33 protein-coding genes (1 of these 33 only partly in view) are annotated in these 45,403 nt (G+C 50.0%); 19 read left to right on the plus strand and 14 right to left on the minus strand.

Annotated elements, in window-relative coordinates; translation table 11 throughout:
* The 3 genes in view from OYT88_RS10705 to OYT88_RS10715 are tightly spaced (each overlapping or abutting the next) and all read right to left on the minus strand, a layout consistent with a single transcriptional unit that may run on beyond the window.
* Window positions 1-1,134, minus strand: partial view of a hypothetical protein gene (locus OYT88_RS10705; RefSeq protein ID WP_274399942.1) — the 5' portion only. Its footprint begins 246 nt before the window's first position; 1,134 of the gene's 1,380 nt are visible here — the first part of the coding sequence; it begins with the start codon at window positions 1,132-1,134; its stop codon lies off the left edge, out of view.
* Window positions 1,127-1,840 (minus strand): response regulator transcription factor, encoded by a 714-nt coding sequence (locus tag OYT88_RS10710; RefSeq protein ID WP_274399943.1) that lies wholly within the window; start codon window positions 1,838-1,840, stop codon window positions 1,127-1,129. Before OYT88_RS10710 ends, OYT88_RS10705 begins: the two co-directional genes overlap by 8 nt.
* The gene (locus OYT88_RS10715) at window positions 1,837-2,583 is read right to left on the minus strand and encodes a sensor histidine kinase (protein ID WP_274399944.1); all 747 of its coding nucleotides are present in this window, start codon (window positions 2,581-2,583) and stop codon (window positions 1,837-1,839) included. Before OYT88_RS10715 ends, OYT88_RS10710 begins: the two co-directional genes overlap by 4 nt.
* Window positions 2,584-2,992: 409 nt before the next feature.
* Between OYT88_RS10715 and OYT88_RS10720 the strand changes: the two genes are divergently transcribed.
* The 4 genes from OYT88_RS10720 (at window position 2,993) to OYT88_RS10735 (ending at window position 10,173) form a co-directional block, all read left to right on the plus strand.
* Window positions 2,993-5,077, plus strand: coding sequence for a sigma 54-interacting transcriptional regulator (locus tag OYT88_RS10720; RefSeq protein ID WP_274399945.1), 2,085 nt, complete (start codon window positions 2,993-2,995; stop codon window positions 5,075-5,077).
* A 431-nt stretch (window positions 5,078-5,508) separates the two neighbouring features.
* A complete protein-coding gene (locus OYT88_RS10725) occupies window positions 5,509-6,873 on the plus strand; it encodes a putrescine aminotransferase (RefSeq protein WP_274399947.1) in 1,365 nt (454 codons plus the stop codon).
* A 152-nt stretch (window positions 6,874-7,025) separates the two neighbouring features.
* Window positions 7,026-8,498: an aldehyde dehydrogenase family protein gene (locus OYT88_RS10730; RefSeq protein WP_274399996.1), complete on the plus strand. Its 1,473-nt coding sequence runs from the start codon at window positions 7,026-7,028 to the stop codon at window positions 8,496-8,498.
* A gap of 247 nt (window positions 8,499-8,745) precedes the next feature.
* On the plus strand, window positions 8,746-10,173 hold the full coding sequence (locus OYT88_RS10735; protein WP_274399948.1) for an APC family permease: 1,428 nt from the start codon (window positions 8,746-8,748) through the stop codon (window positions 10,171-10,173).
* Window positions 10,174-10,916: 743 nt separating this feature from the next.
* Here the strand turns inward: OYT88_RS10735 and OYT88_RS10740 are convergent.
* The 9 genes from OYT88_RS10740 to OYT88_RS10780 all read right to left on the minus strand — a co-directional run bounded on the left by OYT88_RS10740 (window position 10,917) and on the right by OYT88_RS10780 (window position 24,106).
* Window positions 10,917-11,924, minus strand: coding sequence for an LCP family protein (locus OYT88_RS10740; RefSeq protein WP_274399949.1), 1,008 nt, complete (start codon window positions 11,922-11,924; stop codon window positions 10,917-10,919).
* Between the two features lie 387 nt (window positions 11,925-12,311).
* Entirely contained in the window at window positions 12,312-13,298 is a 987-nt protein-coding gene (locus OYT88_RS10745; RefSeq protein WP_274399950.1) for a glycoside hydrolase domain-containing protein, read from the minus strand.
* 333 nt (window positions 13,299-13,631) lie between these two features.
* Entirely contained in the window at window positions 13,632-18,425 is a 4,794-nt protein-coding gene (locus OYT88_RS10750; protein WP_274399951.1) for a bifunctional glycosyltransferase/CDP-glycerol:glycerophosphate glycerophosphotransferase, read from the minus strand.
* Between the two features lie 180 nt (window positions 18,426-18,605).
* Complete coding sequence (gene dltD, locus OYT88_RS10755) at window positions 18,606-19,796, minus strand: D-alanyl-lipoteichoic acid biosynthesis protein DltD (RefSeq protein WP_274399952.1); 1,191 nt, start codon at window positions 19,794-19,796, stop codon at window positions 18,606-18,608.
* Window positions 19,793-20,044: a D-alanine--poly(phosphoribitol) ligase subunit DltC gene (dltC, locus tag OYT88_RS10760; RefSeq protein WP_274399954.1), complete on the minus strand. Its 252-nt coding sequence runs from the start codon at window positions 20,042-20,044 to the stop codon at window positions 19,793-19,795. The genes dltD and dltC overlap by 4 nt, the downstream gene beginning before the upstream one ends.
* A gap of 30 nt (window positions 20,045-20,074) precedes the next feature.
* Window positions 20,075-21,241, minus strand: coding sequence for a D-alanyl-lipoteichoic acid biosynthesis protein DltB (gene dltB / locus OYT88_RS10765; protein ID WP_274399955.1), 1,167 nt, complete (start codon window positions 21,239-21,241; stop codon window positions 20,075-20,077).
* Window positions 21,238-22,752, minus strand: a complete 1,515-nt coding sequence (gene dltA, locus OYT88_RS10770) for a D-alanine--poly(phosphoribitol) ligase subunit DltA (RefSeq protein ID WP_274399957.1) — start codon at window positions 22,750-22,752, stop codon at window positions 21,238-21,240. Before dltA ends, dltB begins: the two co-directional genes overlap by 4 nt.
* Before the next feature lie 13 nt (window positions 22,753-22,765).
* On the minus strand, window positions 22,766-22,912 hold the full coding sequence (dltX, locus tag OYT88_RS10775; RefSeq protein WP_443029679.1) for a teichoic acid D-Ala incorporation-associated protein DltX: 147 nt from the start codon (window positions 22,910-22,912) through the stop codon (window positions 22,766-22,768).
* Window positions 22,913-22,960: 48 nt separating this feature from the next.
* Window positions 22,961-24,106: a serine hydrolase domain-containing protein gene (locus tag OYT88_RS10780; protein WP_274399959.1), complete on the minus strand. Its 1,146-nt coding sequence runs from the start codon at window positions 24,104-24,106 to the stop codon at window positions 22,961-22,963.
* Window positions 24,107-24,944: 838 nt separating this feature from the next.
* Between OYT88_RS10780 and OYT88_RS10785 the strand changes: the two genes are divergently transcribed.
* From OYT88_RS10785 to OYT88_RS10800, 4 genes are all read left to right on the plus strand, one after another.
* On the plus strand, window positions 24,945-25,646 hold the full coding sequence (locus tag OYT88_RS10785) for a response regulator transcription factor (protein ID WP_274399961.1): 702 nt from the start codon (window positions 24,945-24,947) through the stop codon (window positions 25,644-25,646).
* Window positions 25,643-27,064, plus strand: coding sequence for a sensor histidine kinase (locus OYT88_RS10790; RefSeq protein ID WP_274399962.1), 1,422 nt, complete (start codon window positions 25,643-25,645; stop codon window positions 27,062-27,064). The genes OYT88_RS10785 and OYT88_RS10790 overlap by 4 nt, the downstream gene beginning before the upstream one ends.
* A 92-nt stretch (window positions 27,065-27,156) precedes the next feature.
* A complete protein-coding gene (locus OYT88_RS10795; RefSeq protein ID WP_274399963.1) occupies window positions 27,157-27,438 on the plus strand; it encodes a hypothetical protein in 282 nt (93 codons plus the stop codon).
* A gap of 87 nt (window positions 27,439-27,525) precedes the next feature.
* Window positions 27,526-28,758 carry a glycosyltransferase gene (locus tag OYT88_RS10800; RefSeq protein WP_274399964.1) on the plus strand — a complete coding sequence of 411 codons (1,233 nt, stop codon included), beginning with the start codon at window positions 27,526-27,528 and terminating at the stop codon, window positions 28,756-28,758.
* 483 nt (window positions 28,759-29,241) lie between these two features.
* Here OYT88_RS10800 and OYT88_RS10805 read toward each other — a convergent pair whose 3' ends face one another.
* Entirely contained in the window at window positions 29,242-30,378 is a 1,137-nt protein-coding gene (locus OYT88_RS10805; RefSeq protein WP_274399965.1) for a glycosyltransferase family 4 protein, read from the minus strand.
* A 37-nt stretch (window positions 30,379-30,415) separates the two neighbouring features.
* Complete coding sequence (locus tag OYT88_RS10810; protein ID WP_274399967.1) at window positions 30,416-31,837, minus strand: lipopolysaccharide biosynthesis protein; 1,422 nt, start codon at window positions 31,835-31,837, stop codon at window positions 30,416-30,418.
* A gap of 320 nt (window positions 31,838-32,157) precedes the next feature.
* Between OYT88_RS10810 and OYT88_RS10815 the strand changes: the two genes are divergently transcribed.
* The 11 genes from OYT88_RS10815 to nspC all read left to right on the plus strand — a co-directional run bounded on the left by OYT88_RS10815 (window position 32,158) and on the right by nspC (window position 44,402).
* Entirely contained in the window at window positions 32,158-32,775 is a 618-nt protein-coding gene (locus tag OYT88_RS10815) for a sugar transferase (RefSeq protein ID WP_443217509.1), read from the plus strand.
* A gap of 190 nt (window positions 32,776-32,965) precedes the next feature.
* A complete protein-coding gene (locus OYT88_RS10820) occupies window positions 32,966-33,901 on the plus strand; it encodes an NAD-dependent epimerase/dehydratase family protein (RefSeq protein WP_274399971.1) in 936 nt (311 codons plus the stop codon).
* Between the two features lie 133 nt (window positions 33,902-34,034).
* The gene (tuaE, locus tag OYT88_RS10825; RefSeq protein WP_274399972.1) at window positions 34,035-35,522 is read left to right on the plus strand and encodes a teichuronic acid biosynthesis protein TuaE; all 1,488 of its coding nucleotides are present in this window, start codon (window positions 34,035-34,037) and stop codon (window positions 35,520-35,522) included.
* Window positions 35,519-36,199, plus strand: a complete 681-nt coding sequence (locus OYT88_RS10830; protein ID WP_274399973.1) for a hydrolase — start codon at window positions 35,519-35,521, stop codon at window positions 36,197-36,199. The genes tuaE and OYT88_RS10830 overlap by 4 nt, the downstream gene beginning before the upstream one ends.
* 12 nt (window positions 36,200-36,211) lie before the next feature.
* Window positions 36,212-36,970, plus strand: a complete 759-nt coding sequence (tuaG, locus tag OYT88_RS10835; RefSeq protein WP_274399974.1) for a teichuronic acid biosynthesis protein TuaG — start codon at window positions 36,212-36,214, stop codon at window positions 36,968-36,970.
* A gap of 64 nt (window positions 36,971-37,034) precedes the next feature.
* Window positions 37,035-38,219, plus strand: coding sequence for a teichuronic acid biosynthesis protein TuaH (gene tuaH, locus OYT88_RS10840; protein WP_274399975.1), 1,185 nt, complete (start codon window positions 37,035-37,037; stop codon window positions 38,217-38,219).
* Window positions 38,220-38,805: 586 nt separating this feature from the next.
* Window positions 38,806-39,624, plus strand: coding sequence for an adenosylmethionine decarboxylase (gene speD / locus OYT88_RS10845; protein WP_274399976.1), 819 nt, complete (start codon window positions 38,806-38,808; stop codon window positions 39,622-39,624).
* 16 nt (window positions 39,625-39,640) lie between these two features.
* On the plus strand, window positions 39,641-41,095 hold the full coding sequence (locus tag OYT88_RS10850) for an aminotransferase class I/II-fold pyridoxal phosphate-dependent enzyme (protein ID WP_274399977.1): 1,455 nt from the start codon (window positions 39,641-39,643) through the stop codon (window positions 41,093-41,095).
* Between the two features lie 2 nt (window positions 41,096-41,097).
* Entirely contained in the window at window positions 41,098-41,955 is an 858-nt protein-coding gene (speE, locus tag OYT88_RS10855) for a polyamine aminopropyltransferase (RefSeq protein WP_274399979.1), read from the plus strand.
* Window positions 41,956-42,054: 99 nt separating this feature from the next.
* A complete protein-coding gene (locus OYT88_RS10860) occupies window positions 42,055-43,254 on the plus strand; it encodes a saccharopine dehydrogenase family protein (RefSeq protein ID WP_274399980.1) in 1,200 nt (399 codons plus the stop codon).
* Window positions 43,255-43,265: 11 nt separating this feature from the next.
* Window positions 43,266-44,402 carry a carboxynorspermidine decarboxylase gene (gene nspC / locus OYT88_RS10865; RefSeq protein ID WP_274399981.1) on the plus strand — a complete coding sequence of 379 codons (1,137 nt, stop codon included), beginning with the start codon at window positions 43,266-43,268 and terminating at the stop codon, window positions 44,400-44,402.
* Window positions 44,403-45,403: the final 1,001 nt, after the last annotated feature.

Consider the following 45,403-nt stretch of genomic DNA (forward strand, 5'->3'; position numbering starts at 1 on the left):
AAGGAGAGTCATGGAAGGATGGAGCGCAGCAAAAAGAACAATAAGAAATAAGAGCGCGCCGGCATAAACCTTTTTAAAAAAACGCCGATCCTTGTTTTGAGTATCCTGATGGATTAGCAGGAAAGCATCCATGATCGATTTCAGACAGACAATCGCACCGATCAGACCGATGGAAAACAATGAAACGGCCAAAAAATAGGCAAAAAAAGGAGCGGAGTGAGATAAAGCATCCAGGACACTGATCAGAGTCGAAGCTTGTCGATGGTCGGTCGTCCGGACAAATACGGCAATCATCATTAGTGTGACAATCAGGCTGGCAAAGCAGAACACGGCGCATCTGTAAATGGTCCGCATTCTGTTTTCCTTCATGGAAAAACTGATATGCCATAACGATAAATCAGTCAGGAGGTAACCGAAATAAATACTGATCATGACAAATAACCATAAGCACTGGGTCCCGAAACCGGAAAGAAAATCCGGACCCAGCCGGCCCTGCTCGATTGTCCAGTTCCGGTAGATTGAAAAAATACCATTTGTGAGATAGGCGTAAAGAAGCAGGCAGACCATGGTGAAAAAAATGAGGACATTAAGCAGCCTGCTTATTTTTTTGATCGCTGCAAAACCGCCGGCAACTGCATAAACATAGACAAGGAATAAAAGAGAAAGAAATACCCATCTTTCAGAGACCTGGAACAGATTGACCGCGAGCAGCGTCATCCATGTAATTTCTGAGAGAAAGGCAAAAAAAGAAATAAGCGTCATGATCAGTAAGATCAAATGAAAAGTATACTGATCGGCTGCGCGTTCCCTGAAAAAAGTGAGCGGTGTGTGATTGGGATTATTCAGATGTCTCCTGCCGGCCGCGCGGATCCATTTTTCATAAAGAACCATCATCGGGAGCATAAAAAGAGTGAAGAGGATCCCTCTTATCAGACTGTTGTTTGAGATGAACTGAAAAAACATAAAGATCATGAATCCTTTTAGCAGATGCGAAAGCAGCAACGGCGTGCCTTCGTGAAGTCCGAGTCTTTTACTGCCCTGTATGTATGCGGGAATCGACGTTTCGCGGCTTAGATAGGGAAGGGCGGAAATGAGCAGCAGCAAATAAGGAATGATCAGGGCATCCTCATTCATCCTGCGGCCCGATCTTTCCATGCCTGAATTGAGTCGGTGTTCTGTTCTCATGCTTTTTAAAAGAATTAGTGAAATAATTCTGGCTTGAGAAACCGACGGCATCTGCAATATATTGTATCGTATACTCAGGGTACTGCGTCATCAGCAGTTTTGCCTGATTGATTCTGACCTGAACAAGGTAATCTTTGTAGGAAAGCCGCACTTCGTCGTTGAACTTTTTGCTCAGATAATTCGGTGAAACGTGGACGAAATCGGCGACATCCTGAAGATGGATATTGTCCTTGTAATGTTCACGAACAAATCGGAGCGCCCTTTGCATCATAGGTGTCAGAGGGAAGGTGCCGTCCCGGATTTCAAATTTGTCGAGTACATCATAAAGCTCTGTTCGAATGACCGGCTTAACGATGTAATCAATAGCTTTTAATTTAATGGCTCTTTTAGCATAGTCAAAATTCTGATAGGCAGTAATGATCACAATACCCGGCTTTTTTGAGTGGGCCTGTAATTTTTCTGCCAGGTCCAGCCCGGATTCGCCTGAAAGGTGGATGTCGAGCATGGCCAGCCGAATATCATGATTGTTTGCAATCTCCAGGGCTTCAAGGCTGTCTTCGGCTGTGAACAGATTCCAATGAGGATAGCGAGTGTAGATCAGCTGAAGCAGCTGTTCAAGTTCCAGATATTCATCGTCAACAATTAATACGTTCATGACTCATCCTCCACAATGGTGTAAGGCCAGACGACTTTTGCCACAGTTTCGCGGTCTGCGTTCTTCTCTATACGGACTTCCGTGTACAAATCGAAAAGCAGTCGCAGCCTTTTCCGTATATTTTCCAGACCGATACCATGCTCGCTTTGCAGATTGAGGGGTTCCGATCCGTTGTCTGTGACACGCAGCTCCACCCAGTTTCCCTTCCGCTCGAGAGAGATTGACAGTCTCTTATTGCCCGTGTTCTTGCCGAAGGCGTGCTTAAAAGCATTTTCCACTAGAATTTGCAGCGTATACGGCGGAATTCCCGCTGAAAGCTCTTGATCATTCACCTGAATGTCTATGCTCAGCTTTCTTCCGAATCGGAGTTTTTGAATATATATGTAATTTTTAATCTGATTCAGTTCGACAGAAAAAGGAATCATGTCTTTTTTATCCGTATATTTATAACGAAGATACATTGAAAAACGCTCGAGGCCTTCAATCAATTTTTCTTGCCGTTTCAGCCGGGCCAGAGATAATATGACATTTAAGGTATTAAACATAAAATGCGGCTGAATTTGTCTGCTGAGCTGGAGCAGCTCACTTTCCTGAACCCGGTTCTGCAAACGGACCTTTGTGTTTTCCAGCTCCAAAACATTAATCTCCTTTTCAACAATCGGCAGCGAAATGAGCAGAAAGAAGGAGAGAATACTGAACACGACGCTGCAGAACACAAGGCCTTCAAATAAATAGAACAGCATATCTGCCCGCCTCCCCCTTTCTTTCAGAATTTAAACTCTATTATATTATAAACGGCTGCTTTGAGGAAATAGAATCGGTCGCAGTCGGAAATGTAGCCAGTCCGGAACGGCAAGTGATCCGGGCAAGCAGGACAGACCGCGCGAGGATGTTTTGCTGCAATTTTTTGAAAAAAAATTCAGACAGCTCCGTTTAGCGGTTCTTATCGGAAAATATTCGTACATTTTTTCTATGCATAAATGAATAATGGAAACGATCGGATTATGAGCCTGATGATTGAAAATAGATACAATTTCCTTTTCATAACAAAAATGATGCTGAGAATGAACGGAGCGCGACAAGAAACTCGGGCTTATATGTCATAATTCATAACTTTGTATGTTAAAATTGTTCCTAAAAGGAGGGTGACCGATGCTTCCGATTCCGAACGATAAAATCCGGCCTGTCGTGACGGTACCTTTAGAGCAAATCGATAAACATCTGGAACAGCATACGGATGATTCGATAAACGACTATCTGTTCATCGAGGATAGAAATCGGCTGATCGGCTATATTTCCGTCAGAGAGATGAAATCGAAAAACAGGCACCGCATGACTGCTGACGAGATTAAAAAGCAGACCCATCCGCTGGAAACAGCCTGTTTTCTCGGGCAGGAGTTTTCGATTCCGGATCTTTACCGGGTGATCGGCGAAGCGGTGACTCTTGTTAAAGACAGGGATGGCTGCCTGATCGGCTACATAAAAAGAGAAGATCTGCTTGTGGCTCTGTTTCAGGATGAAAGCCAGAACACGGATTTGTTGAAGACTATTCTGACATCAATCCCGATGGGTATTTTTATCGCCGATCGTCAAAGAAGGATGGTTAATTTTAATGAAGCGGGTCTGAGAATGACCAAGCGCCGTGCCTCCGAAGTCGCCCATGAACCGGCGGAGAATATTTTCGGCCGCAAAGAGATCGATCGTGTTTTCACGACCGGAGAGACGATCCTGAATCAGATTGTCGTCGGCGGCCAGGTGGGGCTTCTCGCCGATTACAGCCCCATTTTCGGTCCCGGCCGCACGATAAACGGCGTCGTCATTGTTGTTCAGGATTTGCCAATGGTTGAAAAAATGGCGATGGAACTGGAATATGTAAAAAACCTGAATGCGGACCTGAATGCCGTTTTATCAAGCATGTACGACGAAATTCTGGTCCTGGACGAGGAAGGCGGTCTGATTCGCTGCAGTGAAACTCTCTCTGCCGATTATTGGCATATTAATTTTAAAAAATTGATCGGAAAAAATCTGCTTCATCTTGAAGCGAAGGGGATGTTTCACCTGCCGGTCATTCGGTACGTGATTGAGAACAGAAAAAAATATTCGGTTGTACAGGAAACATCGGACGGAAAGAAAGTGCTGGCGCTCGGCACCCCGGTTTTCGGCGATAACGGGGAGATTCAGAGAATCATTATTGCCCTGCGCGATATCACGGAAACCGCAGAGCTTAAAACACGGCTTAATGAATATAAAAAGGAGCTGGACGGCTTTAGAAAGAAAGACCTTTTCATGCAGCAGATGGTTTTCAGAAGCGTAAAAATGGAGGAACTGATGATCCGGGTAAAAAAGGTCGCCGAGTTTTCCTCAACGGTACTGATCGACGGCGAGTCGGGTGTCGGAAAAGAAGTCGTTGCTCAGGCGATTCATCAAATGGGCACTCGAAGCAGCCGGCCTTTTTTAAAACTGAATTGCGGGGCCATTCCCGGAAATCTCCTGGAAAGCGAATTGTTCGGGTACGTGAAAGGGGCATTTACCGGCGCGAGCACAGCCGGTAAAAAAGGTTATTTCGAGCAGGCCGACGGCGGGGTGCTGTTCATGGATGAAATCGGCGAGCTTCCGCTTCAGCTGCAGGTAAAGCTGCTGAGAGTCCTTCAGGAAGGCGAAGTCATTCCGCTCGGCAGCACGCGGCCGATTCCGGTTAATGTTCAGATCGTAGCGGCGACCAACCGAAATTTGAAAGAAATGGTTAAGGCCGGCGCCTTCCGAGAAGATCTATATTATCGCCTGAATGTCATTCCGATCCATGTGCCGCCCCTGCGCGAGCGTCCTGAGGATATCGCCGTTCTTGCGGTTCATTTTCTTAAGCAGCTTAACCAAAAGTATAAGAAGCATTATGTCTTCATGCCGGATGCTCTAAATCTGCTTGAACTTTATCACTGGCCGGGGAACATCCGCGAGCTGCAGAATGTCGTGGAACGGCTGATTGTCGTTTCCGATAGTGAGACGATTCATGCCGATCTCGTCGGCAATTTGATCAGATTCGATCAGCGGGTTCCGGATTCGCATTCTTTTACCAACCGGATCATTCCGATGAAGCAGGCCAAAGAAAAACTGGAGAGAGAACTGGTCGTGATGGCGATGAAAAAATTCAAAACCACAACGCGTGCAGCAGAGGCGCTTGGTATCAGTCAATCTTCGGTCAGCAGGAAGTATAATAAGATTCTCGGCGAAGGGCATTAATCTGTTCGAAAAAGGCGGGATATCACAGCGGATAGGCGCGGATTCCCGTCTTTTGCTCTTTTATTCCTGGGCCCGCAGACTTGCTCTATGAAAAAAATCATAGGCTATCCATTTTTGCATAAATAAACAGTCGATTTTACACAATAGTGATCAAGCAGGATCCGGTCAAAAGATGAACCGGATTTTTATTTATCTCTTGCCTCTGTTCAATTTATTATCAAATTTTTGTAACAATTTCTTACATGCGAATCACATGCCGATGAAAATGGCACATAAATTGCTTGCTGAACAGTGAATAAATGAAGCCCTCGCATTTCTCAACTGCGCCTGACGATTTGAACCGTAAAGAGGTGATCATTTTTAAGATGAAAACGGATTGAAGCCGCTGTTCGCCGGAAGAAAAGAAAAAAATTTATTGGGAGTGTTTAATGTTGAGTATCGATATAAAAGAGCAGTCCAATGAAAAATATACGGAAGCAAACAATTATGCTAAAAAAGTGCTGAACCTGATCAATAAAGAAAATGACGCGATCACGGAAGAAGATGCTTCATGGATTACTGAGGAAACGGTAGATAATTTCCGCGATTATGTGAATCCGGGATTTTTGGACTATCGGAAAACGGTCACGAAAGATAAACAATTTGCCGCCGTTGAATGGTCCGATGAAGGAGAAAGTTTCAAAGATGTGAACGGGAAAAAATATATTGACTGTCTGGGCGGATTCGGCATCTACAATGTCGGCCACCGAAATCCCAGGGTCGTTCGCGCCGTGGAAAGTCAGATGAACCGCCAGGCGCTCCACAGTCAGGATCTGCTTGATCCGCTGCGTGCTTTTCTGGCCAAGCTGGTCGCCCAAATCACGCCCGGCGACCTGCAATATTCCTTCTTTACAAACAGCGGAACGGAAAGCGTTGAAGGGGCCCTGAAACTGGCAAAGCTTTACAGCGATCGGTCAACAATTATGGCCGCTACGCGCGCTTTTCACGGCAAGAGCCTCGGCTCGCTGACTGCGACGGCCAAAGGCGCTTTTCGCCGGCCGTTTTTCCCGCTCGTTTCCGGATTCCGTCATGTTCAATACGGAGATATCGAAATGATGGAGAAAACAATGGAAGCCTGCGCGCTGGTCGGTGAAGACGTCGCCGCCGTTCTGCTTGAACCGATCCAGGGCGAAGGCGGCGTCATTGTGCCGCCGGACGATTATTTGCCGAAGGTCAGAGCGCTTTGCGATAAATACGGAGCCCTGCTCATCCTCGACGAAGTGCAGACCGGGATGGGCCGTACCGGCAGGATGTTCTGCTGCGAACATTACGGCGTGGTTCCGGATATTCTCTGCCTGGCTAAGGCTTTCGGCGGCGGGATTGTCCCTGCGGGCGCCGTCGTTGCCAATGAGAAGGTTTTTAAAAACTTTTTCCCGAATCCGTTCATTCACACAACGACTTTCGGTGGAAATCCGCTTGCCTGTGCGGCGGCGATTGCAACGATAAACGTGCTGATTGAGGAAAATCTTCCGGAACGGGCGGCGAAGATGGGCGCTTATATGCTTCGGGGCCTGAAGGAAGCGGCGAGGGGCCATGAAGATAAAGTCATGGAAATCCGCGGCAAAGGTCTGATGATCGGTATCGAATTTCAGAAAGATAAGATCGGGTACGAGTTTTCCCAAAAATTGTTTGATAAGGGCGTACTTGTGGCCGGGACCTTGGTAAATGCCAAAACGATCCGCATTGAACCGCCGCTGACGATCAAAAAGGAAGACATCGACCGGGTTGTGCAGACGGTGGCCGACGCATTGAAATAAAGGCGGGAGTCCGGAATGAACATGAGTATCGGCTGAAACGGGCGGCCGCAGGCAACCCGTCTGCCAAGTCGGCGCCGATCGAGAGGCGGCGTCCGTCCGACAATTTTTTTATAGGGGGGAAATCAGGGATGGCAACGAAAACCAGCCGGAAAATCCTGGAACTGAGCATGTATATTGACGGCGAATGGCGGCAGGGTTCGGGAAACGGAAAGCGGGAAATTATCAATCCCGCCAATGGTGAAGTGATTGCGCAGGCGGCGGAAGGCAATGTGTCCGATGTGCGGGCTGCCGTGCAGGCGGCAAGGGAGGCTTTTGATCGCGGGCCATGGCCGGGACTGAGCGCTGAAGAGCGCGCCGGTTATCTGCTTAAGGCTGCCGCTAAGATCGATGAACGGCACGACGAGCTGGCAGCGCTGGAAACCCTCGATAATGGCAAACCGCTCAGAGAAGCCGGCTATGATGTGAGCGATGCTGCGGCCTGTTTCCGCTATTACGCCGGATTAATTCCGGCGCCTCACGGCGAGACCTATACGGTTCCGGATAATATGCAGGCCATGGTGATCCGCGAACCGATCGGCGTCTGCGGACTGATTGTTCCCTGGAATTATCCGCTGCTGATGAGTGTCTGGAAGATTGCCCCGGCACTTGCCGCCGGCAATGCCATCGTTTATAAACCGTCGGAACTGACGCCGGTCACTGCGACGAAGCTGTTCGAAATATTAGAAGAAACCGGTCTGCCGAAAGGGGTGGCCAATATGGTGATGGGTGCCGGAGAAACGGTCGGAAACGAGATTGCCGTCAGCCATGGCGTCGATATGATTTCCTTCACCGGCGGAACGGATACCGGCCGTCGGATCATGAAGGCTGCGAGCGGCAATATGAAAAAAATATCGCTGGAACTGGGCGGCAAATCGCCCAACATCATCTTTGCCGACGCCGATTTTGAAAGCGCCGTGGATTATGCCTTATTCGGGATTTATGCCGGTGCGGGTCAGATTTGTTCGGCGGGATCGCGAATTCTGGTTGAGGAAAGCATCAAAGATGCGTTCGTTGCCCGCTTTACGGAACGGGCTAATAAAATCAGAGTGGGGGCGGGCGGCGATCCGGAAACGGAAATGGGGCCGCTTGTCAGTCAGGAACAACTGGACAAAGTACTCCGATATATCGAGATCGGCAAAGCGGAGGGAGCTGAAATTGCCTGCGGCGGCTTTCGCCTGACGGGCCGTGATTTTGACAATGGATTCTTTGTCGCTCCCACCGCTTTTATTGATACAGAGCCCGGTATGCGTATTGTTCAGGAAGAAATCTTCGGACCGGTTGCCGTCTTTCAGACGTTCAGAGATGAAACGGAAGCTGTCAGACTGGCTAATGAGACAAAATACGGATTGGCCGGCGCCGTCTTTACCAAGGATGCAGCCAGGGCGATGCGCGTCATTAAAAAAGTGCGCGCCGGTATCACATGGGTCAATACGTATCATGGCACGTACAACGAAGCGCCATGGCACGGTTATAAACAGAGCGGGATCGGTTCAAGTCTGGGTACATACGGCCTGGACGAATTTTTAGAGACGAAGCAGATTAATTTTAACCTTGATGGGGGACCGAGCGGCTGGTTTTCCGGTTAAGATTATTTCCGACCTGTATTTTCAGAATTGCATAAATAGTGGATTTTATAAGGCGCCGTTCCGGACCTGAGAGGGAAGGCGGTTCACTTCAGAAAAGAATTCTGATGTTTTTAACGCGGTGAAATAAAGAAATTGTGGGTCATTCCGTTTTGGATCGGGATTAGTGCCGGTCGGCAGGTTTACCGGCCCATCTTTATCAATTTTTATCAAAATAATCAAAATAATAAATGGCGAGGGGATATGTGACATGTCCGATGAACTCAAGAAAAACGAATTGACAAAGTTTGATTCCATCATCATGGGCATTGCCGGCACCGCCCCGGCATACACGATTTCGGCCAGTTCGGCGACTCTGGTTGCCACGGTCGGAATCATGGGGCCCGGTTCGATTCTGTATGCGGCAATTGTTATGTTCGGCATCGCCTTTGCCTTCATGTACCTGAATCGCTGGCGTTCAGATGCCGGGGCCAGTTATGCCTGGGTGGGCCGGGCGATTCATCCGGCACTCGGGTTCATGAGCGGCTGGGCGTTGATCGTTGCCACGTGTCTGTTCATGGTTGCCGGATCGCTTCCGGTCGGGACGGCAACGCTCGATCTGATCGCTCCTTCGCTGAGCGGCAATGTGGTTGCCGTTACCGTTGCCGGAGCGTTATGGTTCCTCTCAATGAACATCCTGATTATGATAGGCATTCAGATAACGGCCAAATTCCAGAAGTTTATGACGATTATCGAAGTGCTGATCTTGATTGTGATTGCCATCGGAGCTTTTGCCAAATTCGGCGTACATCCCGTTCATCCTTTTTCATGGTCCTGGTTTTCACCGGGCGGATTCAATCTCAATATGTTCATGTCCGGTTCTCTTGTCGCGATATTCTATTATTGGGGCTGGGACGTCACGGCGAATCTTACCGAGGAAACGAAAGACAGGAATAAAGCACCCGGATACGGCGGCGTTTTCGGCATGATCGGCATCTTCGTCCTGTTTGAATTACTGCAGATCGTGTTTCAGATGGGACTGACTTCGAAACAGATTGCCAATGCCGGAACTAATCTGCTGCCGGCCGTCGGCAATATGATCTTTCCGCGGCCGTGGGGGAATATTGCCATACTGGCCGTGATGATCAGTACCGTCGCGACACTGGAAACCTCGCTGCTGCAGGCAAGCCGTACTTTATTTTCAATGGGACGCGACAACGTGCTCGGCGCCGGATTCGGACGGCTTCATCCCCGTTTTCAGACGCCGTGGCTTGCCGGAATGGTCATGGGCATTGTTTCTCTGCTGCTCTTTGTCGTTTCCAGTTTCAGCTCGGGGATCAATGCGATCATGACCGACGCGATTACGGCGATCGGCCTGCAGATCGCCTTCTACTACGGGCTGACCGGATTTGCCTGTGCGTGGTATTACCGGCACGGACTCACCCATGATTTCAGGACATTTTTCATGCGCGGCCTCTGGCCCGTCTGTTCATCGCTGTTCCTTTGGGCCATCGCCATCTATGATATCCCGCAGCTGGGCTGGCGGACGGATCTGATCGGCCTGGGGACGCTGTTCATCGGTGTCATCCCGCTCGTTTACTACCGGTTTAAACTCAAAAGCCTTTTCTACCTCTCGGGACGTGAGAAGGCCGCTGACCTGGAGACGGCCGTCGAAGCAGCGGCGCCTACAAAATTCTGATAAGGAAGCCCGACCTGCAGGACTTTGAGATTATCAGATTTCTGAACGGTGCCAGGATAAGCGATCTCTCAGCAAAACGGCCGATCCATTGAGGCCCGAGACCGTCCGGGACAGTCAATAAGCCGCATTCCATTCATCGTGATGGAAAAGGCGGCCTGCTGATTGGCGGGTCGGTCCGTGTCCGACTTCTCATTCGTAACCGGAGAAAATGGGGCGGCTGTCGGACCCGGTTCGCACGGTATCCCGGCGGCACAAGCTCTTTTTTCAGCGGATGGTGAAAAAAGGATTGAGAAAGCTCACTTCCGGGTGCCCGCAGGCATACAGCAAGCCGGACAATCGGCAGTATAATGCAGAGCACTATCGGTAACCGGTTACCAATCATCGGTAAATGGCTGAGAATCAACAATAACTAAATCAATAAGTGGGAATAATCAGAACCATATTCGCAATGTTTTGCCGGCATGACCGCCCGATTTCGGCGGAACGGAACGATGTTCTTCAGACGTTGATTTGTTTCAAAAATTAAGGATGCCTTTGACCGGTCTGAGAAGGGGGGGCCGGGATCATATGTAAAAGGCGGACATCCGGCAGATCGGGTTTGCGGTTGAAGCGATTATGGAAACCGGCCTCTGATTTTGTTGCAAGTAAGTATACTGTCCGGGAAATAGACGGATTAAAAAAGGCGCAGCCGCTAAAATAACGGGTGCGCCTTTTACTTCTTTGTTTGTTCAGTTATTCACGTTTTAATTGGCGAAATAAGTTTTAATGACATCTTTCAGTTCGGTCGGATCAAGGATCACCTGGTCGTTGTTGGCCTGAAGGACGTCGTCATACATCACTGCGTTTGTGCCTTTGACCTGGCGATAATGAATCTGCTGCTGCGGATGGAAATCGCTTTTAGCGCTGAGGCCGACACTGATCATATCCTCCTGGCTCAAATTGGTTGCGACGAAAAATTTAGAAAGCGAACCGGCCAAAGCAGGCAGCTTGGTGATATTTGCCGGCTGCATCACTTTCTGGGCGATGCCGATCAGCGCGGCTTCCTGAAGCTGCTGGCGGCCGTAATCGGTCCCCGGGAGAGAATAACGTTCATGAACGATTTCCGTCACCATTTTTCCGCTCAGCGCGTGCGTCCCCGCCGTGAAACTTAATCCCTGATCTTCCGAATACCAAGGGTGAGTCAGGGTGACGTTAAACGGAAGAGTCATATTGATTCCGCCGATTGCATCGACCATGTACTGAAGGCCCCAATAGTTTGTTTCCGCGTAATAGTTAATCGGGACGCCCGTCAGGTTGGATACGGTTTTTACAGCGTCGGTAATGCCTTGCTGCGCCCCGTTTTTGACCTGGGAAACATATTGAACGCTTGTCAGTTTGGTATAACCGTAGCCCTGCATGTAAACACGCGTGTCACGCGGAATGCTCAGCATGTCGTAAGTATGATTGTTCAGATCGGCGTGAATAAGCACCATCGAATCCGTATGGCCGGCCGGGTCTCCTTTCCGGGCATCGGTGCCGATCAGCAGCATATTGAATACTCCGGCTTTCAGATTGCTGTCCGATCCGCCGATTGATTTCAGATTGCTGAAATGATTCTGCGGATTCAGTTTGTTATATTCATAAGCACCGAAAGCGGCCGCTGCGACAAGCAGGAGGATCAGCACCAGTAACGCAATGCGCAGGCCGCGGTGGCGTTTCCTTGTCTTTCTATATGTCGTTCGGGATTCTTGATCCGGGATTCTGTGTGCCATGTTCTGCTCCTTTGTCTCATTTTCCGAGGGAAGTATTTCTATGAGTTTATAAAATTCTAATTGATTCGAAGAAAGCACATATGCTAGATCAATTTTCCGTCATGGAAAATTCAGGCCGATCCCTCAATTAAGGATGCCGCGGCGAACTTCCATTTTCAGAAACGGTTTTTGATAAACCGAGAATATAGACCTATCCGACAGTAAATATTCGCCGTGTCTGCCGCTGGATGAGAGGTAGCCTCACAAAAATGTTTTATAACTCATGGTAATTATATCCGTCTAAAGTTGTACGGGCAATACCTTTTGCCTTAAAGATAGGGCGAATCACGAAAAAAAGCCGGATAATTATCCCGGCTTCACAATCCGCATGATTCATCTCACCTTCAGTTAGAACAGGAGGTTCCAAGTCCTGGGTCCGACAATGCCATCGGGCACCAGAGCGCGGCCGAGTTGAAACGCCTTCACTGCTGCTTCCGTCCGCGGGCCGAAGATTCCGTCGCTCCGGGCTCCGACGGCTTTCTGAACGAGCACGACATCTTGGCCCGTACTGCCCCGGCGGAGCGGCCGGCCCGGATAGGGAAACGTATTCATCGAGGATCCGGCCGGCCGATACAGCTTCAGTTTCTGTCCCGGGTAAATGGTGTCCGACGTCAGTCCGTTCCACTTTTTGATCAGCCGGTAATCAAGGCCGGAGCGGACGCCGATTGCGCTCAATGTGTCCCCGGATTTGACGGTATAGCCGGCAGATTTTGGAAGGAGCGGCGAAACAGCTTTGGCGCCTGCCGGCTGTGCCGCTCTTTTCCATGTTCCGCCGGATTTGATTATCTTGTCGAAATCGACACGGATGCCGGCGACCGGCCGGTCATTCTGAAATTGATAAAGATGGGCGTAGGCCGATAGGTTGCCGTCGGACCATGCATATGTCTGAAAGAAAAAGTCAGCCAGACCTGTCCGCCCGAGCGCTTCGACGACCCGGAAGGATCCGTAGACGCCGGCGGAATAGCCTTTCTCTGCATCTTTTACGGCGCGGAAGTAGGCCATAATTGCTTCCAGGTCACCTGTGCCGGCATTGTAGTCGACGGTAAAATAAATGGGCGTTCCCTGCGGCTGTCCGATTGAACGTGCATAACGGCACGCCGCTTCGGCATCGCGCATTCCCTGCCGGGCGGAAAAATAGGCGCGTTCTGTCGGGGCGGTTTCCCAAATGCTGAAAATGGACAGTCCGGCTTTAAGGATGCTCTCCGCTTCGGACGGACCCATGGATTTCCACGACCCGGCGTCGCCGAGATAGCGGCCCACCGCCCCGATTCCGGCCTGTTTCAAATTTTCAATCATGCGTTCATTAAGCTTTGCGGCACAATCAATCACTTTCATTCGACAGACACTCCCTTGAAATGTTGTTGCTGTGAAAACGGAGAAAAATTTTTTATGAGAATCAGGCTCTTTTAGAGAAGAAAATTGAAAAAGAGCTGAAAGAAAAGAAAACGGCTGCAGCGTTCACTGTATAAATAGAAAGAACCGCGATCAACCGGTGAGCGCGGCGAGTCCTTTAGAATCCGAGAGCCGGACTTTTACCAGAGAAATGCCGGTTTCAGAAAACCAATCGGCTCATACTAAAAGAATTCTCAAAGTCTGAGAAACTTCGGGAATTCTTTTTAATATAGCAAAATGAAAGCGGCTGAGTTGTCCGGGCAAAGATTGTACGTGTTAGAACGGTCCCGCGTGTTTCTTTCTCAGCGCTTTTGCAGCGCCGGCCCGAATCGTCCGTCTGCTCCTGCTTTTTTTATCTTTCAGGAATGCCCGGACGGCTCTTTCCGATGCGTATCCGTCCTCCCATCCGCAGAACTTATGATAGAATTCCGGATAAGGATTAAGCGGCGGATGGCTCAGCGCGTGGCTAACGGCGGGGAGCAGATGGTCCATATCCCGAACGATCGGTCCGGGCGCCTCTTTCGCAAGATCGAAATAGAAACCGCGGATTTTATTGGCATAGTCATCCAGGTCATAGGCGAAAAAGACAATCGGCCGTTTCAAGTTTGCGTAATCAAAGAAGACCGATGAATAGTCGGTGATCAGGCAGTCGGCGATCAGCAATAATTCTCTGATATCTTCATAGAAGGAAACATCTTTCGCAAAGTCTTCATAGCCGCTCAGGTTCATTTTCTCGGCAATCAGATAATGCATGCGCATGAGCAGAACGGCGCTTCCGCCGAATTTCTCCTTCATCCGCTGCAGGTCCAGCTTCAGATCGAATGTATAATGATCGATTTTGCTGTATTCGTTGTCGCGCCAGGTCGGAGCGTACAGAATGACTTTTTGATTCCGCGGGATGCCCAGCTTTTCCTTGATTCTCATCATTTCCGATGCATCGTTCTTCCGATAGAGCCAATCGTTTCGCGGATAACCTGACTGGATCATCTCGCCCTGCAGCTCAAAGGCTCTTTTGAAAATCTTCGATGAATAGGCGTTCGGGGCAATGCAGTAGTCCCATTTCCTTGTTTCTTCGGAAAATTCCTTGCCGTACCTCTCAGCAGTCATTCCCGGCATTGTCATCCGCTTTATGTCTGCCCCAATAGTTTTCAGGGGCGTGCCGTGCCAGGTCTGTACATAAACGGTATCCTTCGGTTTCGGCAGCCAGAGCGGCCAGCGGCTGTTTGTCACCCAGTATTCGGCCCGCGCCCACTGCCAGAGCCCTCTGTAAGAATATTTAATGACGTACGGCACGTTTTCTTTCTTGAATATCTCTTCATAGCCCTTCTTCACGTTCCAGACGAGTCGGTATTCCGGATGATTTTCTTTCATATATTCGTAAATCGCCCTCGGGTTGTCCGAAAACTGTTGCCCGAAAAAGCTTTCGAAAATCACCGCTTTTGTCCGCGGCAGTCTGCCGACGCGCCGGAAGACGGCCGGATAGATTGTGTGCATCCGCCGTTTCCACAGATTTCGATAGTAATGTTCGCCGGGCTGCAGCTTAACGGCCGGATTCAGCAGGCATTCAACGGCCCGTTTTGCGGAATCGCCCCGTCCGAACGTACAGAATCTGGCAAGAAACGCCTCATATGTTTGCCGGTATCGCCGCGCCGATCCGGGCAGCTCCAGGATCTCTCTGATGATGTCTTCCGTTGTCGATACAATCGGACCGGGGACCGTTTCTTCATAATCCAGATAGATTCCGCGCAGGTTATTCCGGTAATCTTCCAGATCATAAGCAAAGAACAGCATCGGTCTTTTTAAATGTGCGTAATCGAACATAACGGAAGAATAATCGGTGATCAGCAGATCCGAGATTAAGTACAGGTCCTGTATTTCCGGATAGAAGGATACGTCGAAAACAAATCCGCGATAGCGTTCGGTGTCAATTCGGCCGGCGACAAAGTAGTGCAGGCGCAGCAAGAAAATATATTGCGGAGCGAGGCACTTCTGAAGCTTTGCCAGATCAAGACGCAGATCGAACGTTTTTGTGTTCCGGAAAGTAGGGGCGTACATAACGATTTTCTTATCCGCCGGCAAATGCAGCTTCTTTTTAATGGCATTTACGTCTTTAATTGTGTTTTTCCGGTACAGCGCGTCGTTTCTGGGGAATCCGCACTCGACGACCCGATGGTTGAATAAATAGGCCTTTTTTGACAGCGACGTCATATAGGGGCTGGGCGAGATCAGAAAATCCCAGCGCCCGGCCCGTCTCAGCAGGCGATTCTGCTTATTCTTTGTATTGAATGTGACGGTTTCGTTCAGACCCATCGTTTTCATGAAGGTTCCGTGCAGCGTCTGCATCTCGATCTGACCATGCCGTTTGATATAAAAGTCGGGGAAGGTCGCGTTGGCGACAAAATATTTTCCCCTGGCCAGACAGTAAAAATAATACAGGCTGTATTTGCGGACGGTTTTCGCGCAGCCGCTCACCGGCAGATATTCGTTATCCATGAACCAGACGTAACGGTATTTGTCACCGTATGCCCGTTTCATGTAGTCGTAGATCGCCTTTGGATTATCGTTAAAGGCCTTCCCCCAGAAACTTTCGAAAATGATCATGTTTTTCTTGATCGGCAGCAGCCGCATCAGGGGGTACAGGTACCACTGGATGCATTTTCTCCTTCTTGGCGAACGGTCCGCAAAACCGCGATGAATCTCGGTCTGAAAGGCGAGCGATCGGTGCCGGCCGCTTATGAGGCGAAAGCGGATTTTTTGATAGGTAAAGCAGATGCCGGGAGCTTTGGACAGCGATTCGGACAGGATCACCGGAATCTTCCGCGATCGGATCCGGCCTGAAGGTTCTGTTTCGGTCTCGACAATAAACACATGCCATTTTCCGGATGCATACCATCTGAAGTTTCCATTTCTGTCAAAACAGCTCAGCTTAACGGTGTTTTCTTCACCGGCACGGGAAAGCCGGCCGGAATCGAGATCAAAAGCAACGGGTGGGGCGGCGTTATTCGCTGTTTCAAATAAAAGCCGGCGTTTTCCAGCAGTATCCTGTTCCCGGCCGCATCGGCACGGCAAAGTCAGCCGCAGAATCATCGAGCCGTCTGCAAACTTCAGATCGCCGAGAAACGGATGGCGGTACTCTGAAGCAAAGATCGACATCCGGCCGTTTGTATGCTCAATCCATATGTCACGCTGCCGGGTATGAAGAATGACGCTTTTACCGTCCGGTTGTCCGTCCGCCGGCTTCGGGATGCTTTCTCCCGCGAGCCGGTAGCCGATCACCCAGCCCGTCTCTTTAAAATCCGTACTCCTCAGCCTGTCGCCGGGAATCGCCAGAGTGAACCGGTTTGCCTCAAGTTCTCTGATCTTTAATGGGATCGTTGCCTGCTCCCCGGTGTTCCGATCGTAAAAGCAGAGGCACAGATCCGAAACGTTCCTGTTTAGCCGGCCGCCGATGATCAGACGGTCTTTATCCGCGGCCGCGCGTTCGATCACAACGTCCGGCCGGCAGACGTCAACGGCGAGCTGCCAGCTGCCGTTGTATTTTACATGAAAGGCCGTCTCGTTAATCATGCGGTATCCGGCCCGGTTGCTTCCTCTAAGGGGAGCGCCGAGACGCACCGTTTTCTCCAGATTCCGGACCGCCACATCCAGAAGAACGGCCCAGCGGCCTTCTTTTATTATTTTCAGTGCCCGTCCGGCGTCGATCCGGATTTTGAAACCGGACCAATCGTAGTTGTAGACTCTTGAAAGCGGATTAATCCTTTTGAGCCTGGTTACACCCCATTTTCTTGTAACGGTCCGGTCCTTGAACAATTGCACGGCCAGGCCGGTTTCCTGACCGCTGTCGATATTGACGAGACGGGCGCTCATCCGGACATGTGCCTTTTTTCCGGAATCAATGCCTTCAATGTAGGCATGGCCGCTGATCTCAAGCTCTCCGTTCCCGTTCCAAAGAACGCGGTGAATGCGTGAAACCGCATCTAACGATCGATCGACACAGACCGGATGTTTCCGTGTAAAGTCGGAAACGGCGAACGTCTTATACCAGTGTCCCTGCCGCCGATAAGGCTTGAAACTCAGGCCGTGCCTTCTATCCAGGCGAATGATTTTCAGAACGTCTTCCATTCTGTTCTGCAGCAGCAGCCGGTAGGCAAGCGCCGTACGTGCAGGAATGCGCGCGAAGAGTTCCGGATTGATTTTTGCAAGTTCGCGGGATAAGAGCCTCTGAAGGCGGCCGATGTACAGAGAATCGGCAGATTTCAGAGGCTCCAGGTAGTTATAAAAATCGACCGTCAGATACTTCAGCTGATTTGCTTCGATGATTTTCTGAGAAACCTTGTGATCGTTCAGAAATGCATCGAGCTGCTGCAAAGCCTTAAGCCGATCTTCGAAATTATGAATATCCTCCCTTTTTTGTGTGATCGAACGGTCCTTTCCTTCTCTGATCCGCCAGTAGTAAACCGTATCCTCGATAATATCGACCGATTTAGCCAGAAAGTGAGCCGGGATGGTCACGGGTATATCTTCGTAAAGCATATGTTCCGGAAAGGACAGCCCGCAACGGTCCCAGAAAGATTTTTTATAAAGTTTGTTCCATGCGGTCGTATCGTAAAGCAGTTCCGGGCGTTCAGTGATGTGGGTCCTTTTGCATGTGTCGGCGATCGCTTTCCGGTGAAGGAACGATTTCCGGTTAACGTTTGACTTAAAGCGATTGACGCCGCCCGAGATAATATCGGAATCTGTCTGTTTCGCCATCGCATACATTTTTTCATAGGCCCGGCCGTCGACATAATCGTCACTGTCGACAAATGCAATGTATTCTCCGTGCGCAGCGCGGAGGCCCCTGTTCCTGGCTGCGCCCAGTCCTCTGTTTTCCTGATGAATGGTTTCAAAATTTTTGTGAGCTGCGGCATACTCGTCCATCATCCGGCCGGTTTCCCCATCAGTGGAACCGTCATCGATCATGATGACCTGTATCGGCTGCAGGCTCTGGCGGACCAGCGAGTCGAGACACTGTCTGATGTATGAAGATACATTATAGCCGGGAACAATCACACTGACTTTATAAATCATTCTGACTTCTCCTAACGATCCATCATTCTGACGATCGGAATCTATTTTTTCTGCTTCGGCTCTCATACGATACGGCCGCAGCATCTGTAAAGAAAAGGGCCCCACTCAGCATAACGGGACCGTATCGGCCCATGTGAAAACCCGAGCCGTGAACGTATAGGACAGTCTGTTGCCTTAAGTTCATGTTTTCTGATCATAAAAAGATTGAATGGCCTGGTCGATATAGACCCAGCCTTCCGGACCGATATGCATCGTGTCCTCAAGAAAATAGGGTGTCGAGTCGAAACGAGTGAAATCGGCAAGCTGGAATCCGCTGCCGCGGATTTCGCGGGCAATGTTCCGGTAGCAGATTTCACGTTTTTGCCGGGATACGCCTGCGTAGTTGTACCAGAGCCCGTTAAAGGGAACGGAAACGAACAGCGCCTTGGCGTGCTTTTCCTTCAGCAGATCGAGAACGAGCTGCAGATCTCCATATTCCGGAGACGTATTGAAACTCTGGGAGGCATTGTAGTTTTTAAAATGTATCAGCCTGTTCTTGATACTTTTCAAATAAAGGGCGTTGCTGATATGAAACGGATTGGAATTGGTGTAGGAGGCGACATCCTCCTTTGCCATCAATTTCAACTGACTCCAGTTTTTTCCTTTTAGTTTCGGGTCAGGTCTCTGATACTGGCTTTGATAATAATTGGGCTTGACCCTCTGCATCCTGATTGCATCGTACAGCGTCAGCATGTGTTCATTCATTCGGCCTTGAAGCGAGTCGACGAATAGCGACGTTCCGGATGTTTTATTCGGGTAGGCGATCTTTTCAAGCAATGGAGCAATGGCGCCGTTCTGCCTGATAAATCCGAATTGAAGGAACCGTCTTGCTGCCTTCTGTTTCAGCTTCGGATCGATGTTGCTGCTGAAAATGAACTGATACATCTGCTCTTCTGAAAAATTGCCGGCAAAGTAGCTGGTGCTGAGCCCTTTCTGTGTAAACCATTCCGGAGACAGAATGATCACGATCTTCCGATTTTTCAGCAGGTCGGCATTCGCTGCCAGATTGAGAAAATGAATCAGCGAGTACATGCCTGCTCTGCCGATCAGAAAAGGTGTAAAACCGTCGGAATTAATTTTGAAAAAGTTTGTCGGATGATAGATGTCCAGCCTGTGCAGCTCAGATGATCCGTATATCGGCAGGTACTGCTTGTCTTTCAGCATTTTCTGCTGCATGAGTGTCCCTTGAAAAATAGTCGGATCAAGAGTTGAAGCTGCACGGGAGACGTCGCTCCGGCTGATCGACAGGCTTTTCACACTCGGAGGAGCGAAAACCAGCGAGCAGACGAGAACAACGGCCAGTATCATCGGGCCGAATCGCGGCGCCTTCATTTTCTTTCAGCCAGCCTCTCAATAATCATCTTCGGCGTTGCCCACTGACTGCGGTCAAAATCCGAAACCGGAACTTTGATATTCAGCCGGTTTTCCACTTCAACCAGCAGCGAGATCGTGGCAAATGAGTCCATCAGTCCTTCTTCAAAAAGCCGGACATCCGGTTCGTCTTTCACCTCATCGGATTCGCAGACTTCCGCCAGAATATCCAGAACATCTTTCTTAAAAGCCTCTGTTATTTCAACCATATCGAACACTCCTCTGTTGTAATTAGATTTTCAAAGAAAATTGAGTCTTCCGGAAAAAATCAGGAAGCTGAAACAAATGACATGAAATGTGATCAGCACCGATAATGCGTGAATCCATTTGTTGTCTTTCGGCCAGATGCGATGTTTCTTATTGAAACGCTCAAACCGGTTAAATGAGATAAAGGCAGCGGCATGGTAGAGGCCGTAGATGATATACTGCAGCAGGAAGCCGTGCCAGAAACCCATGATCAGGAAGTTGAGCAGGAGGCCGAGGTCGGAAACGAGGTAACGGTCCTTGATCCACTTTTTTTTGATCATCATGTACACGAAACGCATGTAGATGAAATCGCGGAACCAGAAGGACAGTGACATATGCCAGCGATTCCAGAAATCTTTGATATTGCGGCTGAGAAACGGTTTATTGAAATTCTCCGGCGTCCGGACACCCATTATATAGCTGAATCCGATCGCAAACTGGCTGTACCCGGCAAAATCAAAGAACAGGTACATGCTGTACGCGTACATATACATCCAGATGCTGAAAAAAGTATTCGATGCCAGTGCCGGCGAGCTCATCCAGTACTGATGAACCAGCTGGGCAATAATGTATTTGTAGAGAAACCCCTGAAAAATTTTATTGATTCCCAGGTAAAGGAGCTCTTTGTATTCCTCTCCCGACGGAACGTGTTTCAGATCCGATTCAAACCGGCGATAACGGTCGATCGGACCCGACGAAATCGTCGGAAAGAAGAGTATAAACCTGAGAAAATGGTTCAGGGGGATCTCATGGACCAGGCCGTCGCGCAAATCCATAATGACTTCGATCGACCGGAATGAAACGTAAGAGATGCCGAGAAATCCGAAAAAGCCGAGTGACGGAACGTCTGCCGACAGTTTAACGAAAAACAGCGGGACGATCGCCAGGACAACCGCTGCGTAAAAATAGCCGGAACGATCGTCTCTTTTTTGTAATGCGCCATAACCCTTTATAACCGCAGCCTGCCAGATGATAAAAACGATGATCGAGACAAACTGTGCCGGCTGGCCGTAAAAGATCAGAAAGATCATGGCGATGGCGATCAGATCGTTATAAAGGGCCATCCGTTTTCCGGCAATTCCTGCCAGAATGATCGGCAGAAGCAGGATGCCCGTGACGATAAAAAAGCGGAATGAGGCGTAAGGAATAAAAGAAATCATTGAACGACCTCTTTCAGCAGGACTTTCCGGTTAATTTTTCCGTTTGCCGTCATCGGAAAGGAAGATTGATAGATGATTTTCCGCGGCAGCATATAGCCTGGCAGATACTGGCTCAGTTCTTTCCGGATGGCGGAGGAGAGCTGATAGCTTTTTTCAAAGGGATGATCTTCGGGAACAACAATGGCGATCAGATGGTCGTAACGATCCCCTTTCCGTACGGGAATGACCGCAGCCTGTTTTACGTAACGGCATGCCGAGAGCACGTGTTCAATTTCCCCCAGTTCCATTCTGAATCCGTGCAGCTTGATCTGGCTGTCCATACGCCCGTGGTAATAGAGCATTCCGTCTTTCATCAGGCCGAGATCCTTGGTGCGGTAAGCACGCTGCCCGTCCATCTCACTGAAAGCCGCCTTTGTTTTTTCCGGCTCGTTCAGGTAGCCTCCGCCGACGCTCGGCCCGCAGATCACGATTTCACCTTTTTCTCCCTCGGGCAGCGGCCGTCCGTCCGCATCCAAAATTAAGATCCGGCAATCCGGTTTGCAGCGTCCGACAGGGAAAGGCTGTCCCGACGCAATCAGCTGCTCGTCGATTTGCACACGGGTTACAGCAACCGTCGATTCCGTCGGCCCGTAAGTGTTGATGATTCTTGCTGCAGGGAAACGCGCATGCAGGTCCCTGGCGACATGTACGGGCAGCGTCTCGCCGCAGAAGAGAAAGGTATGGAGGTCCGGCAGTATTTTTTCGGAAAAAGAAGGCATCATCAGGCACATTTCCGCAAAGGACGGGGTCGATGTCCAGACATTCACGCCGGACGCCGCCAATGAATCCAGCAATTCGGCCGGCCTGGCGATCATATCTTTGTCCACCGTCCACAGGGTTCCTCCCGTTGTCAGGCACGGATAAAGAGACATGACGGAAAGATCGAATGAATAAGGAGCCTGATTGAGAAAAATCTGGCGGTCGCCGAGAGCAAAATCGCTGTTTACCCATGTGATAAAACTGGAAAGCGACTCGGCAGGGATCTGAACCCCTTTCGGCCGGCCGGTGCTCCCTGATGTGTAGATCATATAAATGATGTCGCCTTCTCTTGTTTCATAAGCTCTCTTTGATGGGTCAGCCGGATCGGCGGCAAGGATTCCGGTCAGCCGATCCGGACCGATGATCGTTTGCGGGAGAGCCGGAAGCAGAGCGGGCTGTTCACTGAAAATGAGACGGGCTCCGGAATCTTCAGCAATCATTAGAATTCGCTCGGCCGGTATGGACCGATCGATCGGAATATAGGGATGGCCGGATTTAAGACAGGCCAGAAAGAGGATCGGCATGTTCGGATGCATGTGGCCGTGAACGAGAACGGGCGCCTGATCGTGCCCGCAGGTTCTGCCGATCCAATGGGAGACGGCGTCGGAACTTTTCTTCAGCTCTCCGTAAGTCATCCGGTTTTCCCTCCATATGTAACAAATCCGATCCGGCGAAGCGTCGGCCCATCTTTCAATCCATGATAAAATGCTCATAACGCGTCACTCCTCAGAATTCGTTATAAATAAAAGTTCCGGTATGTGCTGCTGTAAAACCGTATATCAGAATCAGTCCGAGCAGAATGGCTGTGTAGTAACAGGTCAGGACAATCCATTGAACGGCCGGATAACGGATCCACTGTTTCAGATGATTCACCGGAATCCCTCCTTTTTCTATCTGCCGGCAGTTGCCCGCCGGCTTTTGTCATCCCTTGAGTATTTTAAAAATAGTTTGGTTGGCGGGACCGATGATGCCCAATGACTGCGATGAGTTGGCAAGCAGCACAACATAATTCTGCCGGTCAAAGGAAAAGGCATTGCCTCCGTTCCACCCTCCGAGAACGCCGTGGCTCGAATAAATATCGTTCCCCCAGTCTCTCCGGCTGGTGTACCAGCCGAGGCTGTAAGGCACTCCGCTGAAGTGCTTGGTAAAAATACTGTGATAACTCGAATCCGAGACCAGCATCCCGGCAGCGAGCGCGCGATCGAACTGATAGAGGTCCCAGGCGGACATGTACACGTCGCCGCAGCCTAACAGCTGAGAGAAAGAGGGAACCGGCACCGGTTCATTAAAGCGTCCGTAGCCGATCGATGCCAGCGCGGGCTGATAGATGCCGTTTCCGAATCCCGCCTGTTTTAGGCCTGCCCGGTTGAAAATATTTTGCTGAATGAACTGGTGCAGCGTCTCGCCGTATGTGTTTTGACTGATCCTGTCGAGAATGGCGGCAACGAGCGCATAATTCGCGTCCATATAGGCCCAGTGGGTCCCCGGCGGGGAGAGAAGACGGATGTTATAGTCGGCTATTCTCTGGACCAATTCATCTCTGGTCACGCGTTTAAAAGTTTCAGGTTCGCTGCGCAGACCCGACACATGGCACAGAAGATCCAGCATCGTGATCGACCGTCCGTGCGGGAACGCCGGATAAAATCGTGAAACGGGCGTGCCGAAAGAAATCAGCCCGCGTTCCTCCATCTGCATGAAAGCGACTCCCGTCACCGATTTTGTTATGGAGCCGATGAAGTATTCCGTCTCAGGCCGGTTCGGTCTGCGGAGCAGAAAATTACTGTAGCCGTAGCCTTTATTCAGCACCACATATCCATGGCTGACGACGACCGCGCTGCCGCTGAAGCCCGCATGGCTTAAATAATGATCGATTTCGGCCCGCTTCAGGGCTAAAGCTGCATGTCCGCCATCCGGAGTGTTCGCCTGTTTCGATGGTGGCACTTTTGCGGATTTGTGAGAAGAAACGGCTGCCTGTTTCTGTCCGTGCGGCAGCAGGATCGTGCCGGCTGCGACCATGCAAAGCAATAAAAAAAGAATTGCGGCCGGGCGCACCGTCTGCTTTTTCATCGTTCCGATGTCCTTTCAAATGTTTTTGATTTTGGAAAAGCTGAGGGAGCGGCAATCAGGTCGTTTTTCTGAATGTATTTTCCTGCCCGTATCTCCCGAATACGAGAAAGTAAAATTTTTCCCGGAAATTTTAGCTCGTAAGCAGAGACGCTGCGAAAGCCGCTCTCCACGATTCCGTTTAGAATATCGCATATAAATGGCGCCGATATTTTAAGGAAATTTTAATAATCCTAAGTTAAACTAATTGGGGGATTGTCATCATTCCGATTAATACCGAAACAGCTCTCCTTATCATTCTTCTGCAGATGGGCGCTGCCCCCCTTGCCGTTGATAGACTCCCCCTATTATTCGATGGCACAAAACCGATTCCCGCCGTCCGCGGCATTTGTGTGTTACAAAGTTGAAATAAATCTGTAAAACATTATTTCGGTCCGGGCGATCTCACAATGGGGGCCGGAAGCAGCCCCTGCACCTTCTCGTTCTTACATAAAAATTGTTCCTGTTCCCTCCGTTTCGCAAGGCGCATTTTCCCGATTCGAAAAAAAATGTTTTTTATGCGGGTTCCCCGAGGAGAAGCAGCGGCCGCTGCAATTGATCTTTCTAGGGAAAAATCAATTGAATGATCCGGTCTCCGATCTTTGAGCGGGGTTTTTAATGTAAATCTTTCTTAAACCGGCTGCCGGCATCATCCAAAGACAGGCCGATGATTAAATTTTTCTCATCAATTTCTCATGCATGTCTGATGTCGCCGCATGGATTAATCTATATAATAGAGACGAACGGCCGGCATGGAAAACGGCCGTTCGGCAAACACTAACGGCGAAAAGAGGAGTGTCCAATGACGGAAAATAGACACATCCTGCTTGTTGATGATGAAAAGAGTGTTGTATCGTTTGTTTCGACCGAATTAAGCTTTGAGAACTATCAGGTTGAGGAAGCTTTCGACGGAGAACAGGCACTGGAGATGTTTTTCAGCAAGGAAGAAAAATGGGATCTGGTGCTGCTTGACTGGATGCTGCCGAAGCTGAACGGACTCGAAGTATGCCGCCGTATCCGCAAAAAAAGTCTTGTCCCGATCATCATTATGACGGCACGCGATTATGTCGGCGACAAGGTTGCGGGGCTTGACGGCGGTGCGGACGATTACATTACTAAACCGTTTGAGATTGAGGAGCTGCTTGCCAGAGTGCGTGTCGCTATTCGCCGCCGCAACAGTTATACGGCCGCTCCGGAGCATCATATCTATAAGATCGAGGATCTGGTTCTGGATATTGAAAAGAGGACGGTGAAACGCGGCGGTGAGACGTTCAATCTAACTCAGCATGAGTTCGATTTGCTCGCCGTTCTGATGAAAAACGAGGGTAAAGCGATGACACGCGAGGAACTGCTCTCCAAGGTCTGGGGTTTTGACTATATGGGACAAACCAATATCGTCGATGTCTATATCCGCTATCTGCGCCGTAAAATCGATCAGGACCGGCAAGTCAGGCTGATTCAGACCATCCGCGGCGTCGGCTATACGCTGAGGGTGGAAAAATGAAGGCCTGGATAAAGGCATTTAAGAAGCAAAAAGATACGATGCTGTTCCGAATGAATTTCTGGTTCATCCTGATTCTTCTGGTGACGGTCCTGTTTATCGGCGTCTCCGCTCTGGCGGTGGTCAGTTATCAGCTGTACCAGGGGACACGCCAGGATGTCAGCTATGTCGAGCATCAGCTGATTGCGACTGCGCGGCAGAAAAATCCGGACTGGAACGAGGCGGTCGGCGATGCGCTCTATGCGCAGCATCCCGATTTTTATGTGCGTATCCAGACTCCGGACGGAAAAACCATTTATTCTAAAGGCAGCGAAGGAATCGCCGGCAGTAATCAGTATTTAGTGAAACTTTCGCTGATTACATCGTTCTTTATTAATAACAGACTGATTCCGATTTATCATCAGACGGTCTCGTACGGCGGCTATACATTCGATATATATGTCCGGATGCTCAGTATCCGCCATTTTATAAAAACCATGGTCAAGGTGCTGATCTTTTGCACGGCTTTAGGCATCCTGTTCGGCTCGCTCGCTATCTACCAAATCTCGCGGAAACTGAGCCGGCCGCTGACGGATGTGACGCTGTTTATCAATCGCCTCACCCGGACAAAAGATCTGGAGCAGCGTGTCCCGCTGCCTGCTCATCCGCGAGAAGTCCGTGATCTGGCGGTTTCGTTCAATCATTTGATGGCTCAGCTCGAGCGGCAGATCGAACGGGAGAAACGGTTTGTCTCCGATGCCTCGCATGAATTGCGGACCCCGCTCGCCGCGATCCGCGGGCACGTCGAATTGATCCAGCGCCATGGAACGGACCATCCGGAAGTGATCCGGCAGTCGATTCATTTCGTCGATCACGAATCGAAACGGATGCAGCGATTAATCGATCAGCTGCTCATGATTGCACGGCTGGACAGAAAGGCAAAGGCGCTGTTTCCGGTCGACCTGTCGATCATCGCGGGCAATGTGATTGCCGATTATGCGTCAGAAGTCGAACAGACGCTGACGGCCGATATTGCCGATAACGTCTGCGCGCCGGCCAACGAGGATTATGTTCACCAGATCATCGTTTCCCTGCTCGGCAATGCGCGTAAATATACTCCGGCCGGCGGATGGATTAAAATAATCGTTAACAGCGACCGTAATTATTCCTACATTCGTGTGCAGAATTCAGGCAGCCGGATTCCCGATGAAGAAAAGGAGAAAATCTTCAACCGCTTTTATCGGCTGGACAAGTCCAGATCAAGTGAACAGGGCGGAACGGGGCTGGGACTGGCCATTGTCAGGCAGCTTGTTGAGATTGAAAACGGCAGGATATGGGTTCAGGACATGAATCTTCCCGGAAGCGAATTTGTTGTCCGGTTTGAAAAATGGCCGGATGGCGGAGCGGGAGGGGAAAAAAGATCATTGCGGTCCGGCCCGTAAAGCGGCCGGGTGACATAATCCGCCGTTCATCGGGCCAAACTGTCTCATAAATGGACCGATCATCCGCTATTAGTGAAGAGGAGGAGTTCCGCATGCACCGGTATGCCCTGTTTGTCGAATATGACGGAGAACAAACGCTGCCCGTCGATATCACGCTTCCCAAAAACATTATTGAAGCCACAACCCTGATGAACGCGATTCGATCCTATTCGCTCCGCCATAATCTTGAGCTGGTCGACTACGATGAATTGCCCGAAAACGATATGCGCGCTTTTTTTCGCGAAAGAAATCGTTTCGGCGGCACGAGAAATCTGATATACTACATTCGTCGCCTGACGGGAGACGAAAACGGCGAAGAACAGCCGGAGTACTAACGAAAAGGATCATGCCGGAAGCTGCCGGCAGAACACGGCCGGGTTTTTCAAGAATCCGGTCCGGATGGATCGAGGAAAAGTTGATCGATGAATATTTTATTTTTTGTCAGTGAATTTCCCAGCATTTCCCAAACGTTTATTCTCAATCAGATGACTGGCCTGATCGACGCCGGACACGATGTCAGAATTCTTGCTAAAAAACAGGGGGGCGGCGGCAAGGTACACGATGCGGTCCTCCAATACCGCTTGCTTGATCGTGTCATCTATTACGGTCCGGGCGGAGCGGGCAGGCCCGGAAAGGGACTCCGCTTTTTCGGCGGCCTCTGTGCGCACACGGCCGCCCGCTTTTTTCGTAAAAATTATATTGGAGGCAGCGTGCCCTTTCATGACCTGATCCGTTACCCCAACCTGATTTTGCTGATTCGGACGTTGAACCGCGTCGATTTGTCAGACCGCGACGTTATTCTGGCACATTTTGGACCGAACGGGCTCCTGGCACAGAAATGCCGTGCGCTCGGACTGCTTCATGGCAGGCTGTTTACCGTTTTTCACGGCTATGATATGCTTCGCTACCTGAAGCAGAAGGGCAGCGGCGTCTACAGGGATCTGTTCGATTCGGACTGCACCCTGCTGCCGATCAGCAGGGCCTGGGCGGACAGATGCCTCAAACTTGGCGCACGGCCGGGGAAAATCATTGTCCATCATATGGGAATCAATGTTGAAGAGTTTATGGGCCGTTCTCCGGAGCGCGGCGAAGAAATCAACATCGTTTCGGCCGCCCGCTTCGTTGAAAAAAAGGGGCTGACATACGGCATCGACGCCGTCGGACGGGTGATCGAAAAGGGCTATAGCGTCCGGTATGCCATTGCCGGAGACGGTCCCTTGCGAGATGCACTGCTCAAGCAGATAGCCGCCCGTCATTTGACGGATCGCGTCCGTCTGGTCGGATGGAAGACCCAGGAGGAATGGATCGAAATGATGAAAGACGCCCATATCGTTCTGGCCCCCAGCATAACTGCCCGGGACGGGGATATGGAAGGTATACCGGTACAGCTGATGGAAGCGATGGCGATGAAAAAAATCGTGGTATCGACGTTTCACAGCGGCATTCCCGAACTGATTCAGAACGGCGTCAACGGCTATCTTGTCGCGGAAAAAAATTCCGGGCAGCTGGCACAAACCATTGAACAAATTATCAAAACACCGGAGACGTGGGATTCGCTAACGGAGAATGCACGGCGGACGATTGTCGGCCACTATAATATTGAACGGCAGAACGGGCGCCTGATCCGCATCCTTGAAGGGGAAGACGTACCGTAATCATTTTCCGATGCTGCGCCAACTCAGGCGGGCCGGTAAAATGCGTCCTGAATTTTCAGAAACGCATCGCTGATCATTCCGTCCCGATGAAATCGGGAGGCGGGGCCGGCTAAAAGTCCGAAGATAGTTCTGATTATTCGCATTATTTTAATTCCAGTCTGTTTATTAACCATTACTGTTGATTCTTCCGGCTGTTACTGATGATTCTCGGGCATTTACTATTGATTTTTTAACCGGTCACTGATCACTTTCCGTATCGAGCGGTCGATTGTCGGGCGTCTGCGCCGGTGAACACATGGAGGTGAATTTTTTCAGCTGCTTCTTTTCACAAACTGCTGAAAAAAGCCGCCGAATGCCGGGATGACTGCTGAACCGGTTCAAGGGCTGCCGAATAAAGGAAGATCTGCCCTCATTTTTCATCGATTGATTCCATCGGACCGGGATTGAACGCGCGCCGGCCGGCTTGTTTTCTCCCGAAGTATCTTATTTGTCCGCCCTGCCCGGGCATTCGCCGACTAAGAGATCATGCAATTTTCCTGCCGAACGGGCCCATGTATATTTTTGAGCATTCTTTATACCCTTGTTGATCAGGTCCCGGCGCAATCCGGCATCGGTCAGTACCTTGGCCATTGCTTCGGCTATTTGATCGATATCCGCCGGATCGACCAGCAGAGCGGCATCTCCGCATACCTCCGGCAATGCGGAGACGTTGGAGGCGACGACAGGGGTGCCGGCAGCCATTGCTTCCAGGACAGGGATGCCGAATCCCTCATAAAGCGATACAAATATTTTAAGATCGGCTAATTGATAAAATGCCGCCTTGTCCGCGTTCTCCACCCGGCCGACAAATCTGACAAATGGCCGGATGCCTAACTCCTCCGCCATTTTTTTCAGCGGTTCATTGCCGTTTGTGATGACCAGATGAACGTTTGTTCTGAGTGCCTGCGGGATTCGGGCATATGCTTTGAGAATGGAGCCGACGTTTTTATGCTTCCTTGCTGAACCGAAATATAAAATAAATTTCTCCGGCAGCCGATATTTTTCCCTGACCGATTCCAGCTGAACCCGGTCGACCGGGTTGTTGAATTCCGCAAAATCGACGCCGTCGGGTATGACATGAATCCTATTGTGAGGAATATGAAAGTAGGCCGCAATATCATTTCTGGAATAGTCCGATACGGTCAGAATCGTATCCGAGCGGCTGACGGCATCCTGAACGTAGCTCAGAAACGTTTTTCTGACAGCTGCACTTTCAACCTCCGTTTTCAGCGGGATCAGATCGTGAATCGTTGTCACGACTTTTCCGTCAAATTTAGTTCTAGGCAGCTTATGGTTGAGGTATAAATAAATATCGCTTTTTCTCCGGCAGATCTGATGCATATAGACGGGAAATATTTTTAAGTGAGTGTTATAGGCAATCCTTGCAGGCAGATGGAGGATCTTTACAGCAAAATGAAATCTTTTGAAATTTTTTCTTTGCAGCCCTCTGGCGTAAAAAACATTTCCCGAACAGTCCAAATCTTTGTAATTCATTAATTCCATAATGATTCTGTTTTCGTAGACGCCGATTCCTATATGAAAATGATTGACTTCCTGCATGCCAAAGTCGACTTTCAGCACAGCACGCCCCTCCCGGACCGGAAATTGCATGGGCTCTTCAGGCCTCAGAAGCACGTCTGCGGTGCGAAAGAACCCATATCTTTTTTATTGTAGGATATTGGACGGCCAGAACGGCTGCAAGCAGGCCGATATTAATGAAAAACGTATCGCTTGCAGGAAGCAGATTCAGAAACGCTCCGGCCAGAAGAACGAGAAAAACGATGTGATGCTTGACGACGGGGAACCTCATTCCGTTTGTCGCGGAAAAATGCGTCCGTGCGGCAAAAAAGAAGATGTAAGAAATAGAGGTGGCCATCGCGGCGCCGACCGCTCCGAATTTCGGAACGAGCAGGACGTTGATGATAACATTGGGAATGAGGGCGATGAGGCCGACCCATATACTTAAATAGCTTTTCTTTGAAAAGACGATGCCGAGGCACGTAGTCTCGCTGACCGTGTAGATAATCGGCTGCAGGCACAGGAAACCGATGATATATCGGGAGTCCGCATATCCGGGGGATAACAGCAGAACGATCAGATCCTTGAAAATTAAGATGCCGGCGGCAAGCACGGACATGCCGAGTAAAATCGAATCGCTGACGGTTTTAAAATAACGGATGTTTTTTCCTTCAGCATACCAGCGATAGGCCGTCGGCACCCAGAAACTCGTGAAACTGGTCTGGACAATGGACAGGGCAGCGGCAATTTTCAGAGTGGCCGTAAAGATGCCGATCTGGTAAAAGTCGCTCCATGTTCGCAGAGACAGCCGATCCATCGAATCGAGCAGGCTGGAGAGCGAGGTGGCGACAACGATCGGCAGACCGAACGCAATCATCGCTTTCAACAGGCCCGTGTCCAGTGAAAAATGTTTCAGGTTGAAAAGGCTTCTGTATCTGAAAAGCAAATAGAGATCGCCGAGAATCTGACCGAAAACAGCCGAATAAACAACCGCGAGAAAATCGCGTCGGATGAAAAAAATAAAAAACAAAGTCAGCACAAGAACGGCGAATTTGACAAAGATATTGAGCAGGGAATACTCCAGTGCTTTTTCCTGCATCCGGATAGAGAGGAGAATAAACCGTTCGAACACCATAAAAACGATCATGACGCCGAACAAAACGGCCGGGAGCTTGTCGCCCGGACTGCCGAATAACAGCCGGGAAACCGTTGCAGGCAGAGCAAGAGCCGCAAAAAGTGTGCAGAACGCTAACAAAAGCGGCAGCAAGAGGGCGTTCTGAAACAGATTCTGCTTATTCTCCGTATCATGATATTCCCTTGTGTAAGCCTGATCCACTCCAAAAAACAGGAAAGTCGCAAAGATCATCTGGAAGAGCGTGAACATGCTCGCTTTGCCGTATTCATCCGGACTGATAAAATGTGTGGTCAGAGGGATCGTAATAAATGAAAGAAAAGCGCCGACAAACGGCCCAACCGAAAATCCGATAAATTTCCGTATAAAAGCTCTCATCCTATTGAACAATAGAGTTGGTTCTATTGCTTCCTTCCATAAAAATTCATTTTCAGTATGCCGGAATCGGCCGATTCATATAACCCGAACCGTCCGAAGAGGCCGAAAAGAAATATCCGGCGTTAGCATAAACATACCGCTTTAAAATTTTCATATCAAGGTATTCTTACTATTCTCAACAATTTTTACATGATCTTCATATAAACTTGATATTCGCAACACATAATATAACTATAATTCAAATATGGGTTGGCATCCGAAAAAAGAAAGTACGACGAGGTGGTTTTGTTGTGAATGCTGAAAAAGAACTCAATCTTTACGGCGACTATTCAATCGACAGTCAGCCCTGGGTGCCGCTGCCAAGACAGCTGAAATCCTATCTTTTTGTAAAAAGAGGGTTTGATCTGGCGGCGGCGGCGATCGGATTAATTATTGCAGCGCCCATAATCGGCATTTTTTCGCTCTTAATTGTACTTGAGACACCCGGATCTCCATTTTACATCCAGCAAAGAGTCGGTAAGAACGGAAAAAATTTCTACCTTATTAAACTTCGTTCGATGCGTAAAGATGCGGAAAAACAGGGGGCGCAGTGGGCGGCGGAGCACGATCCCCGCGTGACGAAGGTGGGAGCGGCCATCCGGAAAACGAGGATTGACGAGCTGCCGCAGCTGCTGATGGTATTGAAAGGGGACATGTCGATCATCGGCCCGAGGCCGGAAAGACCCGTGTTCGTGCAAAAATTCAATCGCGAAATCCAGGGATTTTCACGGCGTCTTGCGGTTAAACCGGGATTAACCGGACTCGCGCAGGTTAATGGCGGCTACAACATCTCGCCGCGAGAAAAGCTTAAATATGATTTGAAATACATTCACAATATCTCACCCGCTCTTGAATTCAAAATTCTATTAAAAACGATCAAGGTCCTGATTACGGGCGAAGGAGCCCGTTAGAAAATACGCGCCGGAGTATGGAGCGGATAGAAAATGGACATGTATGTATGAGAGGCTGCAGAGAGAGGATTTCCGTCAGACAGCGTGCAGATCATTGGCACCGTTATCATATTTTTTCATGTACTGCGTGCAGGGGTAGGCTCCTTCCGCGACTGAATAAAAAACAGCAAATGACTCAGGAGGGATTCTCATGAAAAAAGTGGTTGTAACAGGGGGAGCCGGTTTTATCGGATCGCATGTTGTTGAGACATTGCTCCGCCAGGATTATCAGGTCGCGGTGATCGACAACTTTGCAACGGGCCATCGTGAAAATATTGCCGGACTGCCTGTCGACGTCCATGTCTTCGATGTGACGGATCCCGATGTGATGGATCTGATTGTCTCTCTTCATCCGGACTCGATTGTCCATCTTGCGGCGCAAATCAGTGTCGCGCAGTCCGTGCGCGATCCTCTGTTTGATGAACAGGTCAATATAAAGGGCTCGCTTCATGTACTGCGTGCGGCTGTCCGGTCGTCAGTCAAAAAAATCGTTTTTGCCTCTTCCGCAGCGGTCTATGGAAGTCCCATCTCACTGCCGGTGACCGTCGGACACCCGACCTGTCCCGAGTCCCCCTACGGCCTGACCAAACTGACGGTTGAGCGCTACCTGCAGACATTCTACAAATTATTCGGCCTGCCTTACGCTATCCTGCGATTCAGCAATGTCTACGGGCCGAGACAGGACGCCGGGGGAGAAGGCGGCGTCGTGTCGATTTTCTCAGATTGCCTGAACCGGGACATTCCCCCCTTTATTTTTGGCGACGGAAAACAGACAAGGGATTTTATTTTTGTCAGGGACCTTGCATCGGCTGTTGTAAAAAGCCTTCAGACCGAAAAAAATCTATGTGTCAATATCTCTTCCGGCTCATCGGTGACCATCAATCAATTGTTCCGCATGTTAAGAAGCATTTCCGCTTCAAAAGTGAACGCGATCTACAAAGAAGCGCGTCCCGGAGATATTCGTGAAAGTACGCTTTCGAACAAAGAAGCGAAGAAACTTCTGAATTGGGAACCTGTGACCGACCTCTTCAAAGGCCTGCAGGAAACGCTTCGCTTTTCAAACCGTACACCGGCTTCATCAAATTAATGAGTGTCGAAGACAGTGGATGCAGGGCAGCGGCTTTGCCGGCCTGCTTTCTCACGGGGACGTCCGGCGGGACGGGATCTGCGGTTATGATGCATTCATTGCGAAAATGAAATGAAACAGGGAGCAAAACTGAATGGACAGCAACAGGGCAGTGAAACAGGCAACGGGGATACTGGCGATCCTGCTAGCGGGAATGATTGCCATCGGTTCGCTCGGATCGGGCCCCATGCAGCTCTTCTTTTTCTTTATATGGATCTGGGCCTTTATTATTTTAAGCCTCTATCTTAAGTCATTTCTGGATAACGGACAGCTGCTCAGAAGCGTCATGTATTTACTGCTGATTACCACGTTCTTTAATCAGTCATTTTTGAGTATCCGTTTCGGCTTTTTTTCATTATTTACGTACCGGCTCCTGCTGATTGCGGCGCTGATTGTCTTTTTTTTCTATATAGCCAGGCACGACGGTCTGTCTGCCGACTGGCGGCGGCTTCAGGTAAAGGGCATTCTGCTTTTTCTGCTGTTCTGGATGGCTTATGGCGGGGTCTCGTTAATTTGGTCAGAATCCGTGCTCGACGGCATCAAGTATCTCTTTCTGATGGGCGTCGGTGTGGCGTTTGTCTTCCTGTCGGTTTTTACGTTTACACGAATGAGCCGGCTGCTTACTTTCTACAGCATCTGGATGATTATGACGGCAGGCCTTCTTGTCCTCGGCCTGATTAACTATTTCGGACATATTCAGCTGCCGACGTCGGCGCTTTACGGGGCACCGCCCTACAAAATTGCTTATCCGACCGCTGTTTTTACGAATCAGAACGACTTTGCCACATTTTTAAGCATTTCTTTCTTCTTTTACCTGTCCGCGGCCAGAAATATTCTGAATACAGCCCGGCGGACGGCGGCGCTGCTGCTCGCGGGGCTTTCGTTTTTCATGATTGTCGTCACGGATTCAAGAGCGAGTGTCATCGGGATTGCCGTCGGAGGCATTCTTTATTTATTTCTCTTCCTTCCGCCGAAAGCAAAGAGAGCCAGCATCCTCGCCTGTTCGGCAGCGATCCTGTTCGGCCTGATCGTTTTTTCTAAAAGCCTGATCGCTAAATTCAGCGGGCTGTTTCTGGATACAGCGAGCTATTCGGTCAATGCAACCCTGTCGTCGAACGTGATCAGAGGCAATCTGCTGAAAGATACATTCCATTATCTGGCAGATACGTTCGGTCTGGGCGTGGGTGCGGGCAATCTGCCCTATTATCTTGAATATCAGCCGATTTCCGATACCGGCCATATTTACCAGGTGCATAACTGGCTGGCGGAGATTCTCGGCAACTTCGGCCTGATGATCGCTCTTGGGTATGTCACCATGTATGCCTGTCTGTTTGCCGGTTTATACAGAGCCAGCCGGCTTTGCAGCGGCCGGGCGCACAGGATGCTGATTGAAGGCTGCCTGACGGCGATGGCCGCCTTTGCCGTCTCGAGCGTCAGCCCGAGTTCGGTCAGCAACCTTTACTTTCACTGGGTATTTCTCGGCCTGCTCATTTCCGCCGTTTCCGTACTGAAAAATGAGGCGCTTAATGCGGGCGGCATAAATACAGGAAAAATCAATGACCATGAAGGAGCCTATTTATGAATATCGTTCACCGGCTGGCAGAAAGAGCCAAGAAATTTATATGGATCATCATTGCCGTTCCGTTGATTTTCGGTGCGGCCGGGTGGCTTGTTCCGATCGGCAAAACCGTTTCACCCTATACGGCGACGGCCACTATTGCTTTAGGAAGCTATTCGAATCCGGATTTTAATGATCCGAATCACGTCATGACTCTGCTGGGAAATTCCGCTTTTTTTCAGAAACAGCTGCCCGATTTATGGAAAACCCGCCAGAGTGAAATACTCAGCCAGCTCAAGGTGTCGGCAGTGAAAAATGAACTGATCCAGATTTCATTTACCGGAAAGTCAAAGAATGATGCGGTCGACACGGTCAACCGGATCGCAGACAGCTTTTTGTCGGCCGATCGCCAGCAGTACCAGAAAAGGGAAACATTGATTAATCAATCGATCAGTGCGCTGAAAACTGTTAAAATCAATGAAAATACGGCGGTCGACCGTCAGCGTTTTCTGTACGATCTGCAGACGGCAAAACTGAACATCAAACCCGCTCAATTGCTGGAACCCGCAGATGCTGCCGCCGGTCCGGGCGGGAGGGCCTTCTCATCAAAGCAGAGAGCTGTACTCGGAGTGATGCTGGGCCTGACGATTGTTTTCTTATGGATTGTTTTTCCTGAGCTTGTCCGTGAAAGACGGGAATAGGAGGACGCTGCCGTGCAGAATCATCCGCTTGTTTCGATCATCACACCTGCTTATAATGCGGCACAAACCATTGATGCGACCATTGATTCAGTGATGAAACAAACCGTGAAGGATTGGGAAATGATTATTGTCGATGACTGCTCGACGGACGGGACGCGTGCCAGGCTGGCGCGTGCTGCGGCATCAGATGCCCGTATCCGCGTCCTGTTTCTTGAAAGGAACAGCGGAGCCGCTGCCGCACGCAATCATGCTCTCGATCTGGCGCGAGGCCGGTATATCGCTTTCCTGGACAGCGATGACCGCTGGAAGAAGGATAAACTGGAAAAACAGCTGAAGTTTATGAGAAAATACAGCTATACCTTTACGTTTACCGGTTATGAGTATATCAGCCATGAGGGCGAGCCGCTGCATAAATGCGTCCGGGCGCCCCGTCGCGTAACCTACGCCGACATGCTGAAGAATACCATTGTCGGCTGCCTGACCGTGATCATCGACAGAGAGGCAGTCGGTGTTTTTCATATGCCGAATCTGCGCACACGCCAGGATCTGGCTACCTGGCTGGCGTTATTGAAAAAAGGCCGAGTCGCGTACGGCCTGGACGAACCGCTGGCAGAATACCGCATCGGCGGACCGGAGTCCCTTTCGCGCGATAAATGGAAGGCCGCCCGAAAAACATGGTATGTTTACCGCCGAATGGAGAAACTGCCGTTATGGCGCTCCTGCTGGTATTTCTGCAACTATGCAGCCAATGCCGTGATCAAACGGTTTTGATGCCGGATGTTTCCGGGCGGCCGGGGAATCCGTTATCTGGCCGATACGAAGGTGAAAAGAATCAGTGAAAAATATACATATTATCGTTGCGACCGGAGTCTGGGAGCAGGATAAGCTGCGCTACAGGCGGCATCGTCTTGCGGAATTTCTGCAGAATAAACCGGACACAGAGGAAGTGATCTGGCTGTGCCCGTCGCCCCGTCGGGTTGATCCATCGCCTAAAAGGCTTGTCAACGGAATCAGCCAATGGACGGTTCCGGATTTTCTTCCCCAGAGAGCATGCCGCTTCGGCCGCTATATGGATGAATTTTACAGGCGCAGGCTTCGGCCGCTTCTCTCTTATATCCGTGCTCAGGCCGGACAATGCCGTTTTTTTCTGTGGTTCACTTTTCCCGGATTTCCGCTGCTCGGCGATCTTTTCCCGTGGACACGGGTCATTTATGATTGCAGTGATCTGTGGACGTCGCCGATCGGCGGCCGATCCTCAGCCGCCGCCCGTTTCAGGCGGCGGGTGATCGCGAAAGCCGAACAGCGGATTATCGACCGGGCTGAAATTATTTTCTGTACATCCGATTATCTGTACCGCCGGATCGTGAGAAAGGTCGCTGCCGAGAAAATGGCGTGTGTATTTACATTCGAAAACGGTGTCGAGTTCGATCTTTTTTCCGGAAGTGCGCGGGCCGCGAACGTGCTTCCGGAAAATTTCAGAGGCACGGTGTTCGGATATATCGGAGGGATTAAACCGAAGCTGGATTTCAACCTGATCCGGCAGGCGGCCGAGAAAAAAAGCGACTGGCTTTTTCTGTTTGTCGGACCCGACGGAACCGGGAGGGCAAATCGTGAATTTCAGCAGCTGCTGATCCAAAAAAACGTATTGTGGACGGGGAGTGTCTCACCTGCGGATGTTTCCATGTACATGAATCTTGTGGATGTCGGCATCATGCCGTACAAACCGTCGCCTTATAATGAGGCGGTGTTTCCGCTGAAACTGTTTGAGTTCCTGGCCGCCGGCAAACCGGCAATCGGCGTTCATCTTCCGTCCACAAAGGAGTATGCTGAGAAAGGGATCTACGCGCATCTGGAGAGCAGCGATCCTGAATTATTTATTCGTTCCTGCGAACAAATGGCCGCTTTAAAAGACCAAAAGAATGCGGTCGGCAGGCGCCGGGCGCTTGCTAAATCCAGAAACTGGAACGGAATATTCCGCCATATGACCGATCTTGTCATGGGGGCGGAAAAATCCGGATAATGGAAATCTTTTTATCGGCCCGATATAAAATATGGAGGCTGTTGCATCAGTCGATTTTTCGGCTGTGAGGCGGCCTCCTTAATTTTTTATCCGGATTTCAGGAAGACTATAACAGACTGGCCAAAAGTCCGCCTCAGCAAAGGATTCCTAATTTTCTCATGGGTATTAATGGCCCGGAAATACCTTCATATCCGGATTTCTCATGGCCCTGATATAAAAATACGGGAATGGCTTTAAACATGAACGGAAAAACTTTTTGAAGCCTGAATCCGATCGGCGGCCGCTCCTTTGGGAAAGCTTCTTATTATTGTATAAGCAGTTCCACGGCAGAGACGGTCCGCCGAACGGACGAATCGAAAGGCCGGCCGGACTGGCTTTCCGATTACGAATTATTAACTTGACTTACGGTTGGTTCTGTATATAATATAAATTGAATTTTTATAGGAAACTTGTGAAAATCAACAGAAATCGAAGGATCCATTGAATATTTCATTTCTAATTGGAAATTATTCATAAATTTACTGCTTTTCCCCTGAATTTTGTAAACCGTTTCCCTTGTCGGACCTGATAAACAGGAAAGGCTGTGATGATAGGGTTGGAAAACAAACTGAAATTGTACGGCTTCAATAACCTCACCAAGTCGCTCAGCTTCAACATCTATGACGTATGCTACGCGAAAAGTGAACGTGAGCAGCGCGATTACATTTCTTACATTGACGAGCAGTACAATTCAGAAAGGCTGACCCACATACTGTGCCATGTAACCGAAATGATCGGGGCCCATGTATTGAATATCAGCAAGCAGGATTATGATCCTCAGGGCGCGAGCGTCGCCGTACTGATTGCCGAGCAGGAATTTCCGGCGGACCGGATCGATGCGTCCTGCAATCTGGGGCGGATCGGCAGTTTCAGGGGACGCGATACCGTGGTCGGCCATCTGGATAAAAGCCATGTTACGGTGCACACTTATCCGGAATTTCATCCGGGTAATGCCATTGCTACATTCCGGGTCGATATCGACGTGGCGACCTGCGGTGAAATCACTCCGCTGAATACGCTGAATTATCTGATCGGCAGCTTCGATTCCGATATCATCACAGCCGACTACCGTGTGCGCGGGTTCACGCGCGATGTGAATGGGAAAAAGTTGTTCATGGATCATCATATGACATCGATTCAGGACTATATCGACGATGCGACGCTTCAGAAATACGACGCGCTCGATATTAACGTTTATCAGGCCAACTTATTTCATACGAAAATGCTTATAAAAGAACTCGATCTGCAAAATTATTTATTTAACAGAGACGTGCTGGAGATTCCGCCGAGAGAACGGCTTAAAATCAGTAACAGTCTCCGCAGGGAAATGATTGAAATATACAGCGGTGCCAACATCTTTGATTAGTGGGGAAGGTAAATAAATGAAGCAGCTTTCACAGGAAAGAGCGCCCGTCCTTGAGGCGCTGAACCGTTATAAATCGATGCGGGTCGTCCCCTTTGATGTTCCCGGGCACAAACGGGGCAAAGGAAACCGGGAGCTGACTGACTTTTTAGGCGAACGGTGCCTGACGGTGGATGTGAATTCGATGAAGCCGCTGGATAATCTGTGCCATCCGGTCTCAGTTATTAAAGAAGCGGAGGAGCTTGCTGCAGAAGCTTTTGGCGCACGCCACGCTTTTTTTATGGTGAACGGGACGACTTCCGCCGTTCAGAGCATGGTGATGAGTGTCTGTAAAAGAGGGGACAAAATCATCATGCCGCGAAATGTGCATCGCAGCGCGATCAACGCGCTGATTCTGAGCGGAGCGATCCCCGTCTACGTGAATCCGGGTGTCAATACGGATCTGGGCATTTCACTGGGCATGTCGTTTGCGGACGTCAAACAGGCGATCCTTGAAAATCCGGATGCGAAGGCCATCCTGATTAACAATCCGACGTATTACGGGATCTGTTCCAATCTTAAGGCGATTACCGAGCTTGCACACTGGCACGGGATGCGGGTGCTCGTTGACGAGGCTCACGGCACACACTTCTATTTCGGAAAGGACCTTCCTCCTTCGGCGATGTCGGTCGGGGCGGATATGGCGGCCGTCAGCATGCATAAGTCGGGCGGTTCGCTGACACAGAGTTCTCTCCTTCTGATTAACAATGATGTCAGCGAAGGCTATGTCAGACAGATCATTAATCTGACACAGACGACGAGCGGCTCCTATCTGCTGATTTCATCGCTTGATATTTCACGCAGGAATCTGGCACTGAGAGGCAGCGAAATCTTTCAAAGGGTAACCGACATGGCGGCGTATGCCAGAGAGGAAGTCAACGGTATCGGCGGTTATTATGCTTTTTCGCGGGAACTGATCAACGGAGACACGATCTTTGATTTCGATGTGACCAAACTTTCGGTTCACACGCTCGACATCGGGCTTGCCGGGATTGAAGTCTATGATCTGCTCCGCGATGAGTACGATATTCAAATTGAATTCGGCGATATCGGCAATATACTCGCTTACCTGTCGATTGGCGACCGAAAGCTGGATCTGGAACGTCTCGTTTCCGCCCTTTCGGAAATCAAAAGGCGATACACAAAAGACAAAACGGGCATGCTCAGCCAGGAATATATCAAGCCGCAGATCATCCTGGCTCCGGCGGAAGCGTTCTATGCCGAAAGCGAGCCGCTGCCGCTTGAAGAAAGCGTGGGCAGGGTCTGCAGTGAGTTTGTGATGTGCTATCCGCCCGGAATTCCGATTCTGGCCCCCGGAGAGAAAGTCACCCCGGAGATTGTGGAATATATCCAATACGCGAAGGCGAAGGGGTCTTTTCTGACCGGTACTCAGGACAGCCAGGTCAGCCAGATCCGGACGATAAAGGAGCGATGAGGTTGGAACTGTGGTTTACGGAAAAACATACGGAAAACGTCACTTTTTCAATCAAGGTGAATAGGCAGCTGTACTGCGGGCAAAGCGATTTCCAGCGTATCGACGTTTTTGAATCTAAAGAATTCGGCCGTTTTCTGACATTGGACGGATACATGATGCTGACTGAAAAAGACGAATTCATCTATCATGAGATGATTGTCCATGTCCCGATGGCTGTCCATCCCGCGGTAAAAAGAGTGCTCGTGATCGGCGGCGGCGACGGGGGAGCGGTCCGCGAGCTTGTTCGCTATCCTTCGATCGAACGGATCGATCTTGTGGAAATTGACCGGCAGGTTGTGGACGTGTGCAGAAAGTATCTGCCGCAGACCGCCGGCCGGCTGGATGATCCCCGTGTCTCCATTTATTATGAGGATGGTTTGAAATTTGTCCGGACACGGGAAAATGTATATGATTTAATCATTGTCGATTCAACCGATCCGTTCGGGCCCGGAGAAGGGCTGTTCACTAAAGAATTTTACGGGAACTGCTATAAAGCGCTGACCGCGGAAGGGCTGATGGTCAACCAGCAGGAAAGTCCTTTCTATCCGGTGGACGCCGTTGCCATGCAGCGCGCGCATAAACGGATTGTCGAATCCTTCCCGATCAGCCGTGTCTATCAGGCGCATATCCCGACTTATCCCTCCGGGCACTGGCTGTTCGGTTTTGCTTCAAAAAAGTATCATCCGGTCGCAGATTTCGATGCTGCGAAGTGGAGAGATCTTGGCCTGAAAACAAAGTATTACAACACAAAAATTCATGTCGGCGCCTTTGCGCTGCCGAACTATGTGAAAAAACTGCTGGAGGAGGTGGAACCGGGCTGATCCGGTTAACGGCTGAACGGCCGATGAACCGCACAGTCCGGACGAACCATCGATCCTTTAAAGCAAAGGTGAATTTTAAATTATTGGGGGGACGTGAACATGGGCAAGGCGTTGATTATCGGGGCAGGCGGCGTCGCCAGCGTTGTAATCCACAAGTGCTGCCAGAATTCCGGCGTTTTTGAAGAAATCTGCATTGCCAGCCGCACACTTTCGAAATGCGAGGCGCTGAAAAAGAAACTGGACGGAGGAAGGACGAAGATCCGGACGGCTCAGGTGGATGCCAGTCATGTACCGGAGCTGATCGCGCTGATCGAACGTTTTCAGCCGGATATTGTGATTAACGTGGCGCTTCCCTATCAGGATCTGACGATTATGGACGCCTGTCTTGCGACGAAGGTTGACTACGTGGATACGGCAAATTATGAGCCGGAGGATACGGCCAAATTCGAATACAAATGGCAGTGGGCTTACCGTGACCGCTTTAAAGAAGCCGGGATTACGGCACTGCTTGGCAGCGGATTCGATCCGGGCGTTACCGGCGTCTTCTCCGCTTATGCCCAGAAACATTATTTCGATGAGATTCATGCGATTGACATCCTGGATGCGAACGCAGGCGATCACGGCTATCCGTTCGCGACCAACTTCAATCCGGAAATCAATATCCGCGAAGTAACGGCGAAAGGCAGTTATTTTGAAAACGGCCGCTTTATAGAGACCGAACCGATGTCGATCAAACGGGTTTATAATTTTCCGCAGATCGGGCCGAAAGATATTTATTTGCTCCACCATGAAGAAATGGAATCACTGGCGCTTAATATAAAGGGCATTCAAAAAATCCGGTTCTGGATGACTTTTTCCCAGAGCTACCTGAACCATCTTCAGGTTCTGCAGAATGTCGGCATGACATCGATTGAACCGATCGACTATGAAGGGCAGCAGATTGTTCCGCTTCAGTTTTTGAAGGCGGTTCTGCCCGATCCAGCGTCTCTCGGGCCAAGAACGAAGGGCAAAACGAATATCGGCTGTATTTTCCAGGGCGTAAAGAACGGAAAACCGGTCACTTATTACCTGTACAACATCTGTGATCATCAGGAATGCTACCGGGAAGTCGGATCGCAGGCTGTCTCTTATACAACCGGCGTCCCGGCAATGATCGGTGCGGCGATGGTAATGACCGGAAAATGGAAACGGCCGGGCGTCTTCAACATTGAAGAATTCGATCCCGATCCGTTTATGGATGCTTTGAACCGATTCGGTCTGCCGTGGCATGAAAGTTTTGCTCCCGAGCTGGTTGATTGAGGGGGCGGCTGATGGACATCAATTTTAAGGCGGCGCCTTCACCAAGCTATGTGGTCGATGAACGGCTGCTCATTAAAAATCTTGAAATCTTGAAATCGGTTCAGGAGCGCACCGGCTGCCGCGTTCTGCTTGCCCAGAAAGCCTTTTCCATGTTTTCGCTTTATCCGCTGATCGGCCGGTACCTGAGCGGCGTGGCATCAAGCTCCCTGTTTGAGGCGCGTCTCGGTTATGAGGAGATGGGCAAGGAGGTCCATATCTACTCACCGGCCTATAAGGAAAGTGAATTTGATGAAATTCTGAAAGTGTCCGATCACATTGTCTTTAATTCGTTCAGCCAATGGCGCAGGTTCAGAGAAAGAATTGAAACGGCTCCCAAAAAAGTGGCATGCGGCATCCGCATCAATCCGGAATACTCCGAGGTCGAAAAGGGCCTCTATGATCCGTGCGCTCCATACTCCCGCATGGGTGTAACGGAGTCCGGCTTCAGGCCGGAAGAACTGGAAGGGATTGACGGACTGCATTTTCACACTCTGTGTGAGCAGAATTCAGATGTGCTGGAGCGTACGCTCCGGACTGTAGAGCGGAAATTCGGCAAATATTTGAAAAAGATGAAGTGGATTAATCTCGGCGGCGGCCATCATATCACGAAGCCGGGCTACGATATCGAGACCCTGATCCGCTGCATTCTGCTGATGAAAGAAAAATATGGGCTCCAGGTTTATCTGGAACCGGGGGAAGCAGTGGCGCTGAACAGCGGCTATCTGGTTTCGACGGTACTGGATATCGTGGAAAACGGGATGAAGGTCGCCATTCTTGACGCTTCGGCAACTTGTCACATGCCCGATGTACTGGAGATGCCATACCGTCCGGGAATCATCGGAGCCGGAAAGCCGGGAGAGAAGGCCTTTACGTACAGACTCGGCGGGCCGACCTGTCTCGCCGGCGATGTGATCGGCGACTACTCGTTCGAAGAACCGCTGAAAGTCGGCGACCGGCTTGTCTTCCGCGATATGGCCATCTATTCGATGGTTAAAAACGATACATTCAACGGTGTCGGCCTGCCCGCCATTGCTGCTTATAATGATACAGAAGGGCTGCGGATCATCAGACAGTTCGGCTATGAAGATTTCAAAATGAGACTGTCATGAAGAAACGGCGGGTCCGCGCCTTCATTTGAATAGCTGACTAAACAAAAAGCGTTCCACCTGAGTTCAGGCGGAACGCTTTTTCAATTCTGAACTAACATCCGGATAGCACCGGCACAAAGGGGTGGGCCGCTGATCGCAAAAAACGCGCCGCCCGTCGGAATAAGCTGCCGTTTGCTGCTTGATCGGATATATCTGTACCGCCATTTCTTCGTTTACGAAGTTCTTTACAGAAAACGAATGATCTGGTGCAGGAGCATCGAACGGTGCAACATCAATAGGAATGAAGTAAAAAGCTGTGAAAATATGGATTGATGCATTTTTTGTCACGCCGGCTGAGTCAACCCGGTTTCTATTTGGATTTCAGCCGTATTCGGGGCAAGTCCGACGCCATTGGGACTCGTCGACCGATAAACGAGGTATGTTGACCGATAAAATTGCCGCGCCGACCGATAAACGAGATACGTTGACCGATAAAATTACTGCGTCGACCGATAAACCGGGTATGTTGACCGATAAGGTTGCGCGCCGACTGATAAACCTTCCTGAGATCGGGCTGTTTAACGTTTCGGAGCGATTTTTTCGGATTTTGGAGCGGTTCGAATCCGATTCGGAGCAGGTTAGGCCCGATTCGGAGCGACCTTCCGACGATTCGGAGCAGGTTTGACCCGATTCGGTGCGCTTTTTCGGCATTTCGGTGCGTCTGTAGCCGGATTCGGAGCAACCTCTCTTGTTTGGTGCGATTCTTTTCTATTTCGGAGCGACTTCCCGACGATTCGGAGCAGGTTTGACCCGATTCGGTGCGCTTTTTCCGCATTTCGGTGCGTCTGTAGCCGGATTCGGAGCGACCTCTCTTGTTTGGTGCGACTCTTTTCTATTTCGGAGCGACTTCCCGACGATTCGGAGCAAGTTAGGCCCGATTCGGTGCAACTTTTCGGCATTTCGGTGCGTCTGTAGCCGGATTCGGAGCAACTGCTCTTTTTCGGAGCGACTTCCCGACGATT

This window comes from Sporolactobacillus sp. CQH2019 (assembly GCF_028765345.1).
Taxonomy (GTDB): Bacteria; Bacillota; Bacilli; order Bacillales; family Sporolactobacillaceae; genus Sporolactobacillus.

Bases quoted from the DNA above. Each gene is read 5' to 3' on its own strand.
- OYT88_RS10800 (WP_274399964.1), top strand. From the start codon at position 27,526: ATGAATATTTTATTTTTTGTCAGTGAATTTCCCAGCATTTCCCAAACG.
- dltD (WP_274399952.1), bottom strand. From the start codon at position 19,796: ATGAAGGCGCCGCGATTCGGCCCGATGATACTGGCCGTTGTTCTCGTC.
- OYT88_RS10710 (WP_274399943.1), bottom strand. From the start codon at position 1,840: ATGAACGTATTAATTGTTGACGATGAATATCTGGAACTTGAACAGCTG.
- OYT88_RS10795 (WP_274399963.1), top strand. From the start codon at position 27,157: ATGCACCGGTATGCCCTGTTTGTCGAATATGACGGAGAACAAACGCTG.
- OYT88_RS10715 (WP_274399944.1), bottom strand. From the start codon at position 2,583: ATGCTGTTCTATTTATTTGAAGGCCTTGTGTTCTGCAGCGTCGTGTTC.
- OYT88_RS10860 (WP_274399980.1), top strand. From the start codon at position 42,055: ATGGGCAAGGCGTTGATTATCGGGGCAGGCGGCGTCGCCAGCGTTGTA.
- dltB (WP_274399955.1), bottom strand. From the start codon at position 21,241: ATGATTTCTTTTATTCCTTACGCCTCATTCCGCTTTTTTATCGTCACG.
- speD (WP_274399976.1), top strand. From the start codon at position 38,806: ATGATAGGGTTGGAAAACAAACTGAAATTGTACGGCTTCAATAACCTC.
- OYT88_RS10790 (WP_274399962.1), top strand. From the start codon at position 25,643: ATGAAGGCCTGGATAAAGGCATTTAAGAAGCAAAAAGATACGATGCTG.
- OYT88_RS10830 (WP_274399973.1), top strand. From the start codon at position 35,519: ATGAATATCGTTCACCGGCTGGCAGAAAGAGCCAAGAAATTTATATGG.
- nspC (WP_274399981.1), top strand. From the start codon at position 43,266: ATGGACATCAATTTTAAGGCGGCGCCTTCACCAAGCTATGTGGTCGAT.
- OYT88_RS10745 (WP_274399950.1), bottom strand. From the start codon at position 13,298: ATGAAAGTGATTGATTGTGCCGCAAAGCTTAATGAACGCATGATTGAA.
- tuaE (WP_274399972.1), top strand. From the start codon at position 34,035: ATGGACAGCAACAGGGCAGTGAAACAGGCAACGGGGATACTGGCGATC.
- OYT88_RS10750 (WP_274399951.1), bottom strand. From the start codon at position 18,425: ATGATTTATAAAGTCAGTGTGATTGTTCCCGGCTATAATGTATCTTCA.
- dltA (WP_274399957.1), bottom strand. From the start codon at position 22,752: ATGAGCATTTTATCATGGATTGAAAGATGGGCCGACGCTTCGCCGGAT.
- dltC (WP_274399954.1), bottom strand. From the start codon at position 20,044: ATGGTTGAAATAACAGAGGCTTTTAAGAAAGATGTTCTGGATATTCTG.
- OYT88_RS10740 (WP_274399949.1), bottom strand. From the start codon at position 11,924: ATGGCACACAGAATCCCGGATCAAGAATCCCGAACGACATATAGAAAG.
- OYT88_RS10785 (WP_274399961.1), top strand. From the start codon at position 24,945: ATGACGGAAAATAGACACATCCTGCTTGTTGATGATGAAAAGAGTGTT.
- OYT88_RS10720 (WP_274399945.1), top strand. From the start codon at position 2,993: ATGCTTCCGATTCCGAACGATAAAATCCGGCCTGTCGTGACGGTACCT.
- OYT88_RS10850 (WP_274399977.1), top strand. From the start codon at position 39,641: ATGAAGCAGCTTTCACAGGAAAGAGCGCCCGTCCTTGAGGCGCTGAAC.
- OYT88_RS10780 (WP_274399959.1), bottom strand. From the start codon at position 24,106: ATGAAAAAGCAGACGGTGCGCCCGGCCGCAATTCTTTTTTTATTGCTT.
- OYT88_RS10735 (WP_274399948.1), top strand. From the start codon at position 8,746: ATGTCCGATGAACTCAAGAAAAACGAATTGACAAAGTTTGATTCCATC.
- OYT88_RS10820 (WP_274399971.1), top strand. From the start codon at position 32,966: ATGAAAAAAGTGGTTGTAACAGGGGGAGCCGGTTTTATCGGATCGCAT.